Source organism: Microbispora hainanensis, assembly GCF_006874475.1.
Classification (GTDB): Bacteria; Actinomycetota; Actinomycetes; order Streptosporangiales; family Streptosporangiaceae; genus Microbispora; species Microbispora hainanensis.
This window is the reverse complement of the sequence record NZ_VIRM01000052.1, coordinates 1-55,081: the sequence shown is the minus strand read 5'-3', so window position 1 is coordinate 55,081 and position 55,081 is coordinate 1. Positions and strand designations below refer to the sequence as shown.

Sequence of the window (55,081 nt, the reverse complement as noted above, 5' to 3'; positions counted from 1 at the left end):
ACGCCTGGCGGCGCGAGCTGCCGGGTGTCCCGGTGGAGTCGATCGGGGTCATCACCCGGATCTGGTGGGCCGCCAAGGTCTTCGGCGACGAGCGTCGCCGCCTCCTGGCGAACCTGGGCGTGGACGTCGCGACCCTGGACCTGCTGTCCACGCTGCGCCGCTCCGGCCCGCCCTACCGGATGAGCCCGGGCGAGCTGGCCGACGCGTGCATGGTGACGCGGGGCGCGATCACGCAGCGTGTGGAGCGGGCGGTCAGGGCCGGGCTGGTCGAGCGGACCACCGCCGGGTCGGGCTACCACGCGCGCGCGGTCTTCCTCACCGACGCGGGCCACGCCCTGCTCGACCGCGTCGTCGCCGACCTGCTCGTGGCCGAGGATCGCCTCGTCGGCCATCTCTCACGCGAACGCCGAGAGCAGCTCTCCGGCCTGCTGCGCGAACTGCTCGGCGGACTCGGCGGTCCGAGCCCGACCGGGCAGGTCGGGGACTGACCCGCAGGTCAGTCCGGATGGATCTGTTCGTGGACCTCTTCGAGAGAGCCTCCCGCCAGGATCGCCGCGACCCCCTTGGTGAAGTTGGGGCACTCGAAGATGTTCTCGTGCGGGCAGGCCAGGCCGTGGGCGATGGCGGTGCGGGCCACCTGAGCCCGGGCGATCCGTTGGTCCAGCTCGGCGAGCTTGCGTTCGTACAGCTCCCGCCGGCCGTCGCCGTCCGGGGACCGGGACGCGACGAACGCCTTGGCCTCCCGCAGCGTGAAACCGACGTCCTGCAGCATCAGGATGACACCGACCAGCCCGGCCGCCGACGGGGGATAACGCCGCTGGCCCGAGACCCGGGCGGGCGGCGGCAGCAGGCCGAGCTCCTCCCAGTAGCGCAGCGCGGAGGTGGCGACGCCCGTGCGGCGCGCCAGCTCGCCGATCGTCAACTGCTCGCCCATTGACTTCAAGCGTACGTGAAGCCCTTGACTGGCGACCATGCAGACAACAGGGACATCTCTCAAGCAACGCGTGATCGGATACCTGGTGGACCAGGCCCATCGCCCGAGGGGATTCGTCGGGTGGGCGAACGGCCGGCTGTTCGCGCTTCGCCCCTCCAACCGCAAGCGGAACGTCTGGGCGGTGGCGTTGCTGGACGTGCGGCCCACCGACCGGGTGCTGGAGATCGGCTTCGGTCCCGGCATCGCCATCGCCGCGTTCGCCGCCCGTGCCGTCCGGGGCCACGTCTTCGGCGTGGACCACTCGCGGGCCATGGTGCGGCAGGCCGCCCGGCGCAACGCCGCCGCCATCCGCGCCGGCCGCGTGCACCTTGTGCAGGCCTCCGTGGAGCGGTTGCCGAGCTTCGGCGACCCGCTGGACGCGATCCTCGCCGTCAACTCCGTGGGGTTCTGGCCCGGCCCGGTGGAGCGGCTCGGCGAACTGCGCCGCCTGCTCCGCCCCGGAGGGCGCATCGCGCTCGTCAGCCAGCCCCGCTGCCCCGGCGCCACCCGGGACACCACGGCCCGGGCCGCGCAAGAGCTGCAGGACCTGCTCACCCGGGCCGGGTTCACCCGTCCGCGGGTCGAGACCCTCGACCTCGACCCGCCCGTCGCCTGTGTGCTCGCCGTCAATCCGGCCGGCGGGCCGTCATGACCGGCCCTCGGGGCGAGGTGAGCCGGCGGGCGTGCCGAACCAGTGGCGGAGGTGGTGGTCCAGGTCCCGCTGGTCGTCGCCGATCCAGGCGACGTGGCCGTCGGGACGGAGCAGGACGCCCGGAACATCCAGCGCCGCCGTGGGATCCGCGAGGTGGTCGACCCGGTCCGACCAGCCGCCGACGGTCAGGCCTCCGGTGCGGTCCAGCAGCAGGCCGCGCCCGCGATGCAGCAGGTCGTAGAGGCGGCCCTGTTTCACCTCGATGTCGGGCAGGCGGCGGCCGAGCAGGCCGGGGCCTTCCCCGAAGTCGTAGCGGACGCCGACCGCGGTGATCTTCTCGATCAGGTGGCGGTTCACCTCCTCGAAGTCCATCAGCTCGGTGAGGAGCCTGCGTACGGCCTGCGCGCCCGGCTCGGGGGACAGCAGTTCCCGCTGGGCGCGGGTGTTGTCCAGCACGTCCGCGGCGACCGGACGACGTTCGGCCTGGTAGGTGTCGAGCAGGGTGTCCGGCGCCCAGCCGCGGACCTGCGCGGCCAGCTTCCAGCCGAGGTTGACCGCGTCCTGGACGCCCAGGTTGAGGCCCTGCCCGCCGATGGGCGGATGGATGTGCGCCGCGTCGCCGGCCAGCAGCACCCGCCCGACCCGATAGCGTTCGGCCAGCCGGGTGGCATCGCCGAAGCGGGACAGCCAGCGTGGGGAGTGCACGCCGAAATCGGTCCCGGCGATGGCGCGCAGCGCCTGCCGGAAATCCTCGAGGGTGGGCGGTTCCGCGCGATCGGCGACTCCTGAGGCGGGGACGACGACGCTGTGGACACCACCGCCGAACGGCCTGATCCAGAACGACCTGTGGATCTCGCGGATGCCGGCCATCGTGGCGGTGATCTCCTCCTGCGGCACCCCCACGTGCATCTCGCCCATCAGCGTCTCGGTCTGCGAGGGCTCGCCGGGGAAGCCGACGCCGAGCAGTTTGCGCACCGTGCTGCGCGCGCCGTCACAGCCGATGAGGTAGCGCGAACGCAGCCGTTCCCCGTCGGCCAGCTCGACGGTCACGCCCTCGTCGTCCTGCTCGAAAGCGGTCACCGCGCAGCCGCGCCGCACGTGCGCGCCCAGCTCGACCGCGTGTTCTTCGAGCAGGCGTTCGATGACCGGCTGCGGGATGCCCAGCAGATAGGCGTGCGCGGAGTCCAGTCCCTTGGGCACGGGCTTGTCGATGGCGGCGAAGAAACCGCCGGCGGGACGCCGTCGTCCATGCGGGAGAACGCGCTCCAGCAGTCCGCGCATCGCCAACAGCTCGATGCTGCGGATGTGCAGACCGACGATGCGGACGAACGACTTGGGCTCGGTTTCCTTCTCGACGACGAGCACCCGCACGTCGTGGAGCCGTAGTTCGGCGGCCAGCATCGCGCCGGTCGGACCGCACCCGGCGATGATCACGTCGTACGCGGGCGCGTGCTCGGCATCGGAGGCCGGCGACGGGTCGCCGGTGAACGGGAAACGCATAGGTGGTGCCTTTCGGGAGTGCCGTGGTGGGGAGGCGCTCCCGGCGACACCTACGTCAATCGCCCGGCCGTGACGGGAAGGGGGAGCACCCACGTCGATGCAGCGTTCATGGGTCTCACCTCCTCGGGCGATGTCACGGTCGACCGCACGCTACAAGCCCGATCATGATCTCGTCCAACCCTTTTCCCCGGCCCTGTGACCACGACCCGGCCATCGCGGCCCGCCGCTCCTGATGATCGGCATCTGGGCCGGGCGGCACGGGTAGTAGTCTGCGGTCATGTTCCACCGCAAACCCATCGAAGAGCGCATCGCCGAGCGCGTGGCGAAGCGGCCTCCGTTGAAGGAGGGCAAGCACTTCGAGCACCGCCCCGCGCTGATCGTGTTCTGTGTGGTCATCGCGCTCGTGGCGCTGAAGATCGTGGGTGCCTTCGCTCTCATGAAGTGGGGCGTGCAGTAGGACCCCCGGCCGCCCCTCAGGCCGTGAGCCGGACGCCGGCCTGCTGGGGCAGCAACGCGTCGCCGAGCAGTCGCCGAGCAGTCGCCAGTGCGGCATCGGGGATTTCCCCGGCTCGACGCCGATGACCTGGATCGCGACGTGGTCGGCGCCGGCGTCGCGGTGGGCGCCGAGCTTGGCCACGATCGTGTCGAGGTCGCCCCAGAACACCAGGTCGTCGACGAGGCGGTCGCTGCCGCCGCCCGTGATCTCCTCGTCCGGGTAGCCCAGCCGCCGGAACTTGGCGATGTTGTACGGCGTGTTCAGGTAGGGGCGGAGGTGCTCGCGCGCGGCCGCGCGGGCCCGTGCGGGATCGGACTCGAACAGCACCGCGTGCTCGACGCCCAGGAACGCGTCCGGCCCGAGAATCTCCCGTGCTCGTGCGGTGTGCGCCACCGTGACGTGGTAGGTGAGGGCGCCGACGGAGCGCTCACGCGCCAGTTCGAGCATCTTGGGCCCGTACGCCGCCAGGATGCGGCGCGTCGGCGTGCGCGGCAGCGGGCGATGTGAAGCGAACGCGAGGGTCCCGCCGTGCGTCGCCGTGGTTTCTAGAGGGTCTCCCCCAGGGTCGCGACGAGCTGGGCGATGCGCTGCTCGTCGCGCTTGTAGTGGGTCCACTTGCCGACCCGTGTGGCCTTCACCAGGCCTGCCCGCTGCAGCTCGGCCATGTACGCCGACACCGTCGACTGCGCGAGGCCCACCCTGGCCTGGATGTGGCTCACGCACACGCCGACCTCGTCCGGGTCGGCGATCGCCTCCTCCAGCGGGAAGTGACGCTCGGGCTCACGCAGCCACATCAGCAGCTGCAACCGCATCGGGTTCGACAGCGCACGCAACGCCTCCACCAGCCCGGGGTCCGGCGAGGTCACGGTCTCCGCCATGAGCCCAGGCTACCGCTCACCCACCGGTGTTTCGGGATTCCTCGATGCGAGCGAGGGATCAGGACTCGAGGGCGCTGCCCTGCTGCCACTTGCTGAACGGCATCTGCCAGAAGCCCCAGCCGTTGTTCCACTCCAGGATCCGGTTGGTGCCCACGATCTTGACGACGTCGCCCCGGTGGAAGTTGTCGTAGAACCACTTGGCCTGGGAGGGGCTGGCGTTGATGCACCCGTGGCTCACGTTGGCCCGGCCCTGCGAGCCCACGGACCAGGGCGCGCTGTGGACGTACTCACCGCTGTTGGAGATGCGCACCGCGTGGTTGACGATCTCCTTGTAGTAGCCGGGGTCGCCCTCCTTCTTGCCGGGGGAGATCATCGTGACCGGGTTGCCGCGTTCCATGGTCAGGTGGATGCCGCTGGTGGTGGTGTACTCGCGGGTGGTCGCCATGCCGGCGCTGATCTTCATGGTCTGCACGACCTTGCCGTCGCGCCGGACCACCATCATGTGGGTCTTGGTGCTGACCGAGCTGACCCAGGCCGCGCCGATCTTGATGGTCGTGCTGTGGTCCTCGACGCCGTAGGTGTCCGGCCCGGCCTTCACGCCGGTCAGGTGCGCGGTGAACTTGACCTTCTGGTGCGCGGGCCAGTATTTGGCGGTGCGGTAGATGACGTACTTGTCGTCGATCCACCGCCAGGCGCCCTTGACCGGCTTCTCCGCGTCCACCTCGAGGGCCTGCTCCACGGCGGCCTTGTCCTGCACCGGGGCGTTGAACCTGACCATGATCGGCATGCCGACGCCGACGGTCTCCCCCTTGATGCCGGGGGTGACGTCCACGACCTCCAGCCCGACCTTGGGCTTGAGCGTGGTGAAGCGGCTGGTCGCGGTCGCGGGGCCGCCCTGGCCGGTGGCCTTGGCCGACACGGTGTATTTGGCGGATGGCTTAAGCGGTTCCTTGGAGGTCCACTTGGTGCGCGTGGAGTCGAAGTCGCCCTCGATCGTCGTGCCGCCCGCCTGGACGGTGACCTCCTCCAGCTCGCCGTCGGAGGCGGTGACGACCACCGTCTTGTCGGGACGCACCTTCGCGCTGCCCGTCGCCGGGCTGATCGTGATCTTCGGGGCCGGGATGGCGGGCGCGGCGTCGCCGGAGTCCCCACCGGCCGAGCCCGGCGTGCTCGATCCACCGGAGCATGCCGACAGAGAAGCGGCCAGCATCACGGCGAGTCCGGCGATCGGCCACCTCGAACGACTTCCAGTGCTCAGCACAACTACTCCCCCATGAGCGCGAAGGGCACCATAAGACCTTATTCGGGGTTGCCTCCTATGTTGGCATTTTCTCCGGTGCTCAGGTCACATTTCGGTCGCTCTTCGGTGTGCCCGTCTCTGTAGACGGTAAGGTGCGCGTCAAGACTGATCAAGTGGCGGGTCATGTGCCCGTCGTGGTGAGGACCTGCACGTCCTCGTACGACGGAAGGCCGGCGGGGATCGGCTCACCCGCGGCGACAGCCCGTGCGGTCTCGGCCACCGCGTGCAGAGCGGCCCGCAGCAACAGCGATCCGGTGCTGATCCGGCGCACGCCGAGCGCGGCCAGACCCGCGACGGTGTGACGGCCGGGCAGGAACAGCACGTTCAGCGGCAGATCGACCGCGTCCACCAGCGTCCGGATGTCGTCGCCGCCGGCCACCCCGGGGACGAACACCCCGTCGGCTCCGGCCTCGGCGAGGGCCCGCAGCCGGCCGGCGGTCGTGGCCAGGTCTGCGGCCCCCAGCCAGTAGGTGTCGGTGCGGGCGTTGACGAACAGCCCCGGCGCCTTCGCCTTGACCGCCGCGATCGTCTCGCACCGCTCGCCGAGGTCCGCCAGCGTCCCGTCCGGCCGGCCGTCCTCGATGTTGACGCCGGCCACACCGAGTGCGGCCAGCTCGGTGGCGATCTCGGCCACCCCCTCCGGCGTGTCCGCGAAGCCGCCCTCGATGTCCACCGACACCGGGCACGGCAGCCCGGCCAGCCGCCGGGCCAGCGCCAGCGTCTCCGCCGCGGTGGCGCCGGTCGCGTCGGGCTTGCCCGCGGCCGCGGCGACACCGAGGCTCGTGGTCGCGACCGCGGCGAACCCGGCGGCGGCCAGGACCGCCGCCGAGGCGTGATCCCACGCGTTGGGCAGCACCAGCGGGTGCTTCGCATGGTGAAGCGCACGGAACGTCTCGGCGTGGGTGCTCATCGAGGTCCTTTCGTGGTGTCGGCGCCCTCCAGGTGGAGGCAGGCGGGCACGCGCAGGTTCGGTGACGGCTCGTAGGGGATCTCGGGGTCGGCGAGGCGGTGCGCGAGAGCGGCCTCGAGGACGCCCGCCGCCAGGGCGAGCGCGGCCCCCTCCCCCGGGCAGGGCCGGATCCCGCTGCCGAAACCCAGGTGCCCGCCGCTCCCGCCGCGGCTCCCGCCGCCGCCCCCGCCGCAGCCCCGACCATCCGCATCGAAACGGTCGAAACGCGCGGGGTCGAAACGGTGCGGGTCGGGGAAGACCTCGGGGTCCCGGTTGGCCGCCGCCAGGTCCAGCACGACGACGGCTCCCGCGGGCACCGAAACTCCTCCGGCCGTGGCGTCCTCGGCCGCCACCCGGCGCGTGAGCCGTACGGGCGGGTCCCATCGCAGGGTCTCGGCGAGCAGCGCCTCGACCGGCCAGCGTACGGACAGGGCGGCGGGCAGGCGGGTCACGACGGCGAGGGTGTTGCCCACCAGGCCCGCGGTGGCGTCGCACGCCTGGACCAGCGCCCCCGCCACCGCGGCCAGCAGGCCGGGATCGGGCGCCCGCCCCTCGCCCAGCCCCTCGCCCAGCGCGTCGCCCAGCACGTCGGCCAGCACGGCCACCGCCGCGTCCTCAGGAGACGCAGCCCCGGGCGACGCGGCCCCGGGCGCGGGCGGGAGGTGGTAGGCGGCGGCCATGGCCGTCACCGCTGCGGCCACCTCCTCCCGCCGCTCCTCCGGGACGCCGAGCGCGGTGGCGAGGACGCCGACCGGGACACGGCGGGCGATCCTGGCCATCACGTCCACACGGGCGGCGCCCGCCAGTTCGGCCCCGGCCCGCTCGCGGGCCTCTCGGCGCAGCCGTACGGGATCGAGGGCGTCGATCAGCCCCGCCACACGCGCGCGGCGGCCGGCGTGCTCGGCCCCGTTGCTGAACCTGCTGACCGCTCCCCGCAGCCACGCCATCCCCGATCCCGGTTGCGCGGCGGGGGCGGCGGGGACGAGGAAGCGGGGATCGGCGAGCACGGCGCGCACGTCCGCGTGCCGGGTGAGCCGCCGTTCCGGCGTGGCGGGCGGATCTGCTGTCATCGGTGGCCGGGGGCGCATGGAGGCCGCCCCCTTCCCCCCTTCGGTGGTGGTCGTCGCCTCCCCGGCAGGCTAGGGCCGTGATCCTTCGGCTCACGTCGAACGATGAATGTTTCACGCCTAAATGCGTGATGTGCGGCGTATGGGCCTTTGGGTCTTCTCAACGATCGGCCCCCGGGTTATCACAGGGCGGGAGGCCGCTGGTGATCCCCGCGCCTCGCTAGAACGTTCCACGGCTCCACGAACGGGCACCACTCGCCGGCAAACCGGCGTCGACATCTCGTACGCCCACTGGGCATCACCGCGATGGAGGACGGCATGCGCCTGTTACACTCCGTGTTCACCCGATTACTACTACTGTGTGCGATGGTCGCCGGCGGCGCCGTCGCCGGGGCGGGGGCCGCCAACGCGGCGGTTCCCGACGTGTGGGGGTTCGCCTACGTCGACACCAGCTCCGGCGTGCCGAACCTGGCCTACCAGGCGGGCAGCTGGGGGCCCGGGCCGACGGTCAGCGTCACGCCCGGCGTCCCCGGCGAATACTTCGTGCGGTTCCCCAAGATCGGGATCCCCAAGGGCGGGATCGCGCACGTGACCGCGATCTCGCAGTCGGCCGAGTGGTGCCAGATCGAGAAGTGGGGCCAGTCCGGCTCCGACGAGATCGTCGCGGTGCGGTGCTACCGGTTCGGCGGAGGCCCGGCCAAGGCGCTGTTCTCCATCGTCTTCGCGAGCAGCAGCGGTGCGCTGTTCTCGGCCGCGCAGGCGTTCGGCTACGTCTTCTGGGACGGCACCTCCATCGCCTCCGACTACAACTCCTCCCTCGGCGTGAACGCGGTCTACCCCAACACGACCGGCGACTGGACGGTCTGGCTGCCCGGGCTCGGCTCCGCCGCACAGGCGGGGAACATCCAGGTCACCGCGGTCGACTCCAGCAAGCCGGCCCGTTGCAAGGTGGGCGCGTGGAGCTGGGCGCCGTCTGGGCAGAAGATCCAGGTGCTGTGCCACGACGTGGCCGACAAGCCGTACGACACCGGCTGGACCCTCACCTACCAGCGTGAGCGGGCGATCACCGGCGCGTACGCGCCGCCGAAGCTGTTCGCCTACACCTTCGACAACGTCCCGGCCAACCCCGGGCCGTACGCGCCGGGCCCCGCGGGGATCAACTACAACTCCCAGGGCGGGATCAACACGGTGCAGACGGCCGGGGGCGGCATGCGCCTGGTGTCCTTCCCCAAGGTCGGGGTGACGCCCAACAACGTGCAGGTCACGGCGTACGGTCCCGGGCCGGAGTACTGCAACCTGCTCACGCTGTGGACGACCTACGGGTCCAATGTCTACGTGCGTGACGTGGTCTGCTACAAGGGCACGACCCGGGTCGACCAGCCGTCGTTCGTGACCTACGTCTCGCAGTACTGACGCGGCCGGGGCGGGCGCGCCGGCCAGGACGCGAGAGATCAGGGCACGGAAGATCAGGGCACGCGGAGGCGGTGGGTCAGCCCCGTGTGGCGGCGGCCCGCCCCCCGCGTGCGTACGGCCTGGCCGAGCGCCCGCCGCGACCCGACGATGACCACGAGCTTCTTGGCACGAGTGATGGCGGTGTAGAGAAGGTTGCGCTGCAACATCATCCAGGCGCTGGTGGCCAGCGGGATGACGACCGCCGGATATTCGCTGCCCTGGGAGCGGTGGATGCTGACCGCGTAGGCGTGGGCGAGTTCGTCGAGCTCGTCGAAGGAGTAGTCGACGTTCTCGTCCTCGTCGGTCAGCACGGTCAGCTTGCTCTCCTCGGGGGTGATGGCGGTGACGACGCCGACCGTGCCGTTGAACACCCCGGCCGCGCCCTTGTCGTAGTTGTTGCGCAGCTGGGTGACCTTGTCGCCGACGCGGAAGACCCGCCCGCCATAGCGGCGCTCCGGCATGCCCTCGCGGGCGGGGGTCAGCGCCTCCTGCAGGGCGGTGTTGAGCGCGCCGGCGCCGGCCGCGCCGCGGTGCATGGGCGCCAGCACCTGGATGTCCCTGCGCGGGTTGAGCCCGAACTTCCGCGGAATGCGCCGGGCGACCACGTCCACGGTCAGGGCGGCGATCTCCTCAGGTTCCTCACACGAGAACAGGAAGAAGTCGGGGAACTCGCGGACCAGGGGGTGCTGCCCGGTGTTGACGCGGTGGGCGTTGACGACCACCCCCGACTCCTGCGCCTGGCGGAAGATCTGCGTCAGCCGCACCCGGGGAATGCCGGGGGCGGCCAGCAGGTCGCGCAGCACCTCTCCGGCGCCGACCGAGGGAAGCTGGTCGACGTCGCCGACGAACAGCAGGTGCGCGCCCGGGGCGACCGCCTTGGCCAGCTTGTTGGCCAGCAGCAGGTCGAGCATGGACGCCTCGTCCACGACCACCAGGTCGGCGTCGAGGGGGTTGTCGCGGTCGAAGGTGGGGTCCCCGCCGGGGCGAAGCTGGAGCAGCCGGTGCACGGTGGTGGCCTCGTGGCCGGTCAGCTCCGCCAGCCGCTTGGCCGCCCGGCCGGTCGGGGCGGCGAGGATGACCTTGGCCCGCTTCGCGCGGGCCAGCGTCACCACCGAACGCACGGTGAAACTCTTGCCGCAGCCGGGGCCGCCGGTCAGCACGGCCACCTTCTCCGTCAGCGCGAGCCGTACGGCCTCGGCCTGCTCGGGCGCCAGGTCGGCGCCGGTGCGGCCGCGCAGCCAGTCGAAGGCGGCCGGCCAGTCCACGTCGGCGAACGCCTTCAGCCGGTCGTGGCCGGCGGTCAGCAGAGTGCGCAGGGTGCCGGCCAGCGACAGCTCGGCGCGGTGGAAGGGGACGAGGTAGATCGCCGGGACCGTGCTCTCGTCGTCCCCGGCCTGCTCGCCGTTTCCCCTGGCCGGGATCTCCTCGCGGACCACGCCCTCCTCGGCGACGAGCTCCTCCAGGCAGGCGGTGGTCAGGTCGGGCGGCACCTCCAGGATCTTGACGGCGTCGGCGACCAGGTTGGGGGCGGGCAGATAGCAGTGGCCGTCGTCGGCGGCCTGCGACAGCGTGTAGCGCAGCCCGGCCTTGACCCGCTCGGGGCTGTCGTGGGGGATGCCGACGGCCTGCGCGATGGTGTCGGCGGTCTTGAAGCCGATGCCCCACACGTCGTCGGCGAGCCGGTAGGGCTCCTTGCGGACCACGTCGATGGAGTCCTCGCCATACTGCTTGAAGATGCGCACGGCGATCGAGGTGGACACCCCGACGCCCTGCAGGAAGATCATCACCTCCTTGATGATCTTCTGTTCCTCCCAGGCCGCGGCGATCATCTTGGTCCGCTTGGGCCCGAGGCCGGGCACCTCGACCAGGCGCTTGGGCTCCTCCTCGATGACCCGCAGTGTGTCGGTGCCGAAGTGGTCCACGATCCGCTCGGCCATCTTCGGGCCGATGCCCTTGATCAGCCCCGAGCCCAGGTAGCGCTGGATGCCCTGGATCGTCGCCGGCAGGACGGTGGTGTAGGACCACACCTCGAACTGCCTGCCGTACTTGGGGTGGGAGCCCCAGCGGCCGGTGAGCCGCAGCGACTCGCCCACCTGCGCCCCGAGCAGCGGGCCGACGACGGTGAGCAGCTCGGTGCCGGACCGTTCGGTGGCGACCCTGGCGATCGTGTAACCGGTCTCCTCATTGGCGTACGTGATCCGCTCCAGCACGGCGTCGAGCTGCACGCCGGGCGGCCTGCCCGCGGCGCCCCCGGGAGGATTCGTCATGGGTCGCATTGTCTCCCACACGGCGGGACCCGCCGGACGCAACCGCCGCCACGGGGGACGGAGCGGCCCGCGCCCGCCGGCCTCCTACGCGACGTCGGGCCGGGTCATCAGCGGCGACCGCACGTGCACCGCAAGATCGGGGCCGGTCAGGGGCACGACGTTCCACGTCGCCACCGCCGTCCCCGTCTCGGCGTCGACCACCAGCCGCACCCGGTGGGGAGTGGTGATGACGTAAAGCTCGGCGACGAACGTGCCGCGCTGCCAGGCGCCGGTCGCGACGACGGGGCGGCCGAGCGGCGAGCTCTCCCGCCATGCGCCGTGGCCGGCCTCGATGTCGAGCACCGGCCCGAGCCGCAGGAGCCAGCCACCGTCCACGGGATCGACGGTCACCGTGGTGCCGCCGGGCAGCGGCGAATCCCCGGCGGAGTCGTCGATCTTCGCCGTGACGGGATGCTCCGGGCCGGCAGAACCGGGCACCGGCGCGAACGACAGCCGCCGCAGCCGCTCGGCGAGGATCGCGTCGTCCCGGGCGCTGTCCGCCTGATCCACGCCGGGCAGCAGGCACTCCCAGATCGGGTCGAGTATCTCCGCCCCCTCCGTCGCGGCGGCGGTGACGGCGACCACGAGATCGTGCGACGGGACGACCACGCACAGCTGGCCGAAGGCGCCGTCGCCTCGAAAACCGTGCTGCGACATCCAGAACTGGTAGCCGTATCCGCACAGCGTGTCGCGGCTCTCCGACCAGCCCTCGACCTGCTGGGTGCCGATGTGCCGCCGCGTCGCGAGCTCCACCCATTCGCGCGGGACGAGCCGCCGGTCGCCCCACAGTCCTCCGCGCAGCAGCAGCTCGCCGAAGGCGGCCACGGCCTCGGTCGTGAGGTGCAGTCCGTGGAATCCGAAGGCGGCGCCGCTCGCCACCCGGTCCCATTCGGCGTGGTCGACCCCCATCGGCGTGAAGAGACGCTCGTCGAGCAGCTCGGGGAGGCCGCGGCCCGTGACCCGTTCCACCATCCGGGCCAGGACGAAGGTCGTCGGGTTGTCGTAGGCGTGCCGCGTCCCCTCGGGCTCGGGAAACGGCACGCGCAGGAAGCCCTTCACCAGGTCGCCCGGTTCGAGGTCCCATGCCTCGGCGAGGCTGTCGTCGCGGTGTCCGGTCGTCATGGACAGCAGGTGGTGAACGGTGATGCGGCGTGCCTGCTCCGAGATGCCGGCCGGAACGTGGTCGGGCAGCACGTCCACCACCCGGTCGTCCAGCGCGAGCAGCCCGTCGCTGATGGCGAGCCCCACGGCGACCGCGGTGAAGGACTTGGTCAGCGAGTAGAGAAGGTGCGGGCGTCCGGCCGAGTACGGCGCCCACCAGCCTTCGGCGACGACGTGTCCGTGGCGGACGACCATGAGGGAGTGGCACTCGACGGACCGTTCGTCGAGCCGGTCCAGCAGCGCACCGATCGAGCGGGACGACATCCCCGAGGCCGCAGGTGCCGAGCGCGGCAGCAGGGCGCGCTGAGAGGACGAGAGCATGCGGAAACCGTAACAAGGCCCCGCAACCGAATTTCGGGACGCAACCTGGGGACACAACCTCGGGACACGGCTTCGGGACACGGCGTGGAGCCGCCGATCACGCGCCCCGCGCCGCCCGGCCGCCATCGGAGATCACTCGGAGATGACGCGGAGATCACGACGCGTGCGGCTCCGGTGATTAGGCTGGTCGTATGCCGTCGGCGGGGACGTTATACGACTGGGCGTGGGTGGACGTCGCGGTCCCGCGCACGCGGGGCCGGCTGCCGGGGGTGAGCATGGCCGGGTTCCGCCAGCGCTCCCCCGCGCTGTGGGACATCACCATGGTCGCCTACCCGTTCGTCACCCTGTTCGTCGACCTGAGCGACACCGAGACCGCCATCCACGACGCCCATGGCCGGACCCGGCGCGGCAGCGTCGTCGCCGGGCTCCTTCCCGGCGATTTCCGGGCAGCCGGCCGCCGGGTCGAGTGCCTCCAGATCCGGCTGGAGCCGGTCGCGGCGGCCGCCGTGTTCGGCGCGCCGGCCGAGCTCAGCGGGACGGTGGTGCCTCTCCATGACGTCTGGGGCAGCGACGCCGGGCGAGCCGAGGACAGGCTGCGCGCCGCCACGTCGTGGGACGAACGGTTCGCGGTCGCGAGGGACATCCTCGGCCGGCGGCTGCACGCCGCTCCCCCGGTCGATCCGGAGGTCGTCCACGTCTGGCGGCGGACGCTCGCAAGCCGGGGGCGGGTGCGGGTCGACGGCCTGGCCGGCGAGGTGGGCTGGAGCCGCAAGCGCCTGTGGTCGCGCTTCCGGTCCCAGCTCGGCATCACCCCCAAACGCGCCGCCCAGCTGGTGCGGTTCGACCACGCCGCCCACCTGCTCGCGGCGGGGCACGGCGCCGCCGGTGTCGCCGCGGCGAGCGGCTACGTCGACCAGTCCCACCTCACCCGCGAGGTCAAGGCGTTCGCCGGGCTCACGCCCGCGGCCGTGGCCGAGGCGCCGTGGCTCGCGATCGACGACGTCGCCTGGCCGGCGTCGTCACCGGCCAGGCGCCCCGTGAACGTCGCAGCACGGACATGACCTAGTCCGGCAGGCGGAGCCCGGCGATGAGCAGTGCGGCCAGCCGTCGGGCGTCGTAGTCGGGATCGTGCTCGGCGCCGATGCAAAGGTTCCCGACGCCGTGCATGAGCTGGAGGGCCGGGATGTCGGAGCGGATCTCACCGGCGGCGGCCGCGGCGTCGAGCAGCCGGGTGCACACGGGCATGAGACGGTCGAGGAAGTAGGCGTGCAGGGCCTCGAACCCGGCCTCGTCGGAGCGCAGCACGGCGGCCAGCCCGTGCTTGGTGACCAGGAAGTCGACGAACAGGCCGATCCATCGTTGCAGTGCTTCATAGGGCGTCGCGCCGGACTCCAGCAGGGCGGGTCCGGCCTCGGCGCAGGCCTCCACCTGGTGCCGGTAGACGGCGATGATGAGGTCCGCTCGCGTCGGGAAGTGGCGATAGATGGTGGCCGTCCCGACGCCGGCCTTGGCCGCGATGTCGCGTACGGGCGCGTCCACCCCTGAGGCGACGAAGACCTCGGCGGCCGCGTCGAGCAGGGTCTTCTCGTTGCGCCGTGCGTCCGCCCGTCTGGGCCGGGCCGCCCGCCCCGCGCCCCGGTCGCTGTCGTTCATCGCGCGGCTCCCTCCATCACCGGACTTGCTAAACGGGACATGGTTCCGTATCGTCAAAACGGGACACGGTCCCGCTTGCTCATGATGCCAGAGCAGCGGGCCTGCGACCAAGCCATGCGTCGTTCCCGCACTTCCCTTTCCACCCGGCCGCCGTCGGCGCACTCATCCCGCGCCGCCCGCGGCGAAAGGACCATCCCCATGCCGCATTCCCTCCGCCCCAGTTTCGGGATCATGACCGCTCCGCAACAGGTCGGCTATCACGACGTCCTGCGGGTCTGGCGCGAGGCGGACGCGATCCCGCAGATCGAGCACGCGTGGCTGTTCGATCACCTCATGCCCATCGCCGGCGACCCGGACGGGCCTGCCTACGAAGGCTGGACGCTGCTCGCCGCCCTCGCCGCACAGACCCGGCGGCTGCGGATCGGCGTACTGGTGACCAGCAACCGGTTCCGGCCGCCCGCGATGCTGGCCAAGATCGCCGCGACCGTCGACGAGATCTGCGGCGGACGGCTCGACTTCGGCATCGGCGCCGGTTCACGGCCCGGCCATCCGCCGGCCCGGCGTGAGTACGACGCGCACGGCTTGCCCTTCCACGACGCCGCGCACGCCGTGGAGAGCCTCGCCGAAGCCTGCACGGTGATCCGGCGGTTGTGGACCGAGGCCGAACCGTTCGACTTCCACGGCACCCACGTCAGGCTCACCGGGGCCTTCTGCAACCCCAAACCCGTCCAGCGTCCCCATCCGCCGATCCTCATCGGCGGCCGCTCGTCGCCGACGCTGCGCGTGGCCGCCGAGCACGCCGACCTGTGGAACGTCCCCGGCGGCGACATCGGCGACGTCGTCCGCCGCAGCGCGCTGCTCGACCGCTACTGCGCCGAGATCGGCCGCGACCCCGCCTCCATCACCCGCTCGATCCACCTGCCCGTCTCCTACGACCGGCCCGGCCCCACCCGGGACGCGATCACCGAGGCGATCGGCGCGGGCTTCCGGCACATCGTCCTCGGGCTGCCGTCGCCCTACCCCGAAGGCGTCGCCCGTTGGGTGACCGACGAACTCATCACTTCACGAAACAACTGAGAGGAAGACCAACCCATGACGCACACAGGCATGGCGGCCACCGATGTGGCCGTCGGCGCGCCCACCCCTGTCATCTCGGTGAAGCCGGTGGTGCTGCCGGCCCCCGGCCGCGGCGAGGACCTGCGCGTACGCGTGTCCGCGCCGGCGACCGGAAACGAACTGCCGGTCATCGTCTTCTCGCACGGCTTCGGGGAGTCGATGGACGGCTACGCCCCGCTGGTCGACTTCTGGACCGCCCACGGCTTCGCGGTGATCCAGCCCACCCATCTCGACTCGAGGACGCTGAACCTTCCTCCCGACGACCCCCGTACGCCCCTGATCTGGCGGTTCCGCGTCGAGGACCTCACGCGCGTCCTCGACGGGCTGGAGTTCGTCGAAGCCGCCGCTCCCGGGCTCGCCGGGCGGCTCGACCGGAGCCGCATCGCCGTGGCCGGCCACTCCTGGGGCGCGCAGACGGCGAGCATGCTCCTGGGCGCGCGAGTCCTCGGCGCGGAAGGCGAGCCGGGAGAGGACCTGTCCGACCCGCGGATCACCGCGGGTGTGCTGCTCGCCGTCCCCGGCACGGGCGGAGCCGACCTGACTCCGTTCGCCGCCGAGCACTTCCCGTTCATGAACCCGGGCTTCGCGGAGATGACCACACCGGCCCTCGTGGTCGCGGGAGACCGCGACCAGTCCCTGCTGTCGGTCCGGGGGCCGGACTGGTTCACCGACGCGTACGTCCGGAGCCCACACGGCAAGAGCCTGCTCACTGTGTTCGGTGCGGAACACTCGCTCGGAGGGATCTCCGGCTACAACGTCACGGAGACCACGGACGAGCACCCCGGGCGGGTCGCCCTGATCCAGCGGCTCACCTGGGCCTACCTTCGCACCGCGCTCGGCGTCGACGGCTCCGCCTGGCCGGAGGCGCGTGCCGCTCTGGCCGCGGCCGGCGAACCACTGGGCCGCATCGAATCCCGATGAATCCCTGAGCGGGCGGCACGGTCAGCGGCGCACCGCGAACCTCAGGTGCAGCCCGGGTCACTCATCGGCCGGGGCGACGCACCGGCGGCGCGGTCAGTAGGGGGACGCCGAGTTGCTCGCGGCCCAGTGCTTCTCGGCGGCGGAGCCCGCCGGAGGCGGCGCGATCCCGTTGATCATCCAGAGGTCTTCGCTGGTCTCGTCGACGTGGAACTCCCAGTGCAGCGCCGCGTGCCCTTCGAGGTGGGGCTGCAGCATGCCCTTTATCCATTGGGCGGTCCGGCGCCGGCTCTTCCGGTCGGGGTTGCTTCGCGCGATGTGGTCGACGGTGATGCGGACCCCGGCCGGGGTCGGCTCCCCGCCGACGTAGAAGTCCTCGGGCCGGGTCTGGTGGAACAGCGTGACCACGTAGAACCGGGGCAGCCCGATCTGTTCGTAGTGGTCGGCGATACGGGCGGCGAGCCGGTGCTTCTCCGCGTCGGTGAAGATCCCGGGCGTGTGATGGATGGTCCACAGCGGCATGGCGGTGCGGTACTCCTTGAGTGCGCAGATGCGGTCTCAGCGGGCGGTCGAGAAGGTCAGGTTCTCCACGGGGCCCGACAGTGCCGCCTTGGCGGCGACCGTGACGTCGTCGGCGAGCACCTCCGCGGCCCCGGACTCCAGGCCGTCGACGATCCGCGCGGCCACGTCGGCCGGAGTCGCCTTCGGCAGTTCGATGGCGGAGACCATGTCGGTGTCGATGAACCCCGCGTGCACACCGACGACCTGGGTGTTCTGGCGCGCCAGCTCGATCCGGAGCGAGTTCGTGAGGGACCACGCCGCCGCCTTGGACGCTCCGTAGGCGCCGCCGCCGGCCAGCCAGGACAGCACGGAGTGCATGTCGACGAGCGCGCCCCCGCCGTTCGCGGCCAGGATCGGTGCGAAGGCCCGCGCCATCCGCAGCGGCCCGAAGACGTTGACGTCGAACGTCACGGTGACATCCTCGAAGTCACCCGTCAGCAGTGGGGCGGGCAGCAGGATCCCGGCGTTGTTGAACACGATCTCGGCGTCGGAGGCGATCTCCGCGAGGGCGGCGACCGACGCCGCCGAGCGGACCTGCTCAAACAGCTGAAGGCCGCAGGGATCGTCGCGTCCGTCGTCTATCGGGAGCCGGGAAGCCGGGCCCGCGACGAATACCGGCTGACGGAGGCCGGCGAAGACCTGCTGCCGGTGTTCCTGTCGCTGATGCAGTGGGGCGACAGGCACCTGCAGGACGGCCGTCCGCCCCTGTCGTTCGTCGAGTCCGGCACCGGCCGTCCGATACAGGTCCGCGTCAGCGCCGAACCGGCGCCGGAGACGGCGTGCGACGACATCGAGATCCGAGTGCACCCCGCCTGGCAGCGCGGCTAGCGGCGTACCTTGAACCTCAGGTGCAGCACACCGTCGCCCTGGGTGACCACGTGGGGGCCCTCCAGCAGATGCTGCCCGTCGATGCCGCCGAAGTAGCGTTTGCCCGACCCGAACACCACCGGCACCACGTCCATCGCCACCTCGTCCACGAGGCCGGCCGTGAGGATCTGGCCGCCCACGTCACCGGCGTTCACGCTGACGATTCGCTCCCCGGCGAGCTCCTGGGCCTTGTCGATCGCAGCCGTCACGTCGTCGACGAAGTGGTACGACGCCTCGGGGTGCCAACCCTCGGGCTTGGGCCGGTGGGACACCACGATCACGTGGTCACCTGCCGGCGGCCGGCCCTCCCAGCCGTTCACCAGGTCGAACAGCGCGCGGCCCATCACGATCGCGCCGACCGCCTCCCATATCGGCCGGACGTACTCCGCCGATGCGCGGGAGAGCTTGAAGCCGCTTCCGGCGCCGGAATGGTCGTACTGCTGGTCGCCGCCTCCGGCGATCGGGGTGTCCCCGTTGAAGTACCAATCGTGGAGTGGCCCGACGTCGTCGTTCGCGTCGGCGATGAACCCGTCAACCGACACCGCGTTGTGCATGATCACTGTGCCCACCGACATCCCCCAAGGCTTGAAGTGCACCCCGACGAGCCGCACCCGTGCGGGGTGCTCGAAGAGGAAACGCCTGGTCCATACACCCATGAACCAGCCATCGGTGAACACTTCCGGCGGCACCGAAGGGTCGGAATCCCACAGGCGGGCGGGTTCGCCCAGGTTGATGAACAGGTGTGCCGACGGCATCGGGGGGACGTTCATCCTGCGGTGTCGCGGCACCCCGGTCAGGCAGTAGACGTCGTCGATGAACTGGTCGAGCGGCGGCGCGGGCACCCGGCCGACGTATTCCATGGGCTCAGTGTGGCCCACGAGGATTCGATCTCGCGCGACAAGCCGCACCAGCGTGCCATGCCCGCCACCGGCGTGCTTCCTCGGTGCGGCCGCGCCGCACCGGCGGCCGCCCGTCGCGTACGAACGCCTGCATCTTGCTCTGGCTAAGTTAGCTTGCTAAGTTAGCGCCATGGAACGGAACCTCAGCCTCAACCTGCACGTGCTCACCGCCCGGCTGGACCGGGCCGCCGACCGGATCCTCCGGGCCGAGCACGGCATCTCCTACAGCCGGTTCCTGGCGCTGACCCTGGTGGGAGAACTGGGCGCCTCGACGCAGCGGACCCTCGCCGACTACCTCGGCGTGACCGAGCCGTCGGTGAGCCGCATGACCGGTGTCCTGGCCGCCGACGGCCTCCTCGACGTCCAGCCCGACCCCGCCGGGGGCAACCGCCGGCGGCTGAGCCTCACCGACGAGGGGAAGCGGCGGGTGGCCTCGATCCGGCAGGAGTTCGAAGACCGGCTCGCCGCCGTCGTCGCCGAGAGCGGCGTGCCGTACGCCGAGTACGCCGAGCACACCGCGCGGCTGCTGACCACGTTCGACCGGCTGGAGCGGGAGGCGGGCAAGTGAGCCGGAACACCGATATTCCGCCCTTACACGAGCACACGGCAGTTTCGGCCGATGGCACCGTGATCGGCTACCGGACCCTGGGCGCAGGACCGGACCTGATCGTGGTCGGCGGCAACCTTCGCACCTCTGACGACTACCTGCCGCCGGCCCGCCTGCTGGCCCGCTCCTTCACCGTGCACGTCGTCGACCGGCGCGGACGCGGCGCCAGCGGCCCCCAGGGACCGGAGTATTCCCTGGCCAAGGAAGTCGAGGACCTACGCGCCGTCCAGGCCGCGACCGGGGCCCGCCTGGCCTTCGGGCACAGCTACGGCGGTCTGGTCGTCCTGGAGACCGCACGCTCCTTCCCGCTGTTCGACCGCATCGCGGTCTACGAGCCAGGAGTGCCCTGCTCCCCCGTCCCCACCGCCTGGATGGCCCCCTTCCGGGAACGGCTGGCCGCCGGCGACCACTACGGGGCTTTCGTCCACTTCATCCGAGGCTCCGGCGGCGCACCGGACTTCATGACCAAACTGCCGCACTGGTACCTGCGCATGGTCTTGCGCATCGTCTTCCGCGGACCGGCCTGGCAGCGGATGCGGCCCCTTCTGGGAGCCTGTCTGGCCGAACACGAACAGCTCGCCGCCCAGTACGGCCGCCTCGCCGAGTTCAAAGACGTCACCGCCCCCGTGCTGCTCCTCGTCGGCGGCCGCTCCAAGCCCGAGCACCGAGCGGAGTTCGCCATGCTCCGCGACACCCTTCCCCACGCCACTCTCACAACCATCGACGGCCTCGGCCATCTGTCCCCGACGGAACCAAAAGCGGGCCCGGTCGTGGCCGAGCAGGCACTGCCGTTCCTCCTGGGACGATAAGGCGGACGCTCGGTCGCCGGATCACTCGTCGACACCACAGCGACAGCCCCCATCACCGTGGCGCACGCACTGCTCAGCACACCCACTCTGTAAAGAAATCGCGCTTGATCAGGCTCGGCAGCAGCACATTGCCCACAGCGACCGCCACCCCGAGCGGGGCGGCCGTGGCCGCGCTCGAAAATGTGTGGGTGCCGCGGGCGCCGATTGCCTAGGGTGCTGCCGGTGAGAGACCTCCGTCTGCTGCCCAAGGCTCACCTGCACACTCACCTGGAAAGCACCGTGCGTCCCGCGACGATCCGCGAGCTGGGCGGCGAGCCGCCGGTGCAGGACCGGCCGTTCCGGGACTTCCGGGAGTTCGCCGACCAGCGCGCCGGGGTGCGGGCGCTGCTGCGCGAGCCGGGGCACTTCCGCCGCATCGCCGAGGAGTTCTGCCAGGACGAGGCCGCCCACGGGGTTCGCTACGCGGAGGTCACCTTCACCGCGGCGGCTCACGGCGAGCGTCTCGGCGATCCGGACATGCCGCTGGAGGCCGTGCTGGAGGGACTCGCCACCGGCGAGGAGCGGTACGGCATCCGGACCCGGGTGATCCTGGACCACTCCCGCCGCCGTCCCGCCGAACGGCTGTGGCACAGTCTCAAGCTGGCCGTACGGCACCCGCAGGTGATCGCCATCGGGCTGGCCGGGGACGAGTCCCACCCGGCGGCGCCGTTCGCCGAGGTGTTCCAGGCCGCCCGCGAGGCGGGGGTGCACCTGGTGCACCACGCTGGGGAGACGGCAGGCCCGGCCAGCGTGCGCGAGGCGTTGACGGTGGGGCACGCGGAGCGGATCGGCCATGGCATCCGGGTGCTGGAGGATCCGGATCTGGTGGCCGAGCTGCGCGAACGCCGCGTGCCGCTGGAGGTCTGCCCCTCCTCCAACGTCCTGCTCGGGCTGGTCCCCTCGCTGGCCGGGCACCCGCTGCCGCGCCTGGTCGAGGCCGGTCTGACGGTCACCGTGAACACGGACGGGGAGACCTCGCTGGCGGCGGAATACCAGCGCGCCCGGGAGGTCTTCGGCTGCAGCGACGCCGAGCTGGCGGACCTGGCCCGTGCCTCGGTCGCGTGCAGCTTCGCCCCTGCGGAGGTGAAGGCGCAGGTCGGCGCCGAGATCGGCCGGTGGCTCAGCGGCTGAGAGCCCGGCCTTCCCGAGCTGTGCGCGGGCTGGGCGGAGTCCCGGGCCGCGCGGGCGGCGGAACGCTAGCCTGGTGCGGATCACGGAAAGGGGACGACCAAAAATGGTGCTGGAGGGGACGGCCCGCGCACTGCTGCGCCGGCTGGCGGCCGAGCAGGCCGAGGCACGGCTGCCGTCGGTGGTGGCGGCGATCGTGCGGGGCGGCGAGATCGCCTGGTTCGGGGCGCGCGGCCGGGTCGGCGGTGAGCCGCCCACGCGGGACACTCAGTACCGCATCGGATCCATCACCAAGACCTTCGTCGCGACCGTCGTCATGCGGCTGCGCGACGAGGGCAGGCTCGACCTGCTGGACCCCCTCGACAAGCACGTGCCCGGCACCCCGCTGGGCGACGTCACGGTCGCCCAGCTGCTGTCCCACAGCGGCGGGCTGACCGCCGAGTCTCCCGGCCAGTGGTGGGAGCGCACCCCGGGCGTGCCGGTGGCCGACCTGATCGCCGCGCTCGGCCCCGAGTCGGCCCGGCACCGGCCCGGCCGCCGCTACCACTACTCCAACCTCGGGTTCGCCCTGCTCGGCGAGCTGGTCGCGCGCAAGCGGTCGGCGCCGTGGGACGAGGCCGTACGCGAGGAGATCCTGGAGCCGCTCGGCATGCGCGACACGACCCCGCGTCCCCGTGCGCCGCACGCCACCGGCTATGCCGTGCACCCGTGGGCCGACACGCTGCTGCCGGAGCCGGAGAACGACCACGGCGCGATGGCCCCGGCCGGGCAGATGTGGTCCACGGCCGCCGACCTGGCCCGGTGGGCGGCCTTCATCGGCGGCGACACCGGCGAGGTGCTGCGCCCGGCCACGGTCGCCGAGATGCGCGAGCCGGCCGTGGTGGACGACGGCGACACCTGGACCCGCGGCTACGGGCTGGGCCTCCAGCTCGCCCGGCACACCGGGCCCGGCGGCCCGCGCCGGCTGGCCGGTCACACCGGGTCGATGCCCGGCTTCCTGGCCACCGTGTGGGCCGACCCCGCCGACGGCACGGCCGTGCTGTGGATGGCCAACACCACCTCGGGGGTGCGCAACCTCGACACCTCCCTGCTGGACATCCTGGCCGAGCACGAGCCGCCGCTGCCGGCCGAGTGGTCGCCCTCCCCGGTGGACGAGGACCTGCTGGCGCTGACCGGGCCGTGGTATTGGGGGCCGACGCCGTACGTGCTGCGGGTCCTGCCGCAGCGGGGCCTGTCGCTGACCCCGGTGAGCGGGCAGGGCCGGGCCTCCCGGTTCGCCGCCCGGGCCGACGGCACCTGGCTGGGGCTCGACGGCTACTACGCTGGGGAGACCCTGCGGGTGGTCCGCTCCCCCGGCGGGGCGACCCACCTCGACCTCAACACGTTCATCTTCACGCGTGAGCCGTACGATCCGGCGGCCCCGGTGCCGGGCGGCGTCGACCCGGCCGGCTGGAGGTGACCCGTCAGGTGGTGGCCAGCGCCACCGTCGGCGACAGACGGGCCGCGCGCATCGCCGGATAGAGACCGGCGAGGGTGCCGATGACGAGCGTGGCGCCGACGGCGCCCGCGAACGCCCAGGGCGGGACCACCGGCGGCCAGCCGCGCGACAGCGCGTAGCCGGCGGTGGCCAGGCCGCCCAGCACGGCCCCCGCGACCCCGCCGAGCGCCGACAGCAGCAGCGACTCGGCGAGGAACTGCAGCCGCACCTGGCCGCGGGTGGCGCCCAGCGAGCGGCGCAGGCCGATCTCCTTGCGCCGCTCCAGCACCGAGATCACCATGGTGTTGGCCACGCCGACCCCGCCGACCAGCAGCGCGACCGCGCCGAGCCCGAGCAGCAGGTTGGTGAACGCGCTCGCGGCCGCCGCCCGGGCCGCCAGCGCGTCGGAGGGCCTGCTGACCGTGACCTCCTCCGGGTTCTCCGGGTTGACCGTGCGCGGCAGCACGGCGCGTACGGCCTCCACCGACTCCTCGGCGGATCGCTCGTAGATGGTCGTCGGGTGACCGTCGAAGCCCAGGTATTTCTCTGCGGCCGGGAACCCGACGAGCGCCGAGCGCTCGATCTCCGGGGCGAGCGGCATCGCGCCGAGGACGCCGACGACGGTGAACCACCGTTCGCCCATCCAGACCTGTACGCCCGTCCTGGTGATGCCGAGCCGCTGCGCGGCCTTGGCGCCCAGCACGACGGCGGGCCGCGTCTCGGTGGCGGCGTTCAGCCAGGCGCCCGTGACGACCCGGCCCTCCAGGGTGGTGAGCAGGTCGGCGGTCGCGGCCTGGACGGCGATGCCGCCGGTCACGGCCTTGGGGATGCGGTCGGTGCGCCGGATGGTGGTGCCGACCGTGCCGGTGGCCGAGGCGGTGCGCACCGGCCCGATGCGCCGGACCATGCCGAGCGCCTCCACGGGCAGCTTGGCCTGCTCGCCGAACATCGTCTGCCCCGGCGCGACGGTCAGCAGGTTGGTGCCGAGCCGGTCGAGCTGGCGCAGCAGCTGCTCGCGGGAAGACGACGAGATGCCCAGCACCGCGATCATGGTGGCGATCCCGATGGCGATGCCGAGCGCCGACAGGACCACCCGCGCGGGGCGGGTGCGCAGCCCGGCCGCGCCGGTCCGCAGGACGTCGGACGGCCCGAGCCGGGCGGGGGTCAGCCGCTGACCTGTCATCGTGGTGCTCCCTTCGCCGCCCCCGCCGTTTCGGCACCCGGCACATTCTCGAAGCCGGGCGGCGCTGCGGGGCCGGATGCCGTCTTGGGGTTGGGCCCGGGCGGGCGGCGTCCGGCGCCCGCCCCGGCGTCGGCGACGACCCGGCCGTCGCGTACGCGCACCTGCCGGGGGCACCACTCGGCGATCTCGGGGTCGTGGGTGATGACGACGATCGTGGTGCCGGCGGCGTACAGGTCGCGCAGGACGTTCAGCACCTCGGCGCCCGCCGCCGAGTCGAGGTTGCCGGTCGGCTCGTCGGCCAGCAGCAGCGGCGGGTCGCCCGCCACGGCGCGGGCCACCGCCACCCGCTGCTGCTCCCCGCCCGACAGCTGGCTGGGCCGGTGGCCCAGCCGGTGGCCGAGGCCCACCCGCTCCAGGGCGGCGGCCGCGCGTTCGCGTCGTGCCCGCAGCGGCGTGCCGGTGTAGAGCAGGCCGTCGGCGACGTTGTCCAGCGCGCTCGCCCCCGGCGCGAGGTGGAACTGCTGGAAGACGAAGCCCAGGTGGCGGGCGCGCAGCGCGGAAAGCTCCCGGTCGGACAGGCCGGCCACGTCGTGCCCGGCGATCCGTACGGTGCCCGTGGTGGGCCGGTCCAGGGTCCCGATGAGGTGCAGCAGGGTCGACTTGCCGGAGCCGGACGGGCCGGCGATGGCGACCAGCTCGCCGCGTTCGACCAGCAGGTCCACGCCGCGCAGGGCCCGCACGCCGGCGCCGTACACCTTGGTCACCTCGCGCAGCTCCACCACGCGGGGCTGCTCGGGCTGCGGGACGCTCATGTGGCGGGCACCCCGACCTTCATGCCCTCGGCGAGCCCGGCCGCGGTGATCTCGACCATGCCGCTGCCGAAGGCGCCGAGCTCGACCGGGACCACGCGGGTGGAGGCGCCCTCGACCACCTCGACGCCGAAGCCGCCCTCGCGCAGGGCCAGCAGCGCCTCCACCGGCACGGCCAGCACGTTCTTTCGCCGCTCGCTGACCAGCTCCACCTCGACCGGGGCCTTGTCGAGGCGCGTCTTGGGGGTCTTGCTCAAGGTGATGTCGACGTCGATGGTGCTGCCCTCGTCCTGGCCCTGCCCGGACGTGACGGCCTCGGCCACCGTGCCGACCGAGGTGATCTTCCCGGCCACCCGCTCGCCGCCCGGCAGTTCCACGGTGACCTTGGCGCCCTTCCTGGCCAGCGACTGGTCGTCGGTGGACAGGTCCACGTGCACCAGGCGCCGTACGCCCGTGACGGTGAGGGCCGGACGCCCGGGGACGGCCCTGTCGCCGACCTCGACCTTGGTATCGGTCACCCGGGCGGCGGCCGGCAGGACGACCACCTGCGAGGCGTCCACCTGGCCGGTCTCGGGAAGCCCGGCGTCGTCCTGCCACTCCTTCACCGCCAGATAGGTGGCGTAGCTGAAGTGGTCGTCCACGGTCAGGTCGTCGCCGTAGCCGAGGACCTTGAGGTTGCGTTCGAGCTGCTCGACGTCCGGGCCGTCGTCGACGCCCTGCCGCAGCGGGCGGTACATGGGCAGCGATCCGTACATGAGGACCACCGGCCTGCGGTCGACCTTGAGCAGCGGGCGGCCGCGCCGGACGACCGCGCCCTCGGCGGGCGTCCAGGTCACGGTGCCGGCGGCGTCGACGGTGACCTGCCGCTCGCCGGAGTAGGTCAGCGCCCCCTCCACGGTCTTGGTGTCGATCAGGTCATGACGCGTGATCGACGCGGTGGCGGGGACCGGGGGCGGGGACGGCTCGGCCGCTCCCGCGCCGTCGCCGCCTGCCATGGCGACGGCCGTTCCCGCGGCGGCCAGGGCGAGGACGCCGGCGCCCGCGATCACCAGGCCCTTCCTCACGGCTTCCTCCCCGGCGCGAACTCCTCGCAGGCCTTCTGCGCCTCTTCCATCGCCTTCTGCTGGCCCGGCTTGATCCTGATCTGGATCCCCTGTCCAGGGTCCGGGTCGGGCATGTCGATGCCGTGCTCGCGCATGCACTGGGCGAACTTGACCATCCGGTCGCGCGCCTCGGGATCGCCGCCGCCGGCCTTGTCGCCGATCGCGTCCTTCATGAAGTGCCGGCAGTCCTGCATGGCCTTTTCCGTCGCGGCCTGGTCGCCCTTCTTGCTCATGATGCGGACGCGGCCGTCCGGACCGGGATCGGGCATGTCCACGCCGTGCTCGCGCATGCACTGGGCGAACTTCAGCTGGGCGTCCTGCCGGTCCACCGGGGCCGGCGCCGATGCCGACGGCCCGGCCGTGGCGCCGCCCGCGCTGGCGATCCCGTCGTCCGCGGGGGCCGCGCCGCAGCCGGCCAGCGCCAGTGCGAGCCCTAATGCCGGGCCCAGGGCGCGCAGCGGTCGTGAGCGCATGGGTCGTTCCTCCTCTGTCGTTCCTCCTCGTCCAGGGCGTTCGCCCGGGACGGGGCCCAACTCCAGCGGAGGCGGTGCTAAACGCGGATAAGCGAGATCGGCTTATCCACGGCTAACACCGGCTGCGCCACCCTCGAAGCCGAGCGGGAGGTTGGGATGCGGGTGCTCGTGGTCGAGGACGAGGAACAGCTGGCCGAGGCCGTCGCCCGGGGGCTGCGGCTGCACGCCATCGCGGTGGATGTGGCCTACGACGGTCAGGAGGCGCTGGAGCTGGCCGCCTACGTCGACTACGACGTGGTCGTTCTCGACCGCGACCTGCCCGAGGTGCACGGCGACGACGTGTGCCGGGAGCTGGTCACGGCCAGTGGGGCGAGCCGCATCCTCATGCTGACGGCGGCCGGGCGGGTGCGTGACCGGGTCGGGGGGCTGTCCCTGGGCGCCGACGACTACCTGGTCAAGCCGTTCGCGTTCGCCGAGCTGGTGGCCCGGATCCGGGCCCTGGCCCGGCGCTCGCCCCGGGCGGTGCGGCCCGTGCTGGAGCGGGCCGGGATCCGGCTCGACCCCGCCCGCCGTACGGTGGTGCGCGACGGGCGGCAGGTGACGCTGGGCCGCAAGGAGTTCGACGTGCTGCACGAACTCATGCGCGCGGGCGGAGGGCTCGTGACCTCGGCGCGGCTGCGCGCGAGCGTGTGGGACGAGCACGCCGACGCCGGCACGGGCGTGCTGCGCGTCACGATCACCTCGCTGCGCCGCAAGCTGGGTGAGCCGCCGGTGATCGAGAACGTGCCGGGCCGGGGGTATCGGCTGTGAGGCGTGTCCTGTCGCTGTGGAGCAGGCTCGGCCTGCGGATGCGGCTCACCCTGCTGTACGGCGGGCTGTTCTTCCTGGCGGGGTCGGTGCTGCTGTGGTTCACCCACCTGCTGACCGCGCGGGCGCTCAACCAGCGGTTCGTGGTGGCGGTGGCGTCGAAGGTGACCGGCATCGGCGACCCCGGGGCCGTCATGGGGACCAACCTGCCCGACAGCGACACGCTCGCGCAGCGGGTGCGCACCAACGTCGAGCAGGGGGCGACCGACGCGCTGAGCGACGTGCTCCGCTCGTCGGTGGTCGTCATGGTCCTCGTCGGCGCCGTCGCGGTGGTGGTGGGCTACCTGGTGGCCGACCGCGCGCTGCGCCCCCTCGACCGGGTGACCGAGACCGCGCAGCGGCTGTCGGAGAGCACGCTGCACGAGCGGATCGCACTGCGCGGCCCCCAGGACGAGGTCAAGCGGCTCGCCGACACCTTCGACGCGATGCTCGACCGGCTGCATCGGGTGTTCGACGCCCAGCGCCGGTTCATCGCCAACGCCTCCCACGAGCTGCGCACCCCGCTGGCGATCAACCGTACGGTCCTGGAGGTGTCGCTGGAGGAGCCCGCGGCGTCGGAGGACCTCAAGGCGCTGGCCCGCGCGCTGCTCGGCACCAACGCGCGGTATGAGCGGCTGATCGAGGGCCTGCTCGTGCTGGCGCAGTCGGAGCAGGAGGTGACCGCGCGCAAGCCGGTCGACCTGCGGCAGGTCGTCCGTACGGCGATGGAGCAGATCGACCTGCAGCCGCGCCGCAGGAAGGTCGTCGTGCACGAGGACCTGTGCCCGGCGGTCGCGCACGGCGATCCGCTGTTCCTCGAACGCTGCGTGTTCAACCTGCTGGAGAACGCGATCAAATACAACGTGCGGGACGGGGAGGTCTGGGTCCGGTTGCGGGAGGACGAGGCCGGGGTGAGCGTGACGGTGGAGAACACCGGGCCGCCGGTTCCGCCGTACGAGGTGGACGATCTGTTCGAGCCGTTCCGCCGGCTCGGCGGCGACCGGGTCCGCTCCGCCCGCGGTGCGGGCCTGGGCCTGTCTATCGTCCGGGCCATCGCGGTGGCCCACGGCGGCGGGGCGGAGGCGCTGGCCCGGCCCGAGGGCGGCCTGGCGGTGACCGTACGCCTGCCGAAGTGAGCCGTGCGGTCGTATCCGCCGTGACCCCGCGGGTCGCTCAGGCCCGGTCGCGGGTCAGGGCCCGCAGTTCGCGCAGCATGTCCTCCGCGAGGGCGGTGAGGGAGCGATGTTCGTCCTCGCGGAGCCATTGGACGAAAGCGACCTTGAACACGGTGACGCCCGACTCCGCCGCCAGGGTGGCCGCGGCCTCGTCCACGCCTCGCGCGCGCAGGGCGCCCGCGACCGCCTCGGCGAGGGTGGCGAGCTTGTGCCGCTCGCGTTCCTGCAGTGCGGGGTTCTGATCGATCACGGACTGCCGGGTTCGCGAATGATGCCGGCGCTCGTCCGGGAAGAAGGACGTCGCGGACCGCAGGGCGCAGGCGACGATCTCGATCGGGGACGCGTCCGGGGGCGCGGCCTCCACACCGGCGAGGAACGCCTGGGTGAACAGGTGCTGATTATGGAAGAGGACCTCGCGCTTGTCGCTGAAGTGACGGAAGAAGGTGCGCTCGGTCAGGCCGACGGACTGTGCGATGTCCGTGGCGGTCGTCTGCTCGAACCCGTGGGTCGCGAACAGTTCGAGCGCGGCCTCCTGCAGCCGCTCGGCGGCCCCGGGCGCCCAACGCGTCATGCGGCCAAGTGTAGTGATGACAGTGACCGACGTGATGAGTATCGGCACCTTCTTCGGCATGGACCTCGCGGCGACCGGCACCGCGACGCGAACCCTCCTCGGGTGGGCGCCCACCGGCCCGGCCCTCGTCGACGACCTCGACGCGGGCGCGTGCGCGATCTCCCGTTGACGTCGCGACCAAGCGCACGCCAAGCGAGGTCGGGAGATTTTTCCGGGTCCTGGTGGGTGGGGTGCGACCCCGCGCCGGGCCGGCAGGACAGCACAGGGCAGGGCGGGATCGCCGTCAGGAGCGGGGCCGCGCACTCCGGACTGCGGTCCGGGGCCGCCACCCCCCACCATCGCCGTCCCCTTTATGCCGGACTGGACGGGTAAAATCCCTCTTGCCCTAACTTGACCGGTCTGACCTGGTCTATTAGCTTTTAGGCAGCTCAGGGCGCACTTGCTCATTTCAATGGTCAAGAAGCCCTCCTCAGACCGAAGCGGCCGGCCATCCCGGCCTGCCGCCCGGCCACCGAGTCCGCGTCCGCGCGGAGCCGGGGACCCACCTCTCCTGGGGTGAATCGGCATGCGTGCCGTAGGGCGCCTTCCAGCCCGAACCCGTCAGCTAACCCGGTAGGTGGCATGGAAGTAAGGGAGAACGCCCCACCATGCACGTCTTCAACACCTGGGTCCGCGCTGCCCTCGCGGGCGGAGCCCTCGCCTCGGCCGTGCTGATCGCGGCGCCGGCGGCGCACGCGGACAACCCGGCGACCGGCAAGGGCCCGGCGGCCGCGCAGACCATGCCGGAGATCGCCGCCAGGCTGCCCAAGATCACCTCGACCGACGTGCTGACGCTGGCCAGGAGCCAGATCGGGATCACCGAGAACGCCAAGGGCGGCGGCACCAAGTTCCAGCACTGGTACATGTCCACGCCCCGCGCCCGCGAGACCCTCGCCCGCGACGGCGGCAAGCTCGCCGACTACCTCAACGCCCCCTGGTGCGACATGTTCGTCTCCTGGGTGGGCGAGCAGCTCGGCATCGCCCCGGTGATGGGCTCCGACGCCTACACCGTGAAGCACGCCCAGTGGTTCGCCGACCACGGCCGCTGGGGTCACACGCCCAAGCCGGGCGCGGTGGTGTTCTTCGCCTGGAGCGGCAGCAAGGACATCGACGACATCGAGCACGTCGGGTTCGTCGTCAAGGACAACGGCGACGGAACGATCCAGACCATCGAGGGCAACACGGGCGACGGCGGCGCCGTCGAGGCCCGCACCCGGCCCACCTGGCAGGTGGCGGGATACGGCTACCCGATGTACCCCGGGAACCTTTCCGCCTCCGCTTCCGCCTCCTCCTGACGGACGGCCTTCTGGCGGACGATCCATTGCCGTTCGGACGACGGTCCCGAAGCGCGCCGGTGATCCGGCGCGCTTCGCCGTCTTCGGCCGAGAGCGTCCGGCTCCTGCCGAATTGACCTACGCGAGCGTGACCTGCGAGCCTGACGGCATGCACGCGTTCGACGTCCTCGGCGATCCGGTGCGCCGCCGGATCCTGGAACTGCTCGCGGAGGGCGAGCGCCCCGCCGGGGAGATCGGCGCAATCGTGCAGGAGGAGTTCGGGATCTCCCAGCCCGGGGTGTCCCAGCACCTGCGCGTGCTGCGGGAGAGCGGCTTCGCGACGGTCCGGGCCGAGGGCACCCGGCGCCTGTACGCCGTCGATCCCGCGCCGCTCCGCGAGGTCGACACCTGGCTCGACCACTTCCGCCGCTTCTGGAACCAGCGCCTGGACGCCCTGGGCACCGAACTCGCCCGCGGCCGGCGCGAGCGCCGCCTCCGGGACGACGCCCATCCGTAAGCCGATCATGCGCACGGTCCGAGCCGGTCCGCATGATCACGAGCTTTGACAACGCTCCACGATGTCGGACTCACGGAGCTTCTGTTCGCTGTCTATCCGGCGGTCATCCGCGGACTCGTCGGGGAAGACCCACTTCCGGAGCGCCCAGAAGCGGAAGACCATGGCGATCAGGGTTCCGATGATCTGCGCGCTGATGAAGTCGCCGATCTCCTGGCTCATCAGGCTCACGTCCGGGGTCTCCAGGCGAAACACGTACCGGGAGATCCACAGCGGCGCGGAGTTGAGAACGAGACCGACGCCGCTGACCAGGAAGAACAGCGCCGCCTCGTGACGGCGCTCGCGGCCGCCCCTGGTCCGGAACGACCATTCGCGGTTCAACACGTAGGACACGATCGTCGCCACGAGCACTGCGATGATCTTCGCGGTCACCGGCTTGGGTTCCAAAACGGCCAGCTTCAACCCGTAGAACACCGCGTTGTCCACTAAGAACGCTGTTCCACCCACCACCGCGAACTTCAGTGGTTCACGGTGCTTCAGCGCCAGCGAGTGCAGTGGTTCCGGCAATCTTGCCAGCACTGCGTTTCGTATTCGGAGCACCCCCGATCTTCTCAACAGATGGTCGCGGGATCTACGGACGCGGCTGGTCCGGGTCGAACCGGCGAGCGGCCGGGTTCACGTCCGCCGGCCGGCGGACTCGGAGTATCGCGGGCCGGCGTTCGTGTGACGGCGTTCGTGTGACGGCCGAGGTCAGGCGCCGACGTAGGCCGCGAGGTGCTCGCCGGTGAGGGTGGAGCGGGCGGCGACGAGGTCGGCCGGGGTGCCTTCGAAGACGATCCGGCCGCCGTCGTGACCGGCGCCGGGGCCCAGGTCGATGATCCAGTCGGCGTGCGCCATGACCGCCTGGTGGTGCTCGATCACGATGACCGACTTGCCGGAGTCGACCAGCCGGTCGAGCAGCCCGAGGAGCTGTTCGACGTCGGCGAGGTGGAGGCCGGCGGTCGGCTCGTCGAGGACGTAGACGCCGCCCTTGCCGGCCATGTGGGTGGCGAGCTTGAGCCGCTGCCGCTCGCCGCCGGACAGCGTGGTGAGCGGCTGACCGAGGGTGAGATAGCCGAGCCCGACGTCGGCGAGCCGGTCGAGGATGGCGCGTGCGGCGGGCGTGCGGGCCTCGCCGGAGCCGAAGAACTCCTGGGCCTCGGACACCGGCATCGCGAGCACCGCGCTGATGTCGCGCCCGCCGAGCTTGTGCTCCAGCACCGCCGCCTGGAACCGCTTCCCCTCGCACTCCTCGCAGGTGGTGGACACTCCCGCCATCATCGCCAGGTCGGTGTAGATGACGCCGGCGCCGTTGCACGCGGGGCAGGCGCCCTCGGAGTTGGCGCTGAACAGCGCCGGCTTCACGCCGTTGGCCTTCGCGAACGCCTTGCGGATCGGGTCGAGCAGCCCGGTGTAGGTCGCCGGGTTGCTCCGTCGTGAGCCGCGGATGCCGCCCTGATCGACCGACACCACGCCCGCGCCGGCCGGGACCGACCCGTGGATGAGCGAGCTCTTGCCCGACCCGGCGACTCCGGTGACGACGACGAGCACGCCGAGCGGGACGTCGACGTCGACGTTCCGCAGGTTGTTCGCCGTCGCGCCGCGGATCTCCAGGGTGCCGGTGGGCTTGCGCACCGTCTCCTTGAGGGCCGCCCGGTCGTCGAAATGGCGGCCGGTGACGGTGCCGCTGGTCCGCAGCCCCTCGACGGTGCCCTCGAAGCAGACCGTGCCGCCCGCCGTGCCGGCGCCGGGACCGAGGTCGACGACGTGGTCGGCGATCGCGATCATCTCGGGCTTGTGCTCCACGACCAGCACCGTGTTGCCCTTGTCCCGCAGCCGCAGCAGCAGGTCGTTCATCCGCTGGATGTCGTGAGGGTGCAGGCCCGTCGTGGGCTCGTCGAAGACGTAGGTGACGTCGGTGAGCGAGGAGCCGAGGTGGCGGATCATCTTGACGCGCTGCGCCTCGCCGCCGGACAGCGTGCCCGACGCCCGGTCGAGGGACAGGTAGCCCAGCCCGATCTCCACGAACGAGTCGAGAAGCTGCTGCAGCGTGGCGAGCAGCGGCGCGACCGACGGCTCGTCGAGTTCGCGGATCCAGCCGGCCAGGTCGCTGATCTGCATCGCGCAGGCGTCCGCGATGCTGATTCCCTTGATCGTGGACGACCGCGCGGCCTCGCTGAGCCGGGTGCCGCCGCACTCGGGGCAGGTGGTGAACTTCACCGCCCGCTCCACGAACGCCCGGACGTGCGGCTGCAGCGCCTCCTTGTCCTTGGACAGCATCGACTTCTGGACGCGGGGAATCAGGCCCTCGTAGGTGAGGTTGATGTTGTCGACCTTGATCTTGGTCGGTTCCTTGTAGAGCAGGTCGTCGAGCTCGGTCTTCGTGAAGTCGCGGATCGGCTTGTCCGGGTCGAAGAAGCCGGAGCCGCTGAAGATGCGGCCATACCAGCCGTCGACGCTGTAGCCGGGGATCGTGAGCGCGCCCTCGTTGAGCGACTTGGAGTCGTCGTACAGCTGGGACAGGTCGATGTCGGAGGTGCGGCCCAGGCCCTCGCAGCGCGGGCACATGCCGCCGGTGACGGTGAACTCGCGCCGCTCCTTCACGGTCTTGCCGCCGCGCTCGAACTTGACCGCGCCCGCTCCGCTGACCGAGGCGACGTTGAAGGAGAACGCCTGGGGCGAGCCGATGTGCGGCCGGCCGAGCCGGCTGAACAGGATGCGCAGCATCGCGTTGGCGTCGGTGACCGTGCCGACCGTGGAGCGGGGGTTGGGGCCCATCCGCTCCTGGTCGACAACGATCGCGGTCGTCAGCCCGTCGAGCACGTCGACCTCGGGACGCGACAGCGTCGGCATGAACCCCTGCACGAACGCGGAGTAGGTCTCGTTGATCAGCCGCTGCGATTCGGCGGCGATCGTGCTGAACACCAGCGAGCTCTTACCCGAGCCGGAGACGCCCGTGAACACCGTGAGCCGGCGCTTGGGGATCTCGATGCTGACGTCCTTGAGGTTGTTCTCGCGTGCGCCGTAGACGCGGATCAGATCGTGGGTGTCGGCAACGTGCGGCGCAGGGGACTGCGCGTCCGTACTCGTGGCCATGCTTATCGTGCTCTCCATAACTTCAGGCGGGGGCGCCCCTGGCGGTCTCCGTCGGCGTGGCAAGGCTCGATCTAACCAGCTTCGAGCGGTCCGCCTGGTTCTTTCGGCGGCGCAGGGGACGCGTAGGACAACGGGGGACGGCCGGGGACGCCGATGGGCGAGGAACCACGCGGTAGGACGAGGCCGGCTCAGCGCAGCTCGTTGATCCGGATCATGTTGCCGGCCGGATCGCGGATGGCGCAGTCGCGGACCCCGTACGGCTGCTCGACCGGCTCCTGCACGATCTCGGCGCCCCGGTCCCGCAGCCGCCGGAAGAGGCCGTCGAGGTCTCCGGTGGACAGGGTGATCATGGCGAAGGTGCCCTTGGCCATCATCTCGGCGATGGTGCGGCGCTCGTCGTCCGTGACGCCGGGGTTGCCGCCCGGCGGGTACAGGACGATGGACGTGCCCGGCTGGCCGGCGGGGCCGACGGTGATCCAGCGCATCCCGCCGTAACCGGCGTCGCCCCGGACCTCGAAACCGAGGACGTCGCGGTAGAAGGCCAGCGCCACGTCCGGGTCGTCGTGCGGGAGGAAGGCCGAGTGAATGGTGACGTCCATGGCTGTCACGCTAGCTGCGGCTCGGTCGCAGGTGCTTCTCGATTCCTGACGGGCCTGGTCACCTGCTTCGCCACGCACGGCGGCATCCCGGCCGTCGCGTTCGCCGCCTGCCGCCGGTAGGTGCTGGGCGGCACGCCGACCAGCTCGGTGAAGCGGGTGCTGAAGCTGCCCAGCGACGAACAGCCGACCGCGAAGCAGACCTCGGTGACGTTCATGTCGCCCCGGCGCAGCAGCGCCATCGCGCGCTCGATCCGCCGCGTCATCAGATAGCTGTACGGCGACTCGCCGTAGGCGAGCCGGAACTGCCGGCTGAGATGCCCGGCGGACATGTTCACCCCCCGGGCGAGCGCCTCGACGTCCAGCGGCCGGGCATACTCCCGGTCGATCCGGTCACGGACGCGGCGCAGCAACGCGAGGTCGCGCAGGTGCTGTTCAGAGGCGGGTCTGCTGCTCACGCGGCAAGCGTACGTCGTGCCACCGACATTCCAGCCTGCCGGGCACCCCCGGACCTGCTCCTGACCTGCGGCGGGTCCGGGCCGCCGAGACCAGCCCGTCCCGCCCGCGAAGTCACGAACCCGTCATCCGGCGCGGTCGTGCGCCGCTCAGCTCTCCGTTCTGCGGTAGCCGTCCAGGAAGGCCCGTACGCCCGCGGTCACCATGTCCGTGATCTGCTCGCCGGTGAGCGGTCCCTCGGCCGACCGGGTGGAGGCCTCGAACGTCGCCAGAGCGATGAAGTGCAGCGCCGCGCGCTCCGGGTCGGCGATCCGGAGCAGGCCCTCGGAGGCCAGTTCCTCCAGGCGGCGGACGACCTCGCCCCGTACGCGCAGCGGTCCGGCCTCCTGCCACTCCTCCAGCAGCTCGCGGGGGAAGTGCCGGCCCTCCACGTTGATCATCCGCACGAGCGCGAAGTGGTCGGGGAAGTCGACGCGATGGGCGACCAGGGCGCGGCCGACGGCGATGAGCCGCTCCTCCGGCCCGCTCGCCTCGCGAAGCCCGCGTTCGACGTACTCGGCGAAGGCGTCGGCGACCCGGGTCGCGCTCTCGGCGAGCACGACCGCGAACAGCCGCTCCTTGCTGCCGAAATGCTTGTAGAGCGTGCGGGTCGAGACGCCCGCCTCGCGGGCGATGGCGTCGGTGGTGGTGCGGGCGTACCCGTCGCGTCCGAAGACGGCGCGGGCGGCCCGGGTGATGGCCTCGTCCTTGGCCGGCCTGCCCCGCCTCGGCCCGTCCGTCCGGCCTGACCCCTCCACATGTCCTCCATCAGGGTTACGCTAGTTTTTGCCGTACACGGTTTACTTTACCTTGAAGGGGGACGCCGTGCAGCACGAACTCGCTGTCGCCGTCATCGTGGGAAGCGTCCGGCCGGGCCGCCGGGGCGAGGCCGTCGCACGCTGGGTGCAGGGGCGGGCCGCGCGCCGCGAGCGCCTCGCGGCCGAGGTGGTCGACATCGCCGGATATCACCTGCCGGTGCTCGACGAGCCCTGGCCCGCCGCCTACGGCCGCTACGACAGGCCGCACACCAAGGCGTGGGCGGACGCGATCGCACGCTTCGACGCGTACGTCATCGTCACCCCGGAATACAACCGGTCGATCCCCGGCCCACTGAAGAACGCGATCGACTACCTCTACCGGGAGTGGCACAACAAGGCCGCCGGGTTCGTCAGCTACGGCATCGACGCGGGCGGGGCCCGTGCGGTCGAGCACCTGCGCGTGGTCATGGGCGAGTTGCAGGTCGCCGACGTGCGGGCGCAGGTGGCGCTGTCGCTGGCGGCGGACTTCGACGGCGAGGACTTCGCCCCCGGACCCCGGCGCGACCGGGAGCTGGACGTCCTGCTCGACCAGCTCACCGCCTGGGGCACCGCGCTGCGGGGCGTCCGGCGACCGGCGGCGGCGTGATGGCCGCTCCCCCCACCGCCAGGGCCGCCGCCGCGCCCATCCCCTGGCCCGTCTGGCGGCTCGCCCTGGTGATGGCGTTCGGCGCGTTCATGAGCCAGCTCGACACCTCGGTCGTCAACGTCGGGCTCGACACGATCGCCACCGATCTGCGGGCCGGCCTGGGCTCCGCCCAGTGGGTGGCGAACGCGTACCTGATCGCCCTGGGCCTGTCGCTGCCCGCGTGCGGCTGGCTCGTGCGACGGTTCGGCGCCGGGCCGGTCTGGCTCGCCTCGCTCACCGGCTTCACCCTCACCTCCGGGTTGTGCGCCCTCGCCGGCGACATCGGCTGGCTTGTCGCGTTCCGCGTCGCGCAGGGGCTCACCGCCGGCCTGCTCCTGCCCGCCGGGCAGACCGTGCTCGGCCAGGCGGTCGGCACCCACCGTCTCGGCCGCGTAATGGCGACCCTCGGCATCGCGGTCACGCTCGCGCCCGCCCTCGGTCCGGGCCTCGGCGGCCTCCTCCTCCACCTCGGCTCCTGGCCGTGGCTGTTCCTGGTCAACCTCCCCCTCGGCGCGCTCGCCCTCTGGCTCGGCCTGCGTCACGTGCCGCGCGAGCGGCCCTCCGTCCACCCGGGGAGCCTCGACTGGCCGGGGCTGCTGCTCGTCGCCGCCGGCGTCCCGCTCCTGATCTACGGCCTGAGCGCCTGGGGCGAGCGCGGCGCCGCCTCGGGTGTATCCGGCGGTGTATCCGGGGGTGGACTCGGCGGCGCACTCGGGCCGGTGGCCGCCGGCGCCCTCGCACTCGCCGCGTTCGCCTGGCACGTGCGCCGGGCCGCCCACCCCGTGCTCGACCTGCGGTTGTTCGCCAACCCGGCGTACGCCGCCGCCACGGCGACCGCCGCGCTCACCGGGGCCGCGATGTTCGGCTCCACGCTGCTGTTCCCGCTGTACTTCCAGGTCGGCCGGGACACCGGGGTGACCGCGACCGGCCTGGCGCTGATCCCGCTCGGCCTCGGCACCGCCCTGCTCCTGCCGGTCAGCGGCCGCCTCACGGACCGTTTCGGCGGCGGCGTCGTCAGCGTGTACGGCGGCCTCGCCGCCGTGGCCACCACCGTGCCGTTCGCGCTGCTCGGCACGGACATGAACACGGCCACGGTGGAGGGCCTGCTGCTGCTGCGCGGCATGGCCCTCGCGCTCGCCGTGACGCCGGTCGGCATCGCGGCCTACCAGGCGGTCGCCCCCGAGCAGCTCGCGGACGCCACCACGCAGGTCAACATCCTGCAACGGCTGGGCGGCGCGCTCGGCGGGACCGTGTTCGCCGTGGTGCTCACCACCCGGCTGCCCCTCGGCGTGGAGGACGCCTTCCACGCCGCCTTCCGATGGCTCACCGCCGCCTCCGTGCTCGGCCTCGCCGGGGCGGCCTGGCTCACCGCGGCGCAGCGCCGTGGCCGAGGGGCGGAGGGAGGCTGACCGCCTCGGAGGCGGCGCTCGCGTAGAGGATCTCGCGCATGCCCGGCAGCGCCTCACGGTCGGCCCGCCACACCAGGCGCAGGTTCAGGCCGGGGACGTCGAACGCGAGCCGGGAAAGGGCGCCGGCCGCGACCCGGTCGGCGACCGCGAACCACGGCAGCAGCGCGATCCCGAGGCCGCGCTCGGCCCACGCCCGCATGACGGGAACGCCGCCCGCCCGCACCCGCTCCACCCGGTCGCCCAGCAGACGCTCCCCCGCCAGCCAGAACGAGCAGGCGGGCACGTTGACCAGCAGCCGCTGGCCGTACAGGTCCTCCCGGCGCAGCCGGGACGCGGCGGCCAGCGGGTGGTCCGGCGCGGCGACCAGCGCGAGCGGCACGGGATCGAGGTCGAGGAAGGCCAGCGGCGCGGCCGGCGCGCCGAAGCCGAGCCCGCCCAGATCGTCTCCGGCGTCGAGCAGCAGCGCCGCGTCGAGGTCCGCGGCGGCGACCGCGTCGAGGAGACGGTCGCGGACGCCGTCCGAGCGCACCTCCACCATGAGGTCGGGACGCCGTTCGGCCAGCCGGGCCAGGACGGCGGGCACGTACACGGCCGCGATCGTCTCCAGGGAACCGAGCCGCATCACCGGGCGGGCCTGCGCGACGTCGTGCCTGGCCTGGTCGGCCTGGTCCAGCAGACGCCGCGCCCAGCCGCGCAGGCGCTCGCCCGCCGCGGTCGGGCGCATCCCCCGCGGCCCCCGCTCGAACAGCTCGACCCCGAGGTCCCGTTCCAGGGCTCTGATCTGCTCCGACACCGACGACGGCGCGAGATCCAGGGCGACGGCGGCGTCGGTGACCGTCCGATGGGCCACAACCGCCTCGAAAGTCCGCAACTGCCGCAGTTCCATGCCGCACCGAACGGGCCTGGAGCGTTCGGTTATTCCGAACGCGGCCTGCGGCCGGGCCGGTGGAGCCGTCCAGCCGCCGACGCCACAGTGACCCCAGGTTGTCTATCTCCTGGAGTTCCTCGTGACGTCGACTGTTTCCGCCGCTCCCCCCGCCGTTCCCCCCGCGGTGCCCGGCCGGACCCGAGCGCTGGCCGGGATCGCCCTCGGCTATTTCATGGTGCTGCTCGACACCACCGTCCTGTCGGTCGCCGAGCCCGACCTCGCCCGGTCCTTCGGCGGGGGTGTCACCGGGCTGCAGTGGACCGTGACCGGCTACACCCTCGTGTTCGGCGCCGCGCTGCTGACCGCCGGGTCCGCGGCCGACAGGTATGGCGCGCACCGCGTGTTCCGGGTGGCCGTCGCCGCCTTCGGCCTCGGCAGCCTGCTGAGCGCGCTCGCGCCGTCGCTGTGGGCGCTCGTCGGGCTGCGGGCGCCCGGCGTCCCCGGCGCGCTGGTGGCGGGGGCGGCGGTCAACTTCGCGATGAGCGGGGTGCTGTTCGTGCTGCCGCTGCTCTTCCAGCAGGCGCTGGGCCTGACGCCGGGGCAGATCGGGGCGGCGCTGCTGCCCATGACGCTGCCCTTCGCCGTCAATCCGCTGCTGACCGGCAGGATCGTCGCCCGGTCGGGGCCCCGGCCGCCGGTGCTGGCCGGGCTCGGCCTGCTCGCGGCCGGCGGCGTCGCGTTCGGCGCGGCCGTCTGGGCGGGCGCCTCCTACCCGTTCCTGCTGGCCGGGCTGGTGGCCACCGGTTTCGGTGTGTCGTTCGCGCTGCCCGCCCTGGCCACGTTGATCGTGACCGCGGCTCCCGAGGGCACCGCCGGCATGGCCGGTGGGCTGCTCAACGCGGCCCGGCAGTGCGGCGCCACGATCGGCGTCGCCGTGACGGGCGCGTTCGTGACCGTCGGCGTACCCGATCAGGGACACCACGGCGCGGCGTACGCGCTGGTCATGCCGGCCGTGGTCTGCGCCGCGGCGGCCGTCGCCGTCGCCCGGCGCCGGGCAGGGTGAGATGGGCGGGTGAGGCGGACGGACGGCCGCCGTGATGGCCGCGGCGGCGTTCATCGCTTTTTCCTTCGCCCCTTCGTGGCCGTACGCCCTTGACCCGCGTTCCTGAGGGGATGGGACACAGTGACCGGTGTCGGACGGGCTGCCTGTCATGCCGACGGCGGGGTCCGGAAGGCGGGGTGTGGGATGGGCACCGTGGTCACGAGGGCAGAGGCCGACTACGAGGCGGTGTTCCGGGTGAGCCCGGCCCTGTCGATCCTGCTGGCCACCGACTTCACCGTGCTCGACATGAACGACTCCTGTCTCAGCCTGGCCAGGCGCAGCGCGCGCGACGTACTGGGCCGCTGCCTGTTCGAGGTATTCCCGCCCAATCCCGCCGCGCCGCAGGACGCCGGCCAGCAGGGGCCGCCGGTGCTGCAGACCTCCCTGGAACGGGTGCTGACCACCTGCCGCCGCGACTTCATGCCCCTGCAGCGGTACGACATCGAGGCGGTGGACAGGCCCGGGGTGTTCGAGGAGCGTTACTGGAGCACGGTCAACACGCCCGTGCTCGGCCCGCACGGCGAGGTCCTGATGATCGTCCTCACCAGCGAGGAGGTCACCGACTTCGTCCGCGCGCTGCGGCGCCCCGGGGGAGGCGGCGAGCACGGCTCCCTGGCCCAGCACCTGCAGACCCTCAACGATCAGCTCAGGCGGGCGCACCTGGAGCAGTGCGAGACGACCTCCGCGCTGCGCGAGGCCGTCGAGCGGCAGCGGCGGCTGGTCTACGACGCCTCCCACGATCTGCGCAACCCCATCACGGGCCTGCTCGCCGAGCTGGAGGTCGCGCTGGCCGACCCCGGCACCGACCTGCAGCGGATCCTGCGCACGCTGCTGCGCGACGCGGAGCGGCTCAACGACATCGTGGCCGACCTGCTCGACCTCGCCCGCCTGGACAGCGAGACCCACGAGGACGAGCGCCTCATCGACCTCGCCGGTTTCGTCAGCGAGGAACTGGACCGCCACACCCCAGGCGCCGCCGTGCGCACCCGCCTCGACCCCGGCGTGTGCGTACGCGCCTCGGCGGTCCGCCTGGCCCGCCTGCTGAACAATCTGCTGGCCAACGCCGAGCGGCACGCGCGGTCCACGATCGAGGTCGTGGTCACCGCCGACCCTCCCGACGCCGTTTTCGAACTCATCGACGACGGTCCCGGCATCTCGCCGGAGGACCGCGAACGCGTCTTCGAGCGCGGCTACCGCTCGAAGGAGGCCAGCGCACGGGATCCCGGCGGGTGCGGGCTGGGCCTGCCCATCGCGCGGGAGATCGCCCAGGAGCACGGCGGCCGGCTGTACGCCGCCGAGCACGACGGCGGCGCCCGGGTCGTCCTGCGTCTCCCCCTCGTCTCCGGGCGCTGCTCCTGAGTTCGCCCCGCACACAGTGGCGATTCGGCACGACCTAGGATCGGGTCATGCCCTTGACCATGAACGACGTCGACCGGTTCGAGGCGTCCAGGCCGCGTCTGGAGGCCATCGCCTACCGGCTCCTCGGCTCCGCCGGTGAGGCCGAGGACGCCGTGCAGGAGACGTTCCTGCGCTGGCAGGCCGCCGACGTCGGCCACGTCGAGGTCCCCGAGGCATGGCTGACGAAGGTGCTCACCAACCTGTGCCTCAACCAGCTCACCTCCGCGCGGGCGCGCCGCGAGACCTATGTGGGCCAGTGGCTTCCCGAGCCGCTGCTCGCCGGCGACCCCATGCTCGGCCCGGCCGACACCGCCGAGCAGCGCGAATCGGTCTCTTACGCGGTGCTCACCCTCATGGAGCGCCTGTCCCCCAGCGAGCGGGCGGTGTACGTGCTGCGGGAGGCCTTCGACTACCCGCACCGGGAGATCGCCCAGATCCTCGACATCACCGAGGCCGCCAGCCAGCAGATCTTCCATCGCGCCAAGAAGCACGTCGCCGACGGCAAGGCCCGCACCTCGGCCGACAGGGCCGCCGCCCGGCGCGTCGTCGAGGAGTTCCTGGCCGCCGCCACCACGGGCCGGATCGAGCCGCTCGTGGGCCTGCTCACCGAGGACGCCGTCGCGATCGGCGACGGCGGCGGGAAGATCCCGGCCCGCGCCAAGGCGTTCACGGGCGCCGTCGCGGTCGCGAAGTTCCTGCGGGGCCTGTTCAAACCCGCCGAGGCCAAGCAGGCCCTGGTCGGCGGCGAGTCCCAGATCTACCTCTGGACCGCCAACGGCGAGCCCGCCGTCGTGGCCGTCGTGGACGGCCGGGTCGTCGGCATCATGTGCCTGGAGGTCACCGCCGAGGGGATCGCAGGGGTGCGCAGCCAGGTCAACCCGGACAAGCTCGAACGCGCGACCGCCCAGTGGGCCGCGGCCGACCACGGGGAGCCCGTGCTCACCGTGTGAGTTCATCGCTGTGGGGTCACCATGCGAGTTCACGGTGCGAGTTCACGGTGCGAGTTCACGGTGTGAGACACGTCACATCGCCGTCCTGTCAGGAACCCGCGTGCTGCCCGGTTCAGGTGGCAGATCGCACAGACAGGAGCAAGGCAATGCAGCACCGCATCATCGTTCTTGGAGGCGGATACACCGGAGCCCTCGCCGCCGGCCGCCTGGCCAGGCGGCTTCACCGCGAGGACGTCGCCATCACCCTCGTCAACGCCGAACCCGACTTCGTCGAGCGCGTCCGCACGCACCAGCTGGCGACCGGCCAGGATCTCAAGCCCCGGCCGTACAGCGAGATGTTCGCGGGCACCGGCGTCGAGCTGAAGCTCGCCAAGGTCACCGGCCTCGACGCCGACCGCAAGAGCGTCACCGTCGCCGGCGTGAACGGCGCCGGCTCGACCGCGCCCGGGTCCGGCGCCGGGATCGAGGAACTCTCCTACGACACGCTCGTCTACGCCCTCGGCAGCGGCTGGAACGCCCAGGGGGTCCCCGGGGTCGCGGAGCACGCCTACGAGATCGCCGGCCGGCCCGGGGCGCTCCGCCTGCGCGAGCGCCTGGCCGGCCTCGGCGCCGGGCAGACCGTGGTCGTCGTCGGCGGCGGACTCACCGGCCTGGAGGCCGCCACCGAGATCGCCGAGGCCCGCCCCGACCTCGACGTCGCGCTCGTCGCCGGAGGCGTTCTCGGCGACTGGCTGTCGCCCAAGGGCCGTGCGCACCTGCGGAAGGTCTGCGGCACGCTCGGGATCACCGTGCACGAGAACACCGCCGTCACCGGCGTCGAAGCCGACCGTGTCACCACCGCCGGCGGCGCGGCCATCCCCGCCGCGGTCACCGTGTGGGCCACCGGCTTCGCGGTCAACCCGATCGCCGAGGAGACCACCCTGGAGATCACCGGCACCGGGCAGATCGTGGTCGACGCGACCATGCGCTCGGTCTCGCACCCGGACGTGTACGCCGTGGGCGACGCGGCCCTGGCGATGGGCCCGGGCAACAAGCCGCTGCGCATGTCGTGTGCCTCTGGCACGCTGGCGGCCTGGCAGGCCGCCGATGCGATCGTGGCGCGCCTGACCGGCGGAAAGCTTCCGAAGGTGCCGGTCCGCTACTTCAACCAGTGCATCTCGCTGGGCCGCAGGAACGGCCTGATCCAGTACGTCACCGCCGACGACCGCTCGGTGGGGGCGGTCCTGACCGGGCGGCCGGCCGCCGTGTACAAGGAGATGATCTGCAAGGGCGCCGCCTGGAACGTCGCCAACCCGACGTTCGGGCTGCCGGTCCGGCGCCGCCGCGTCACCGGGAAGCCGGCCGCGGCGGGCTCGGCCGTCGAGGCGGCGGCATAGCGCGTAGCAGGCGGCCAGAGGAGACGACGGAGCGCCGTCACGGCCCAGGTGGTGGCACGGGTGGTTGTCCGGGAGCATCCTGGCGCAGCCGCAGCTCGGCGGCGACCGCGCGTTCGCGCAGCTGGGCCGCCTCGGCCCGGGCCACGTCGAGCTGCGCGCGCAGGTCGGCCAGCCGGGCCCGTTCCAGCGACAGCTCCGCCTGGATCCGCTCCCGCTCGGTCGCGGCGGCACGGGCGTCCTGCTCCGCCCGGGCGGCCGTCGCGACAGCCGCACCCGCGCGCGCCTCGGCCTGCGCCGCCTCCGCGCGCAGCCGGGCGGCCTCCGCGACGGCCTGCTCGCGGGCCGCCTCCGCCGCCTCGGCCCTGGCCAGCACCCGGTCACGCTCGTCGTGGGCCTGCGCCACGGCCCGGTCGCGCTCGGCCTCCGCACGTGCGACCGCGCGGTCGCGTTCGGCCTCGGCCGCCTGGGCGCGGGCCAGCGCGGCGGCGCTGGACTGCTCGGCCTCACGATGCGCGCGGCGGGCCAGCTCCGCCTCCGCCCGCGCCGCCCGCGCGTCGGCCTGCGCCTCGTCGCGTTCCTGGACGGCCTGCCCGGCCTGCTCCCGGGCCAGGCGGACCTCGGCCACGGCCCGGTCCACCCGGTCGGCAAGTTCGCGTACGGCCTGCTCGCGGGCGGTTTCGGCGGCCTCGGCCCGGCGGACCGCTTGGTCGGTCTCCTGCCTGGCCCGCCGTTCGGTGCTCGCCGCCTCCCGCAGCGCGGCCAGGGCCTGTTCGCGGGCGGTTTCCGCGTCGGCGAAGGCGATGTCCCGCTCGGCGTAGGCCTCCTCCGTACGGCGGCGGGCCTCCTCGGCCTCCCTCCGGGCCTCCTCGGCGGCCTCGCGGGCCAGCCGCACCTGCTCCAGCGCCTGCTCGCGCTCGGCGCGGGCGATGGCGACGCTCGTGTGCGCCTCGGCCTGGATCGCGCTCAGCTTCGCCTCGACTCCCGCCGGGCTCAGCTCCTGGGCGAGCACCTGCGCCAGCGGCTCGATCGCCGCCGCCAGGCCCTTCTCCATGCGTTCGTACAGGTCTTCCACCCGCGCCAGCGCGCCCTCCAGGCCCGGTGTGGCCGGGCGCAGCTCCCGCTCCCTCTTGGCCGCCGCCTGGCAGTCGCCGTCCGGGCAGTACTCGCGCGGCCTCCCCCGCCGGATCGGCTGCTCGATGGGCGCGCCGCAGTGCTTGCACGCGGTGATGGTCACGGAGGTCGTCACGGCGGCCCAGCCTACCGATTTTCTGGATTTCTGGAAATGGAAAATCGAAAAGCATGATCCGTTGCGTGCCGAGCGCGGCCGGATAACTTGGGAGATGGGTAATTCTCGCAAGCTATCCGAGCCATGCTGCTGCCCTGCACGGCCACATCCCGCCCGTCGTACGTCGGCTCGTACTGAAGGTCTCGCTGGACAGTCCCGCGGCCACGAACAGCACGCGGGGCTCCGGGTCGAGCCGGGTCGTCGGCGGCTGCTCCGGCGGGGGTCAGTCCCGTGTCGCGCGTACCAGCGGGTGCAGCCGCGCGACCGGCAGCGCGTTCAGCCCGGCCGCGGAGTGCCAAGTCAGCTTGGCACTTCCTCCCGTCGCCGGTGGTCGCCTGCTGTGGTGGGGATGGCGTTGTCGATGAGGACGGCGGCGATGGCGGCGGCGGTGGGGAAGGCGTCGGCATTGAGAACCCGGGTGCGGGCCGCGGCGCCGTCGATGAGCAGCGCGAGCTGCTCGCCGAGCTGTTCGGGGTCGGCGGCGCCGGCTTCGCGGGCGGTGTCGGCGAGCCGCGCTGCGACGGCCTTCTTGTAGTCGCGTGCGTACTGGGATGCGGGGTGCTGGGGGTCGTGGAGTTCGACGGCCGCGCCGATGTAGGGGCACAGGGGGGTGTCGGGGGGGATGTCGAAGGCGGCGAGGAGCCGTTCGCGGGGCGTGAGGTCGGTGCGGTCGAACACGCCGGACAGAACGGAGGGGTCGAACCGGCGCAGGTATTCGGCGACGAGTTCGTCCTTGCCGGTGAAGTGCTGGTAGGCCGTGCGCTTGGACACCTGGGCCGCCGCGCAGAGCTGGTCCATGCCGGTGCGGTTGATGCCCTGCTCGCGGAACAGCTGCTGCGACGCGCTGAGGATGCGCTCGCGGGCGCCCCGGCCCCGGCGGCGGCCCTTCGGGCCCTTCTCCAACTCCGTCATGGGTCCATGGTACGGCCGGCTGGGTAACGACCGGTGTACATAGTTTGCGCCGCGCCCGCCCTGCCCGTACGGTAAGCACACAGATCGGTGTACATAACACCGTCTCCCCTGGTGCGTACGGCACCACCGACCCGAGGAAGCGACTATGGGAAAGCTCGACGGCAAGGTCGCGGTCATCACCGGCGGCACCACCGGCATGGCGCTGGCCGGCGCGAAGCTGTTCGTCGATGAAGGAGCGCACGTCTTCATCACCGGCCGCCGCCAGGAGGCCCTTGACGAGGCCGTGAAGCAGATCGGCCGCAACGTCACCGGCGTCCAGGGCGACGCCGCCGACCTGGACGACCTGGACCGCCTGTACGACACCGTCAAGCGGGAGAAGGGCAGCCTTGACGTGCTGTGGGCCAGTGCCGGCGGCGGCGAGCCCGCCCTGCTCGGCGAGATCACCGAGGCCCAGTTCGACGCCTGGTTCGGCCTGAATGCCCGCGGCACCCTGTTCACCGTCCAGAAGGCCCTTCCGCTCTTCAACGACGGCGGTTCCATCCTCATGACCGGCTCCAACGCCTCCCTCGGCGCCTTCCCCGGCTGGAGCGTCTACGCCGGCAGCAAGGCCGTCCAGCAGGCCTGGGCACGTGTCTGGCTCAACGAGCTCAAGGACCGCCGCATCCGCGTCAACGTCCTGACCCCCGGCCAGGTCGCCACCGCCAAGCAGGAAGAGCTCTTCGACGAGGCCACCAAGCGCCAGTTCGAGTCCCTTATCCCCCGCGGCCAGATGGGCCGCCCCGAAGAAATCGCCAGCGTCGCCCTCTTCCTCGCCTCCGACGACTCCAGCTACGTCAACGGCATGGAACTCGTCGTCGACGGCGGCACCACCGCCATCTGAACCGGAGAACCACACCAGGGCAGGACATGTCATGAGCACCATCAGCATCATCGGCACGGGAAACATGGCCCGCACCATCGGCGCGCGGGCGGTAGCGGGCGGCAACACCGTCGAAGTCATGGGCCGCGATCAGTCCAAGGCCGCTGACCTGGCCAAGGCTCTCGGCGGCGGCGCCACGACAGGAGAATGGGGCACCGCCCCCGCCGGGGACATCGTCATCGTGGCCCTGTTGTACGACGGTGTCGTGCCGGTCATCGCCCGTTATGGAGACGCTCTCGCGGGCAAGGTCATCGTCGACATCAGCAATCCCTTCAATTCGACCTTCGACGGGCTGGCCCACCGCGAGGAGACCTCGATCGCGCAGGAAGTCGCCAAGGCGGCCCCGGCCGGCGCCGGCGTGGTGAAGGCGTTCAACACCGTCTTCCGTCATGTGCTGGAGAAGGGCCGGCCCGACGTCTTCATCGCCGGCGATGACGCGCAGGCCAAGGCACGTGTGGGGGCGTTCATCGAGAGCCTCGGGCTGCGCCCGCTGGACGTCGGCGGCCTGAAAATGGCGCACTGGCTGGAAGGAGCGGGCGTGGTCACGGTGGGCCTCGCCAACCACGGGGTGGGAAACGTGGACTTCGCCCTCGGCATCACCGAACTTCCCGTCTGAGCGAACGGTCGGCGGATCGCGAATTGCCGCCCTAGCTCGGTGTTGCGCCGCACGGCGTTCTTACCGGACTTCTTGTCCGCGAAGACCTTGCGGCAGCCGGCCACCCGCAGGGCGTCGATCCGACGATCGAGGCTTTGACCGCGGGTGGAAACGCGGGCGTAAGCGACGCACACCTGCCGTCTGCTCTGGCCAGTGGGCTCAAGAAGGCGGCGCACATGGCAGAGGCACACGGTTTCCGCCCGGGCAAGGACCTGCTCGGCATCTGGGGCCGGGTGAACTGACACGGGCATGGGGTTTCCCGGCGCGGAGACATTGACGGTGCAGCTCTAGCTCCGGCCGCATCGGCACCTCGTCGAACGTCCCGTACGCCGCCGCCCTGGCGGCGCCGCGACCGCAGGAGGGCCCGGACGAGCTGCTGGTCAGGGCGGTGCAGGAGTACGCCGCCCGGCGCCGCCCCGAGGTGCCCCGCAAGGAACCCGAGGAGCTGTCGGCGGGGGTCCGCCTGATGATGACGACGCCGGCGCTGCAGGCCAAGGGGCTCAACCTGCTGCTGGACCTGCAGCGCAGGATGGCCGGCGAACTGCTCAAGGCGTTCCCGGGCCGGCTGGATCCGGTCACCGCCGCCGCGATGACCGGCTCCCTGATCGGCGCCGTCCAGCAGGCGAGCCTGGCGAGCGTCGAACTCGGCCGGTCACAGGACGAGCTGTGGCGAGCCGCGCGGTACGGGCTCGACGTCGCCGCGCGCGGCAGGCCGTGGCCTACGCCCGCGCCCACTCGCCCTACTACCGGGAGCTGCACCGCGCGCTGCCCGACGACATCGACGACCCGGCACGGCTCCCGGTCACCGGCAAGCAGGCGCTCATGGCGCGCTTCTCCACCGTCGCCACGGCCGCACGGTTCCGGCGCGACCATCCGCGGCTCGGCTGGTTGCTGCGGGAGTTCTCCATCGACAAGCCGCTGCCGCAACTGGTGGCCGAGCCGAACCGGTACAAGCCCAGCTCGCTCGCCGGCTTCTCCAGCATGCTAGGGCTGCTGGCCAGGGAGCAGGAGGCCGGCCGCCTGCACATCCACCCGGGGATGGTCATCGCCGACGGCGAGGCGCTGACCGCGGAGAACCGCACCCGGATCGCCTCCGCGTTCCACGCCCAGGTCCGCTCCGCCTACGCCGCCACCGAGTGCGGCTTCCTCGCCTACGGCTGCGCGCACAACTGGCTGCACCTCGACACCGACTGGGTGGTGCTGGAGCCGGTCGACGCCGACCAACGGCCCGTCCCGCCGGGGCAGCCATCACACACCGTCCTGTTGAGCAATCTCGCCAACCGGATCCAGCCGATCCTCCGCTACGACATGGGCGACAACGTCCTGATGCGGCCCGACGCCTGCCCGTGTGGCAGCCCGCTGCCCGCTGTCCAGGTGCAGGGCCGCGCGGCGGAGTTGCTCGAGTTCCCCGCGGGCGGCGACCGGCACGTCCGCATCTCCCCCATGGCGTTCGGCACGCTGCTGGACCGCGTCCCCGGCATCGCGCAGTTCCAGGTCGTGCAGAGCGCGCCGGCCACGCTGCGGGTGCGGCTGACGCAGGCGGACGGCGCCGACCCCGATGACGTGTGGCGGAGCGTACGCGAGGAGATCTCGCGCCTCCTGGCCGAGCACAAGGCCGAGCACGTCGCGCTGGAACGCGCCGTGGAGCCGCCGGAGCAGTCGGCCAGCGGCAAGTTCCGCAGGATCATCCCCCTGGGCCGCTGACTGCATCCCGAATCGACGCCCGAGCCGGGATAATCCCCGATACGGGCGCCGTGGTCGGTCCGGGGAAAGTCACGCTGGACATCGGTGACGGGAGGGCCGGCATGACCGGGGAATCCGCGCTCTCCCCGGGGGTGTCGGTGGTGGTCCCCGTCCGCGGCAGGGTGGCGGCGACCGAGCGGATGCTGGCCAGCGTGCGGGCGGCGGCGGCGCGCTGTCCCGAGCCCGTCGAGGTCCTCGTGGTGGACGACTCCGGTCCGGAGGACGCCGCGCGCCACCGCGAGCAGTGCGAACGGCACGATGCCCGCTATCTGCATGGTCCCCGGCATGTCGGGGCGAAGCGTAACCTGGGCGCTCGTCACGCCTCCCACGATCTTCTGCTGTTCGTCGACTCGGACTGCCGCGCCTCACCCGGCCTGCTGCGGCGGTACGTCAAGACCATCCGCGTGGCGACGGGCACTGCCGGGCTGGCCGGCCCGACGGTCGTCGTGGAGAGCCCGGCGGCCGTGGTCCGGATCATGCGCCGGTCCTCCCTGCTCCACGGCGACCTGAAGAGGCCGGCCGCCGGTGACGAACTGGAGTGGGCGGCCACATCCAACCTGCTGCTACGACGGACGGCGTTCGAAGCGGTCGGCGGCTTCGCGGAGACGTCGCCGACCGTGGCCGGGGGCGAGGACATGGACCTGGGCATCCGCCTGACCAGGCGGGGCTTCACGCTGCGGGCCGAGCCGGACGCCGAGATGGTCCAGGCCCGGCTCGGCCCGGAGTCGGTGCGCAGCGTGTGGCGCAGGCTCTACAGGCAGGGCGGGTCGCAGCAGTGGCTTGCCATGGTCCACCCGGACCGGCGCGTGCCGCGCTGCAACCCGGTCGTCGCCGTGGGCGCGGCGGCTGTCGCGGCGCTGGCCGCCGCTCCCGCGACCCGCGGCCGCAGCATGGTGCTGATACCGGCGACGGCGGCACTCGCGCTCGGGCTGCGGGCACGCGCACGACTCGCCCCCGGCGGTGGTCCGCGGGCCGTCGCCGACGCCGTGGCCTGCGCGGCCCTGGAGCCCGATCCGCACCCTGCGGACAGGGCCGCGGGGGACGTTGGACCTCCTGGGCCTGGCAGTGCGGAAACACGCCGGCTTCGTCTACGCCTTCACTACCTCTGCTTACGTTAGGACCCATTCACCCTTTTGATCTGCGAATCCGCTGTTGAGCGCGAACTGGAACTTCGCGAGTTTCACCGACTCCGGTATCTCATACAGCACCACGCCCTTCCGGATGTCCCCCGGCGAGACCGTGATCGCGCCAAAGAGGACACCCTCGCGGACCTCGCCATAGGTGGTGTTGTACTGCTGCCCCTGGTCGTCGATCAGCTTCGCGCCGTTGGACGGTGCGTCGCTGTAGACGGCCCGCCCCTTGTTCTTGATACGGAACTCGATAGCGACGTACCGGTTGCCGGACTTCGGCTTCAGGAAATCGCTGGCGGGGGTCGCTTTCTCCACGACCTTGGTTACGGTGACGTCGACCTTGACCCCGGGGTCCCTGCCCTCCAGGGTGAGCGTCCCGCCGACTTCGGCTGGTTCCAGTACGCCCTGCTCCGCCGTCCGGTCCTGGGACTGCTCGGTCGTCTGCTGCTGCGACTGCTCCTCGGCCGCCTGGTCCTGCGTCTCCTCGGTAACCTGCTGCTGAGGCTCGGCCATGGTCGTGTCAGCAGGCGCGGTGGCGGTTACGACTTCTGGCGTGTTGCCGCCGGACAGAGCGATCAGTGCGGCGCACCCGGCGAACAGCACCAGGCAGAGCCCGCCGATCACCGCCAGGACGATCAACCCCGTGTTCGACGACTTCTTCGGCGGCTGCGGGGGCTGGGAGCCGTAGCCCGGGGGCGGGCCGTAGAACTGTCCTGGCTGCGTGTGCCACTGCTGCGGGTCCTGAGGGCCTTGCGGGTACGCCATCGCTTGCTCCGGGGGGCGCGAGCTGTATCGGTCCAAAAGCCGATGATCCACCCGCCGATAGGCAGGTCCGGCGGGAGAGATCGAATTGTTAGCCCTCCCCGGGTCAGGACATGGCACTGTGTCCGCCTGTGGTCGGGTTGCCGCGCGTCGGGCTCCTCTCACGGCCGCCTCGCCTGGCCGTACGGTCGGGCGAGGCGGCCTCGTCGCTAGAACGGCCAGCCGGCGTCTCGGCCCGCCTCCAGGAGCGGGATCAGCCGGAAGCACGCGTCGGAGAACCCGCCGAACTCATGGCGGTCGGCGGAGCCGGTCGGCATCGCCGCCGTCCTGTATCCGACGAGGTTGAACCCGTACACCGGCACATGTGCCGGGACCGCGGTCGTGACCCCGCTCGCGTAGTGGCCCGTCATGGTCTGCATGTCCGAGAGGATCACCACCCGGTCATGCCCCTTCCAGGACCTGTGCAGGGCGTCGGCGATCTGCGTGCCGTGGCCGACCTCGCCGATCCGTCCGCAGAAGCGCTCGACCGCGCGCAGCACCGACGCTCCCGGCCGGATCTTGTGCCGGAACGTGCCGTCGGCGAAGCCCACGAGGTCGACCTGGTCGCCGCGCGCCGCCAACGTGACGCCGAACAGCGCGGCGGCCTGGACCGGCGTGACCATCGACCGTGCGGAGACCGCACCGGACGACATCGACGACGACGTGTCGACGAGCACGAGCGTCCGTCCCCGGAACGAGGGCACGTTCCGCGTGGCCAGGGTCAGCGCCGTGTCCAGCGCCCGGCCCCAGCGCGGCGACGGCGCCGACCGGTATGCCGAGTAGAAGCGGAACGGGAGCTGCCGCGACCGCGCGACCTCCTCCGGGTCGGTCAGCTTGGCGATGATCTGGTCCGCGAGCTCGTCACCGACGCCCGCCTCGTCGAAGTTGCGCAGGTTCCGGAGCAGCGCCATGTAGCCCATGGAGGGAATGACCGACGCCCAGGCATCGGCGTCCATCGCGCTCTGCAGCCAGCCGGCGAGCGCCTCCCAGGTGATGCCCGCGGCGGCCAGGCGGCTCGGGTCGGCCAGCGCGGAGCGCCGCTCCCCGACCGGGATGGCGAGCAGCTCGGCCCGGTCGCGCAGCATGCGCAGCGACTGCGGGACCGGCTTGTCCCGGCCGTGACGCCGGTCGAGCGCGTGGGCGAACAGGTCGCCCTGCCACAGCCGCTTGTCAGCGGCCGGGGCGGGATGGACGAGCTCGATGACGTCGCCGAAGCGGAAGGCGCGGGCGTCGCTGTCGTACTTCGCCAGGGACCGCTCCGTGTAGAGCCGCTGGACGGCGTCGGCGACGCCGCGCTTCACCGGCTTGGGGATGGCCCGGCCGTACCGCGACGTCCAGTACGCGAGTGCCTCGCCCGGCTCGTCGGCACGCTGCAGCACGGAGGCGACCAGCTCGCGGTTGCCGCCGTGCAGTCCGGCCGCCAGGCGGGCTCGTACGGCCTCCAGGGCGGCCACGATCGGCGCGGACCGCATGTTCGCCTCGCCGCGCAGCCACGGCAGGAAGCGGGCCAGCCAGTCCCCGTCCTCGACGGCCACCTGGTGGACGAGGGCGCGGAAGCGCTCGTCGCGGTCGCCGGCCTTCTCATAGAAGGTGTCCTCGCCCACCATGGTGGAGACGGCGAGCAGGAACAGCTCCGACTTCGCATCGCGGATGTAGCCGGGGGCACCCTCGTGCGTACGGCCGGTCGGCCTCGCCTCGGTGGTGACCGGGCTGGTGGTCGCGACCTGGGTCGTGCCGCGGTTGAACTTGGAATCGAGTAGGAGGGTCGGGTCGCCCGACCCTCCTCTCACACCACCGGACATGCGGGCCCGCATCCGGCGGTTCGTCAAGCCGTTGTTCTGAGCCTGTGCCAGGTGCTTTGTAGTCCCAGCAGGCCAAGGCCATCCCAGTAGAGGCCGGGCAGTGCCCGCTGGAGGACGACCGACCCGGCAATCCGCCAGTACCCTTTGCTGCTGATGGCCCATTCCCGCGCGGTGCGCTCAGGGATGCCCAGCTTGCGCAGGTTGTGGCGTTTGGCCGAGTAGCGCTTCCATTCCTTCCAGCGGATCTGCCGCATCCGGCGGTGCAGCCACTTGTCCAGCCCCCGCAGCCGTTGAGACAGCTCGGCGAGATGGAAATAGGCCATCCACCCCCTGATGAACGCATTGAGCCTGTCGATTCTGCAGATCATCGACACGCTCCACCCCCGGCCGGTCAGCTCCCGGATCCGGTCCTTGAACCGACTGATCACCTTCGGATCGACCCGGATCTTGACCCCGGAGCGGGTGAAGTAGAACCCGAACCCCAGCAGCGTGGCCTCCCGCGCATGCCGGACCGAGGACTTGTCCCGGTTCACCTTGAGCTTCAACCGCCGCTCGACCACGCCGGTGACGCTGTCGAGCACTCTGCGGGCGGCCCGCTTGCTCCGCACGAAGACCCTAAGGTCATCGGCGTAACGCACGAACCGATGACCGCGCCGCCACAGCTCCCGGTCCAGATCGTCCAACATGATGTTCGACAGGATCGGCGACAGCGGCGACCCCTGCGGGGTCCCCTCCACACTCGCCTGCCTGACCCCATCGACCATCACCCCGGCCTCCAGATACGCCCGGATCAGCCGCAGCACATCACGGTCGTTGACCTTGCGCGCCACCCGCGCCATCAGCATGTCGAAATTGACCCGATCGAAGAACCGGTCCAGATCGACATCCACCACCCACCGCAGCCCGTCGTCGATGCACCGCCGCGCGGCCCGCACCGCCTGATGGGCGGACTTGCCGGGACGGAACCCAAACGACGCGCCCGCGAAATGCGGGTCGAAAATCGGCGTCAGGATCTGCGCGATCGCCTGCTGGACCAACCGGTCCAGCACAGTGGGCACCCCCAGCAGCCGCTCCCCACCACCGGGCTTGGGGATCACCACCCGGCGCACCGGTTGCGGCCGAAACGTGCCCGCGTCCAACGCCTCCCGGACCTTTGCCCAGTGCTCACGCAGCCACGGCCGAAGCTCGGCCGTGGTCATGCCGTCCACACCCGGCGCACCCCGATTGGCCTCCACACGCCTCAACGCCCTGCCCAGATTCGCCGGCGAGAGCATCTGCTCCCACAACGACGTCTCCAGGCCAGGGATCACCGGCTCCGGCGAGGGCGCCGACCGGCCGCTACGCTCCACCGCGGTACTCACCGGAACTCACCGGCCCCTCCCACAGCGGGCCCGCGCATGCGGGATGGCTGCGATCACCGCGACCGGCACGAGCACCTCACCCTCATCGGCTCTACTCGACGTTCGGTCCTTCCCGGCTGGTTGTCCGTTCCCCTCACCGGTACTACGACCTCTGCTGACTTCTGCCTGATCAGATCCAGTCTCACGACCGAACCCGTCGGCGCGGCGACAACGACAGCACAACCGACCCCAGACAGATCTCCCCGGGTAAGAACGACCACTTTCCCCCTACGCCCGCCGCGTCTACGTGACGACCCTGTTGATGGTGACGGGCTTCACCTTCCATGGCAGGCTCACCCAGATCGCCCCGCCTCATACGCGGTTCGTGTTCCTCGGTGCAGGGTTTCGCCTCGGGCTTCCTCCAGACCCCACCTCACGATGACGCCCTTGCCTCCGGCTCGGAGTCAGCACCACCTCTTCCTCCAGGGGACTTCCACCCCCAAGCGATCGCCCATGCCGGGCGCACCATGAAAGCGGGCCCCTTCCGCGATGGGAGGAGCCCGCGTCCAGGCCGTGCCCGAGATCACGTCGGCGAAGCCACGTGGT

56 protein-coding genes and 1 riboswitch (1 of these 57 cut by a window edge) are annotated in these 55,081 nt (G+C 71.9%); of the genes, 27 read left to right on the top strand and 29 right to left on the bottom strand.

Going from position 1 to position 55,081, the window contains the following annotated elements; translation table 11 throughout:
* Positions 1 to 488 carry the 3' portion of a MarR family winged helix-turn-helix transcriptional regulator gene (locus FLX08_RS31795; protein WP_142623949.1) on the top strand. Its footprint begins 85 nt before the window's first position, so only the last 488 of its 573 coding nucleotides appear in the window; the start codon falls outside the window, past its left edge; the stop codon is at positions 486 to 488.
* 8 nt (positions 489 to 496) lie between these two features.
* Here the strand turns inward: FLX08_RS31795 and FLX08_RS31790 are convergent, their stop codons facing one another.
* Positions 497 to 934 carry a MerR family transcriptional regulator gene (locus tag FLX08_RS31790; RefSeq protein ID WP_167530646.1) on the bottom strand — a complete coding sequence of 146 codons (438 nt, stop codon included), beginning with the start codon at positions 932 to 934 and terminating at the stop codon, positions 497 to 499.
* Positions 935 to 1,004: 70 nt separating this feature from the next.
* Between FLX08_RS31790 and FLX08_RS31785 the strand changes: the two genes are divergently transcribed.
* A complete protein-coding gene (locus FLX08_RS31785) occupies positions 1,005 to 1,625 on the top strand; it encodes a class I SAM-dependent methyltransferase (RefSeq protein WP_244313052.1) in 621 nt (206 codons plus the stop codon).
* Here the strand turns inward: FLX08_RS31785 and rox are convergent.
* The 6 genes from rox to FLX08_RS31750 all read right to left on the bottom strand — a co-directional run bounded on the left by rox (position 1,620) and on the right by FLX08_RS31750 (position 7,818).
* Entirely contained in the window at positions 1,620 to 3,125 is a 1,506-nt protein-coding gene (gene rox / locus FLX08_RS31780; RefSeq protein ID WP_142623946.1) for a rifampin monooxygenase, read from the bottom strand. The two genes, FLX08_RS31785 and rox, sit on opposite strands and share 6 nt — an antisense overlap.
* Positions 3,126 to 3,258: 133 nt before the next feature.
* Complete coding sequence (locus tag FLX08_RS41625) at positions 3,259 to 4,068, bottom strand: LLM class oxidoreductase (RefSeq protein ID WP_208761784.1); 810 nt, start codon at positions 4,066 to 4,068, stop codon at positions 3,259 to 3,261.
* 98 nt (positions 4,069 to 4,166) lie between these two features.
* The gene (locus tag FLX08_RS31765) at positions 4,167 to 4,499 is read right to left on the bottom strand and encodes an ArsR/SmtB family transcription factor (protein ID WP_142623944.1); all 333 of its coding nucleotides are present in this window, start codon (positions 4,497 to 4,499) and stop codon (positions 4,167 to 4,169) included.
* 58 nt (positions 4,500 to 4,557) lie between these two features.
* Entirely contained in the window at positions 4,558 to 5,709 is a 1,152-nt protein-coding gene (locus FLX08_RS31760) for a L,D-transpeptidase (protein WP_167530645.1), read from the bottom strand.
* Between the two features lie 211 nt (positions 5,710 to 5,920).
* Entirely contained in the window at positions 5,921 to 6,709 is a 789-nt protein-coding gene (locus FLX08_RS31755) for an isocitrate lyase/PEP mutase family protein (protein WP_142623943.1), read from the bottom strand.
* Positions 6,706 to 7,818: a cytochrome P450 gene (locus tag FLX08_RS31750; protein WP_142623942.1), complete on the bottom strand. Its 1,113-nt coding sequence runs from the start codon at positions 7,816 to 7,818 to the stop codon at positions 6,706 to 6,708. Before FLX08_RS31750 ends, FLX08_RS31755 begins: the two co-directional genes overlap by 4 nt.
* Before the next feature lie 315 nt (positions 7,819 to 8,133).
* On the opposite strand from FLX08_RS31750, the gene FLX08_RS31745 reads away from it, so the two are divergent.
* Positions 8,134 to 9,228 (top strand): hypothetical protein, encoded by a 1,095-nt coding sequence (locus tag FLX08_RS31745; protein WP_142623941.1) that lies wholly within the window; start codon positions 8,134 to 8,136, stop codon positions 9,226 to 9,228.
* Positions 9,229 to 9,281: 53 nt separating this feature from the next.
* On the opposite strand, the gene recD2 is transcribed toward FLX08_RS31745, so the two are convergent.
* Positions 9,282 to 11,534: an SF1B family DNA helicase RecD2 gene (gene recD2 / locus FLX08_RS31740; RefSeq protein WP_142623940.1), complete on the bottom strand. Its 2,253-nt coding sequence runs from the start codon at positions 11,532 to 11,534 to the stop codon at positions 9,282 to 9,284.
* Positions 11,535 to 11,618: 84 nt separating this feature from the next.
* Positions 11,619 to 13,055 (bottom strand): serine hydrolase domain-containing protein, encoded by a 1,437-nt coding sequence (locus FLX08_RS31735; RefSeq protein WP_208761783.1) that lies wholly within the window; start codon positions 13,053 to 13,055, stop codon positions 11,619 to 11,621.
* 191 nt (positions 13,056 to 13,246) lie between these two features.
* Here FLX08_RS31735 and FLX08_RS31730 point away from each other — a divergent pair, with 191 nt between their 5' ends.
* Positions 13,247 to 14,116 carry a helix-turn-helix domain-containing protein gene (locus tag FLX08_RS31730; RefSeq protein WP_244313051.1) on the top strand — a complete coding sequence of 290 codons (870 nt, stop codon included), beginning with the start codon at positions 13,247 to 13,249 and terminating at the stop codon, positions 14,114 to 14,116.
* A 1-nt stretch (position 14,117) separates the two neighbouring features.
* On the opposite strand, the gene FLX08_RS31725 is transcribed toward FLX08_RS31730, so the two are convergent.
* Positions 14,118 to 14,708: a TetR/AcrR family transcriptional regulator gene (locus FLX08_RS31725; protein WP_142623939.1), complete on the bottom strand. Its 591-nt coding sequence runs from the start codon at positions 14,706 to 14,708 to the stop codon at positions 14,118 to 14,120.
* Positions 14,709 to 14,939: 231 nt separating this feature from the next.
* On the opposite strand from FLX08_RS31725, the gene FLX08_RS31720 reads away from it, so the two are divergent.
* Both FLX08_RS31720 and FLX08_RS31715 read left to right on the top strand, forming a co-directional pair.
* Positions 14,940 to 15,785, top strand: a complete 846-nt coding sequence (locus FLX08_RS31720; protein WP_244313050.1) for an LLM class flavin-dependent oxidoreductase — start codon at positions 14,940 to 14,942, stop codon at positions 15,783 to 15,785.
* Positions 15,786 to 15,800: 15 nt separating this feature from the next.
* On the top strand, positions 15,801 to 16,745 hold the full coding sequence (locus FLX08_RS31715; RefSeq protein WP_244313049.1) for an alpha/beta hydrolase family protein: 945 nt from the start codon (positions 15,801 to 15,803) through the stop codon (positions 16,743 to 16,745).
* 93 nt (positions 16,746 to 16,838) lie between these two features.
* On the opposite strand, the gene FLX08_RS31710 is transcribed toward FLX08_RS31715, so the two are convergent.
* Both FLX08_RS31710 and FLX08_RS31705 read right to left on the bottom strand, forming a co-directional pair.
* Positions 16,839 to 17,264 carry a tautomerase family protein gene (locus tag FLX08_RS31710; protein ID WP_142623937.1) on the bottom strand — a complete coding sequence of 142 codons (426 nt, stop codon included), beginning with the start codon at positions 17,262 to 17,264 and terminating at the stop codon, positions 16,839 to 16,841.
* A gap of 36 nt (positions 17,265 to 17,300) precedes the next feature.
* Positions 17,301 to 17,972 carry an SDR family NAD(P)-dependent oxidoreductase gene (locus tag FLX08_RS31705; protein WP_142623969.1) on the bottom strand — a complete coding sequence of 224 codons (672 nt, stop codon included), beginning with the start codon at positions 17,970 to 17,972 and terminating at the stop codon, positions 17,301 to 17,303.
* On the opposite strand from FLX08_RS31705, the gene FLX08_RS42545 reads away from it, so the two are divergent.
* A complete protein-coding gene (locus FLX08_RS42545; RefSeq protein ID WP_244313055.1) occupies positions 17,865 to 18,131 on the top strand; it encodes a winged helix-turn-helix transcriptional regulator in 267 nt (88 codons plus the stop codon). The genes FLX08_RS31705 and FLX08_RS42545 overlap by 108 nt on opposite strands.
* Here the strand turns inward: FLX08_RS42545 and FLX08_RS31700 are convergent.
* Positions 18,128 to 19,030: a dihydrofolate reductase family protein gene (locus FLX08_RS31700; protein ID WP_244313048.1), complete on the bottom strand. Its 903-nt coding sequence runs from the start codon at positions 19,028 to 19,030 to the stop codon at positions 18,128 to 18,130. The two genes, FLX08_RS42545 and FLX08_RS31700, sit on opposite strands and share 4 nt — an antisense overlap.
* Before the next feature lie 169 nt (positions 19,031 to 19,199).
* Here FLX08_RS31700 and FLX08_RS31690 point away from each other — a divergent pair, with 169 nt between their 5' ends.
* From FLX08_RS31690 to FLX08_RS31675, 4 genes are all read left to right on the top strand, one after another.
* Complete coding sequence (locus FLX08_RS31690) at positions 19,200 to 19,637, top strand: MarR family winged helix-turn-helix transcriptional regulator (protein WP_142623936.1); 438 nt, start codon at positions 19,200 to 19,202, stop codon at positions 19,635 to 19,637.
* Positions 19,638 to 19,696: 59 nt separating this feature from the next.
* Entirely contained in the window at positions 19,697 to 20,485 is a 789-nt protein-coding gene (locus FLX08_RS31685) for an alpha/beta fold hydrolase (protein WP_167530643.1), read from the top strand.
* 222 nt (positions 20,486 to 20,707) lie between these two features.
* The gene (gene add, locus FLX08_RS31680) at positions 20,708 to 21,655 is read left to right on the top strand and encodes an adenosine deaminase (protein ID WP_142623934.1); all 948 of its coding nucleotides are present in this window, start codon (positions 20,708 to 20,710) and stop codon (positions 21,653 to 21,655) included.
* A gap of 73 nt (positions 21,656 to 21,728) precedes the next feature.
* Complete coding sequence (locus FLX08_RS31675) at positions 21,729 to 23,111, top strand: serine hydrolase domain-containing protein (protein ID WP_244313046.1); 1,383 nt, start codon at positions 21,729 to 21,731, stop codon at positions 23,109 to 23,111.
* Positions 23,112 to 23,115: 4 nt separating this feature from the next.
* On the opposite strand, the gene FLX08_RS31670 is transcribed toward FLX08_RS31675, so the two are convergent.
* From FLX08_RS31670 to FLX08_RS31655, 4 genes are read right to left on the bottom strand one after another with little or no spacing between them, the layout of a single operon-like run.
* On the bottom strand, positions 23,116 to 24,312 hold the full coding sequence (locus tag FLX08_RS31670; protein WP_142623933.1) for an ABC transporter permease: 1,197 nt from the start codon (positions 24,310 to 24,312) through the stop codon (positions 23,116 to 23,118).
* Positions 24,309 to 25,124: an ABC transporter ATP-binding protein gene (locus FLX08_RS31665; RefSeq protein ID WP_142623932.1), complete on the bottom strand. Its 816-nt coding sequence runs from the start codon at positions 25,122 to 25,124 to the stop codon at positions 24,309 to 24,311. Before FLX08_RS31665 ends, FLX08_RS31670 begins: the two co-directional genes overlap by 4 nt.
* On the bottom strand, positions 25,121 to 26,185 hold the full coding sequence (locus FLX08_RS31660; protein WP_244313045.1) for an efflux RND transporter periplasmic adaptor subunit: 1,065 nt from the start codon (positions 26,183 to 26,185) through the stop codon (positions 25,121 to 25,123). The genes FLX08_RS31665 and FLX08_RS31660 overlap by 4 nt, the downstream gene beginning before the upstream one ends.
* Positions 26,182 to 26,697 (bottom strand): hypothetical protein, encoded by a 516-nt coding sequence (locus FLX08_RS31655; RefSeq protein WP_142623931.1) that lies wholly within the window; start codon positions 26,695 to 26,697, stop codon positions 26,182 to 26,184. The genes FLX08_RS31660 and FLX08_RS31655 overlap by 4 nt, the downstream gene beginning before the upstream one ends.
* A 156-nt stretch (positions 26,698 to 26,853) precedes the next feature.
* Here FLX08_RS31655 and FLX08_RS31650 point away from each other — a divergent pair, with 156 nt between their 5' ends.
* On the top strand, positions 26,854 to 27,507 hold the full coding sequence (locus FLX08_RS31650) for a response regulator transcription factor (RefSeq protein ID WP_142623930.1): 654 nt from the start codon (positions 26,854 to 26,856) through the stop codon (positions 27,505 to 27,507).
* A complete protein-coding gene (locus FLX08_RS31645; protein ID WP_244313044.1) occupies positions 27,504 to 28,679 on the top strand; it encodes a sensor histidine kinase in 1,176 nt (391 codons plus the stop codon). The genes FLX08_RS31650 and FLX08_RS31645 overlap by 4 nt, the downstream gene beginning before the upstream one ends.
* 37 nt (positions 28,680 to 28,716) lie before the next feature.
* Here the strand turns inward: FLX08_RS31645 and FLX08_RS31640 are convergent, their stop codons facing one another.
* Positions 28,717 to 29,289: a TetR/AcrR family transcriptional regulator gene (locus FLX08_RS31640; RefSeq protein ID WP_142623929.1), complete on the bottom strand. Its 573-nt coding sequence runs from the start codon at positions 29,287 to 29,289 to the stop codon at positions 28,717 to 28,719.
* Between the two features lie 16 nt (positions 29,290 to 29,305).
* Between FLX08_RS31640 and FLX08_RS31635 the strand changes: the two genes are divergently transcribed.
* The 3 genes from FLX08_RS31635 (at position 29,306) to FLX08_RS31625 (ending at position 31,119) form a co-directional block, all read left to right on the top strand.
* Complete coding sequence (locus FLX08_RS31635; RefSeq protein ID WP_208761782.1) at positions 29,306 to 29,458, top strand: hypothetical protein; 153 nt, start codon at positions 29,306 to 29,308, stop codon at positions 29,456 to 29,458.
* 330 nt (positions 29,459 to 29,788) lie between these two features.
* Positions 29,789 to 29,922, top strand: a riboswitch (cyclic di-AMP (ydaO/yuaA leader).
* 14 nt (positions 29,923 to 29,936) lie between these two features.
* Positions 29,937 to 30,623: a CHAP domain-containing protein gene (locus FLX08_RS31630; protein ID WP_142623928.1), complete on the top strand. Its 687-nt coding sequence runs from the start codon at positions 29,937 to 29,939 to the stop codon at positions 30,621 to 30,623.
* A 148-nt stretch (positions 30,624 to 30,771) separates the two neighbouring features.
* The gene (locus FLX08_RS31625; RefSeq protein WP_142623927.1) at positions 30,772 to 31,119 is read left to right on the top strand and encodes an ArsR/SmtB family transcription factor; all 348 of its coding nucleotides are present in this window, start codon (positions 30,772 to 30,774) and stop codon (positions 31,117 to 31,119) included.
* Between the two features lie 36 nt (positions 31,120 to 31,155).
* Here FLX08_RS31625 and FLX08_RS31620 read toward each other — a convergent pair whose 3' ends face one another.
* From FLX08_RS31620 to FLX08_RS31600, 5 genes are all read right to left on the bottom strand, one after another.
* Complete coding sequence (locus tag FLX08_RS31620) at positions 31,156 to 31,683, bottom strand: GtrA family protein (protein WP_244313043.1); 528 nt, start codon at positions 31,681 to 31,683, stop codon at positions 31,156 to 31,158.
* Positions 31,684 to 31,866: 183 nt separating this feature from the next.
* Positions 31,867 to 34,251: an ATP-binding cassette domain-containing protein gene (locus tag FLX08_RS31615; protein ID WP_167530642.1), complete on the bottom strand. Its 2,385-nt coding sequence runs from the start codon at positions 34,249 to 34,251 to the stop codon at positions 31,867 to 31,869.
* 188 nt (positions 34,252 to 34,439) lie between these two features.
* Complete coding sequence (locus FLX08_RS31610; protein ID WP_142623925.1) at positions 34,440 to 34,850, bottom strand: VOC family protein; 411 nt, start codon at positions 34,848 to 34,850, stop codon at positions 34,440 to 34,442.
* A 5-nt stretch (positions 34,851 to 34,855) separates the two neighbouring features.
* On the bottom strand, positions 34,856 to 35,305 hold the full coding sequence (locus FLX08_RS31605; protein ID WP_142623924.1) for a helix-turn-helix transcriptional regulator: 450 nt from the start codon (positions 35,303 to 35,305) through the stop codon (positions 34,856 to 34,858).
* 147 nt (positions 35,306 to 35,452) lie between these two features.
* Positions 35,453 to 36,100, bottom strand: coding sequence for a TetR/AcrR family transcriptional regulator (locus FLX08_RS31600; protein WP_142623923.1), 648 nt, complete (start codon positions 36,098 to 36,100; stop codon positions 35,453 to 35,455).
* A 67-nt stretch (positions 36,101 to 36,167) separates the two neighbouring features.
* Here FLX08_RS31600 and FLX08_RS31595 point away from each other — a divergent pair, with 67 nt between their 5' ends.
* Both FLX08_RS31595 and FLX08_RS31590 read left to right on the top strand, forming a co-directional pair.
* Positions 36,168 to 36,746 (top strand): NADPH-dependent FMN reductase, encoded by a 579-nt coding sequence (locus tag FLX08_RS31595; RefSeq protein ID WP_142623922.1) that lies wholly within the window; start codon positions 36,168 to 36,170, stop codon positions 36,744 to 36,746.
* On the top strand, positions 36,746 to 38,194 hold the full coding sequence (locus FLX08_RS31590; protein WP_142623921.1) for a DHA2 family efflux MFS transporter permease subunit: 1,449 nt from the start codon (positions 36,746 to 36,748) through the stop codon (positions 38,192 to 38,194). The genes FLX08_RS31595 and FLX08_RS31590 overlap by 1 nt, the downstream gene beginning before the upstream one ends.
* Here the strand turns inward: FLX08_RS31590 and FLX08_RS31585 are convergent.
* Positions 38,151 to 39,065: a LysR family transcriptional regulator gene (locus FLX08_RS31585; RefSeq protein WP_244313042.1), complete on the bottom strand. Its 915-nt coding sequence runs from the start codon at positions 39,063 to 39,065 to the stop codon at positions 38,151 to 38,153. The genes FLX08_RS31590 and FLX08_RS31585 overlap by 44 nt on opposite strands.
* Before the next feature lie 136 nt (positions 39,066 to 39,201).
* Between FLX08_RS31585 and FLX08_RS31580 the strand changes: the two genes are divergently transcribed.
* The 4 genes from FLX08_RS31580 (at position 39,202) to FLX08_RS31565 (ending at position 43,888) form a co-directional block, all read left to right on the top strand.
* The gene (locus FLX08_RS31580) at positions 39,202 to 40,125 is read left to right on the top strand and encodes an MFS transporter (protein ID WP_244313040.1); all 924 of its coding nucleotides are present in this window, start codon (positions 39,202 to 39,204) and stop codon (positions 40,123 to 40,125) included.
* Positions 40,126 to 40,317: 192 nt separating this feature from the next.
* Positions 40,318 to 41,523 carry a PAS domain-containing sensor histidine kinase gene (locus tag FLX08_RS43080; protein WP_167530641.1) on the top strand — a complete coding sequence of 402 codons (1,206 nt, stop codon included), beginning with the start codon at positions 40,318 to 40,320 and terminating at the stop codon, positions 41,521 to 41,523.
* Positions 41,524 to 41,570: 47 nt separating this feature from the next.
* Positions 41,571 to 42,512, top strand: a complete 942-nt coding sequence (locus FLX08_RS31570) for an RNA polymerase sigma-70 factor (protein ID WP_142623918.1) — start codon at positions 41,571 to 41,573, stop codon at positions 42,510 to 42,512.
* A 146-nt stretch (positions 42,513 to 42,658) separates the two neighbouring features.
* Positions 42,659 to 43,888, top strand: a complete 1,230-nt coding sequence (locus FLX08_RS31565) for an NAD(P)/FAD-dependent oxidoreductase (protein WP_142623917.1) — start codon at positions 42,659 to 42,661, stop codon at positions 43,886 to 43,888.
* 37 nt (positions 43,889 to 43,925) lie between these two features.
* Here the strand turns inward: FLX08_RS31565 and FLX08_RS31560 are convergent, their stop codons facing one another.
* Positions 43,926 to 45,134, bottom strand: a complete 1,209-nt coding sequence (locus tag FLX08_RS31560) for a coiled-coil domain-containing protein (RefSeq protein WP_142623916.1) — start codon at positions 45,132 to 45,134, stop codon at positions 43,926 to 43,928.
* Between the two features lie 339 nt (positions 45,135 to 45,473).
* Complete coding sequence (locus FLX08_RS31555; RefSeq protein WP_142623915.1) at positions 45,474 to 46,085, bottom strand: TetR/AcrR family transcriptional regulator; 612 nt, start codon at positions 46,083 to 46,085, stop codon at positions 45,474 to 45,476.
* 145 nt (positions 46,086 to 46,230) lie between these two features.
* Between FLX08_RS31555 and FLX08_RS31550 the strand changes: the two genes are divergently transcribed.
* The 5 genes from FLX08_RS31550 to FLX08_RS31525 all read left to right on the top strand — a co-directional run bounded on the left by FLX08_RS31550 (position 46,231) and on the right by FLX08_RS31525 (position 50,520).
* Positions 46,231 to 46,965, top strand: coding sequence for an SDR family NAD(P)-dependent oxidoreductase (locus FLX08_RS31550; protein WP_142623914.1), 735 nt, complete (start codon positions 46,231 to 46,233; stop codon positions 46,963 to 46,965).
* A gap of 31 nt (positions 46,966 to 46,996) precedes the next feature.
* A complete protein-coding gene (locus FLX08_RS31545; protein WP_142623913.1) occupies positions 46,997 to 47,620 on the top strand; it encodes an NADPH-dependent F420 reductase in 624 nt (207 codons plus the stop codon).
* 134 nt (positions 47,621 to 47,754) lie between these two features.
* Positions 47,755 to 47,901, top strand: a complete 147-nt coding sequence (locus FLX08_RS42525) for a hypothetical protein (protein WP_244313057.1) — start codon at positions 47,755 to 47,757, stop codon at positions 47,899 to 47,901.
* A gap of 424 nt (positions 47,902 to 48,325) precedes the next feature.
* Positions 48,326 to 49,363 (top strand): hypothetical protein, encoded by a 1,038-nt coding sequence (locus FLX08_RS31530; RefSeq protein WP_142623912.1) that lies wholly within the window; start codon positions 48,326 to 48,328, stop codon positions 49,361 to 49,363.
* Between the two features lie 101 nt (positions 49,364 to 49,464).
* Entirely contained in the window at positions 49,465 to 50,520 is a 1,056-nt protein-coding gene (locus tag FLX08_RS31525) for a glycosyltransferase family 2 protein (RefSeq protein ID WP_142623911.1), read from the top strand.
* Here FLX08_RS31525 and FLX08_RS31520 read toward each other — a convergent pair.
* The 3 genes from FLX08_RS31520 to ltrA all read right to left on the bottom strand — a co-directional run bounded on the left by FLX08_RS31520 (position 50,512) and on the right by ltrA (position 54,496).
* Positions 50,512 to 51,297, bottom strand: coding sequence for a DUF4352 domain-containing protein (locus tag FLX08_RS31520; RefSeq protein WP_142623910.1), 786 nt, complete (start codon positions 51,295 to 51,297; stop codon positions 50,512 to 50,514). The genes FLX08_RS31525 and FLX08_RS31520 overlap by 9 nt on opposite strands.
* 206 nt (positions 51,298 to 51,503) lie before the next feature.
* Positions 51,504 to 53,135 carry a TROVE domain-containing protein gene (locus tag FLX08_RS31515; protein ID WP_142623909.1) on the bottom strand — a complete coding sequence of 544 codons (1,632 nt, stop codon included), beginning with the start codon at positions 53,133 to 53,135 and terminating at the stop codon, positions 51,504 to 51,506.
* 23 nt (positions 53,136 to 53,158) lie between these two features.
* The gene (gene ltrA, locus FLX08_RS31510) at positions 53,159 to 54,496 is read right to left on the bottom strand and encodes a group II intron reverse transcriptase/maturase (protein WP_208761781.1); all 1,338 of its coding nucleotides are present in this window, start codon (positions 54,494 to 54,496) and stop codon (positions 53,159 to 53,161) included.
* Positions 54,497 to 55,081: the final 585 nt, after the last annotated feature.

Bases quoted from the DNA above. Each gene is read 5' to 3' on its own strand.
- FLX08_RS31570 (WP_142623918.1), top strand. From the start codon at position 41,571: ATGCCCTTGACCATGAACGACGTCGACCGGTTCGAGGCGTCCAGGCCG.
- FLX08_RS31590 (WP_142623921.1), top strand. From the start codon at position 36,746: ATGGCCGCTCCCCCCACCGCCAGGGCCGCCGCCGCGCCCATCCCCTGG.
- FLX08_RS31545 (WP_142623913.1), top strand. From the start codon at position 46,997: ATGAGCACCATCAGCATCATCGGCACGGGAAACATGGCCCGCACCATC.
- FLX08_RS31520 (WP_142623910.1), bottom strand. From the start codon at position 51,297: ATGGCGTACCCGCAAGGCCCTCAGGACCCGCAGCAGTGGCACACGCAG.
- FLX08_RS31655 (WP_142623931.1), bottom strand. From the start codon at position 26,697: ATGCGCTCACGACCGCTGCGCGCCCTGGGCCCGGCATTAGGGCTCGCA.
- FLX08_RS31720 (WP_244313050.1), top strand. From the start codon at position 14,940: ATGACCGCTCCGCAACAGGTCGGCTATCACGACGTCCTGCGGGTCTGG.
- FLX08_RS31630 (WP_142623928.1), top strand. From the start codon at position 29,937: ATGCACGTCTTCAACACCTGGGTCCGCGCTGCCCTCGCGGGCGGAGCC.
- FLX08_RS31555 (WP_142623915.1), bottom strand. From the start codon at position 46,085: ATGACGGAGTTGGAGAAGGGCCCGAAGGGCCGCCGCCGGGGCCGGGGC.
- FLX08_RS31670 (WP_142623933.1), bottom strand. From the start codon at position 24,312: ATGACAGGTCAGCGGCTGACCCCCGCCCGGCTCGGGCCGTCCGACGTC.
- FLX08_RS31640 (WP_142623929.1), bottom strand. From the start codon at position 29,289: ATGACGCGTTGGGCGCCCGGGGCCGCCGAGCGGCTGCAGGAGGCCGCG.
- FLX08_RS31610 (WP_142623925.1), bottom strand. From the start codon at position 34,850: ATGGACGTCACCATTCACTCGGCCTTCCTCCCGCACGACGACCCGGAC.
- FLX08_RS31790 (WP_167530646.1), bottom strand. From the start codon at position 934: ATGGGCGAGCAGTTGACGATCGGCGAGCTGGCGCGCCGCACGGGCGTC.
- FLX08_RS31625 (WP_142623927.1), top strand. From the start codon at position 30,772: ATGCACGCGTTCGACGTCCTCGGCGATCCGGTGCGCCGCCGGATCCTG.
- FLX08_RS31615 (WP_167530642.1), bottom strand. From the start codon at position 34,251: ATGGCCACGAGTACGGACGCGCAGTCCCCTGCGCCGCACGTTGCCGAC.
- FLX08_RS31710 (WP_142623937.1), bottom strand. From the start codon at position 17,264: ATGCCGCTGTGGACCATCCATCACACGCCCGGGATCTTCACCGACGCG.
- FLX08_RS31550 (WP_142623914.1), top strand. From the start codon at position 46,231: ATGGGAAAGCTCGACGGCAAGGTCGCGGTCATCACCGGCGGCACCACC.
- FLX08_RS31745 (WP_142623941.1), top strand. From the start codon at position 8,134: ATGCGCCTGTTACACTCCGTGTTCACCCGATTACTACTACTGTGTGCG.
- FLX08_RS41625 (WP_208761784.1), bottom strand. From the start codon at position 4,068: ATGCTCGAACTGGCGCGTGAGCGCTCCGTCGGCGCCCTCACCTACCAC.
- FLX08_RS31690 (WP_142623936.1), top strand. From the start codon at position 19,200: ATGGAACGGAACCTCAGCCTCAACCTGCACGTGCTCACCGCCCGGCTG.
- FLX08_RS31765 (WP_142623944.1), bottom strand. From the start codon at position 4,499: ATGGCGGAGACCGTGACCTCGCCGGACCCCGGGCTGGTGGAGGCGTTG.
- FLX08_RS31755 (WP_142623943.1), bottom strand. From the start codon at position 6,709: ATGAGCACCCACGCCGAGACGTTCCGTGCGCTTCACCATGCGAAGCAC.
- FLX08_RS31760 (WP_167530645.1), bottom strand. From the start codon at position 5,709: ATGCTGGCCGCTTCTCTGTCGGCATGCTCCGGTGGATCGAGCACGCCG.
- FLX08_RS31515 (WP_142623909.1), bottom strand. From the start codon at position 53,135: ATGTCCGGTGGTGTGAGAGGAGGGTCGGGCGACCCGACCCTCCTACTC.
- FLX08_RS31565 (WP_142623917.1), top strand. From the start codon at position 42,659: ATGCAGCACCGCATCATCGTTCTTGGAGGCGGATACACCGGAGCCCTC.
- rox (WP_142623946.1), bottom strand. From the start codon at position 3,125: ATGCGTTTCCCGTTCACCGGCGACCCGTCGCCGGCCTCCGATGCCGAG.
- FLX08_RS31635 (WP_208761782.1), top strand. From the start codon at position 29,306: ATGACAGTGACCGACGTGATGAGTATCGGCACCTTCTTCGGCATGGAC.
- FLX08_RS31730 (WP_244313051.1), top strand. From the start codon at position 13,247: ATGCCGTCGGCGGGGACGTTATACGACTGGGCGTGGGTGGACGTCGCG.
- FLX08_RS31750 (WP_142623942.1), bottom strand. From the start codon at position 7,818: ATGACAGCAGATCCGCCCGCCACGCCGGAACGGCGGCTCACCCGGCAC.
- FLX08_RS31650 (WP_142623930.1), top strand. From the start codon at position 26,854: ATGCGGGTGCTCGTGGTCGAGGACGAGGAACAGCTGGCCGAGGCCGTC.
- FLX08_RS31735 (WP_208761783.1), bottom strand. From the start codon at position 13,055: ATGCTCTCGTCCTCTCAGCGCGCCCTGCTGCCGCGCTCGGCACCTGCG.
- FLX08_RS31715 (WP_244313049.1), top strand. From the start codon at position 15,801: ATGACGCACACAGGCATGGCGGCCACCGATGTGGCCGTCGGCGCGCCC.
- FLX08_RS31525 (WP_142623911.1), top strand. From the start codon at position 49,465: ATGACCGGGGAATCCGCGCTCTCCCCGGGGGTGTCGGTGGTGGTCCCC.
- FLX08_RS31725 (WP_142623939.1), bottom strand. From the start codon at position 14,708: ATGAACGACAGCGACCGGGGCGCGGGGCGGGCGGCCCGGCCCAGACGG.
- FLX08_RS31700 (WP_244313048.1), bottom strand. From the start codon at position 19,030: ATGGAATACGTCGGCCGGGTGCCCGCGCCGCCGCTCGACCAGTTCATC.
- FLX08_RS31665 (WP_142623932.1), bottom strand. From the start codon at position 25,124: ATGAGCGTCCCGCAGCCCGAGCAGCCCCGCGTGGTGGAGCTGCGCGAG.
- recD2 (WP_142623940.1), bottom strand. From the start codon at position 11,534: ATGACGAATCCTCCCGGGGGCGCCGCGGGCAGGCCGCCCGGCGTGCAG.